The organism is Mesorhizobium sp. ESP6-5, from assembly GCF_020164695.1.
Classification (GTDB): Bacteria; Pseudomonadota; Alphaproteobacteria; order Rhizobiales; family Rhizobiaceae; genus Mesorhizobium; species Mesorhizobium australicum.
Window position 1 is genome coordinate 164,948 of record NZ_JAIUGR010000011.1, and the last position, 56,262, is coordinate 221,209.

58 protein-coding genes (2 of these 58 only partly in view) are annotated in these 56,262 nt (G+C 63.6%); 31 read left to right on the forward strand and 27 right to left on the reverse strand.

Going from position 1 to position 56,262, the window contains the following annotated elements:
- The 5 genes from LB524_RS19575 to petA form a co-directional block, all read right to left on the reverse strand.
- Positions 1-357 carry the 5' portion of an adenine phosphoribosyltransferase gene (locus LB524_RS19575; RefSeq protein ID WP_015316077.1) on the reverse strand. 189 nt of this gene lie to the left of the window's left edge, so only the first 357 of its 546 coding nucleotides appear in the window; it begins with the start codon at positions 355-357; the stop codon falls past the left edge of the window.
- A gap of 225 nt (positions 358-582) precedes the next feature.
- A complete protein-coding gene (locus LB524_RS19580; RefSeq protein WP_015316076.1) occupies positions 583-1,278 on the reverse strand; it encodes an acid phosphatase in 696 nt (231 codons plus the stop codon).
- 283 nt (positions 1,279-1,561) lie between these two features.
- Positions 1,562-2,434, reverse strand: coding sequence for a cytochrome c1 (locus LB524_RS19585; protein ID WP_015316075.1), 873 nt, complete (start codon positions 2,432-2,434; stop codon positions 1,562-1,564).
- Between the two features lie 27 nt (positions 2,435-2,461).
- Complete coding sequence (locus tag LB524_RS19590) at positions 2,462-3,763, reverse strand: cytochrome b (RefSeq protein WP_015316074.1); 1,302 nt, start codon at positions 3,761-3,763, stop codon at positions 2,462-2,464.
- A 16-nt stretch (positions 3,764-3,779) separates the two neighbouring features.
- A complete protein-coding gene (gene petA / locus LB524_RS19595) occupies positions 3,780-4,340 on the reverse strand; it encodes a ubiquinol-cytochrome c reductase iron-sulfur subunit (RefSeq protein WP_015316073.1) in 561 nt (186 codons plus the stop codon).
- Positions 4,341-4,655: 315 nt separating this feature from the next.
- On the opposite strand from petA, the gene LB524_RS19600 reads away from it, so the two are divergent.
- The gene (locus tag LB524_RS19600) at positions 4,656-5,000 is read left to right on the forward strand and encodes a cupin domain-containing protein (protein ID WP_140617686.1); all 345 of its coding nucleotides are present in this window, start codon (positions 4,656-4,658) and stop codon (positions 4,998-5,000) included.
- Between the two features lie 16 nt (positions 5,001-5,016).
- Here the strand turns inward: LB524_RS19600 and LB524_RS19605 are convergent, their stop codons facing one another.
- From LB524_RS19605 to LB524_RS19625, 5 genes are read right to left on the reverse strand one after another with little or no spacing between them, the layout of a single operon-like run.
- On the reverse strand, positions 5,017-5,328 hold the full coding sequence (locus LB524_RS19605) for a DUF6665 family protein (protein WP_015316071.1): 312 nt from the start codon (positions 5,326-5,328) through the stop codon (positions 5,017-5,019).
- A 1-nt stretch (position 5,329) separates the two neighbouring features.
- The gene (locus LB524_RS19610; RefSeq protein WP_224529467.1) at positions 5,330-5,809 is read right to left on the reverse strand and encodes a GNAT family N-acetyltransferase; all 480 of its coding nucleotides are present in this window, start codon (positions 5,807-5,809) and stop codon (positions 5,330-5,332) included.
- 4 nt (positions 5,810-5,813) lie between these two features.
- Complete coding sequence (locus LB524_RS19615; protein ID WP_140793091.1) at positions 5,814-7,697, reverse strand: ABC transporter ATP-binding protein; 1,884 nt, start codon at positions 7,695-7,697, stop codon at positions 5,814-5,816.
- 10 nt (positions 7,698-7,707) lie between these two features.
- Complete coding sequence (locus LB524_RS19620) at positions 7,708-9,594, reverse strand: ABC transporter ATP-binding protein (protein WP_140617682.1); 1,887 nt, start codon at positions 9,592-9,594, stop codon at positions 7,708-7,710.
- Between the two features lie 29 nt (positions 9,595-9,623).
- Entirely contained in the window at positions 9,624-10,145 is a 522-nt protein-coding gene (locus tag LB524_RS19625; RefSeq protein ID WP_224529470.1) for a hypothetical protein, read from the reverse strand.
- Positions 10,146-10,429: 284 nt separating this feature from the next.
- Here LB524_RS19625 and LB524_RS19630 point away from each other — a divergent pair, with 284 nt between their 5' ends.
- Both LB524_RS19630 and soxR read left to right on the forward strand, forming a co-directional pair.
- Positions 10,430-10,888, forward strand: coding sequence for a tRNA (cytidine(34)-2'-O)-methyltransferase (locus LB524_RS19630; RefSeq protein ID WP_224529472.1), 459 nt, complete (start codon positions 10,430-10,432; stop codon positions 10,886-10,888).
- A 129-nt stretch (positions 10,889-11,017) separates the two neighbouring features.
- The gene (soxR, locus tag LB524_RS19635; RefSeq protein ID WP_140875393.1) at positions 11,018-11,464 is read left to right on the forward strand and encodes a redox-sensitive transcriptional activator SoxR; all 447 of its coding nucleotides are present in this window, start codon (positions 11,018-11,020) and stop codon (positions 11,462-11,464) included.
- Here soxR and LB524_RS19640 read toward each other — a convergent pair.
- The gene (locus tag LB524_RS19640) at positions 11,461-11,718 is read right to left on the reverse strand and encodes a hypothetical protein (protein ID WP_023770299.1); all 258 of its coding nucleotides are present in this window, start codon (positions 11,716-11,718) and stop codon (positions 11,461-11,463) included. The genes soxR and LB524_RS19640 overlap by 4 nt on opposite strands.
- 168 nt (positions 11,719-11,886) lie before the next feature.
- On the opposite strand from LB524_RS19640, the gene hemF reads away from it, so the two are divergent.
- From hemF to LB524_RS19655, 3 genes are all read left to right on the forward strand, one after another.
- Entirely contained in the window at positions 11,887-12,801 is a 915-nt protein-coding gene (hemF, locus tag LB524_RS19645; RefSeq protein ID WP_224529474.1) for an oxygen-dependent coproporphyrinogen oxidase, read from the forward strand.
- Positions 12,802-13,098: 297 nt separating this feature from the next.
- Positions 13,099-13,359, forward strand: coding sequence for a DUF1344 domain-containing protein (locus LB524_RS19650; protein WP_015316062.1), 261 nt, complete (start codon positions 13,099-13,101; stop codon positions 13,357-13,359).
- A 187-nt stretch (positions 13,360-13,546) separates the two neighbouring features.
- On the forward strand, positions 13,547-13,732 hold the full coding sequence (locus tag LB524_RS19655; protein WP_015316061.1) for a DUF1059 domain-containing protein: 186 nt from the start codon (positions 13,547-13,549) through the stop codon (positions 13,730-13,732).
- 6 nt (positions 13,733-13,738) lie between these two features.
- On the opposite strand, the gene LB524_RS19660 is transcribed toward LB524_RS19655, so the two are convergent.
- From LB524_RS19660 to LB524_RS19670, 3 genes are read right to left on the reverse strand one after another with little or no spacing between them, the layout of a single operon-like run.
- The gene (locus LB524_RS19660) at positions 13,739-15,001 is read right to left on the reverse strand and encodes a CCA tRNA nucleotidyltransferase (RefSeq protein WP_224529477.1); all 1,263 of its coding nucleotides are present in this window, start codon (positions 14,999-15,001) and stop codon (positions 13,739-13,741) included.
- The gene (locus LB524_RS19665; protein WP_224529550.1) at positions 14,998-15,630 is read right to left on the reverse strand and encodes a CoA pyrophosphatase; all 633 of its coding nucleotides are present in this window, start codon (positions 15,628-15,630) and stop codon (positions 14,998-15,000) included. The genes LB524_RS19660 and LB524_RS19665 overlap by 4 nt, the downstream gene beginning before the upstream one ends.
- The gene (locus LB524_RS19670) at positions 15,630-16,259 is read right to left on the reverse strand and encodes a DUF1285 domain-containing protein (RefSeq protein ID WP_224529479.1); all 630 of its coding nucleotides are present in this window, start codon (positions 16,257-16,259) and stop codon (positions 15,630-15,632) included. Before LB524_RS19670 ends, LB524_RS19665 begins: the two co-directional genes overlap by 1 nt.
- Positions 16,260-16,417: 158 nt before the next feature.
- Here LB524_RS19670 and LB524_RS19675 point away from each other — a divergent pair, with 158 nt between their 5' ends.
- Genes LB524_RS19675 through LB524_RS19690 form a run of 4 tightly spaced genes read left to right on the forward strand, consistent with a single transcriptional unit; the run spans position 16,418 to position 23,337 of the window.
- Positions 16,418-17,422: an AAA family ATPase gene (locus tag LB524_RS19675; protein WP_023770308.1), complete on the forward strand. Its 1,005-nt coding sequence runs from the start codon at positions 16,418-16,420 to the stop codon at positions 17,420-17,422.
- Positions 17,422-18,387: a DUF58 domain-containing protein gene (locus tag LB524_RS19680; protein WP_140617678.1), complete on the forward strand. Its 966-nt coding sequence runs from the start codon at positions 17,422-17,424 to the stop codon at positions 18,385-18,387. Before LB524_RS19675 ends, LB524_RS19680 begins: the two co-directional genes overlap by 1 nt.
- Positions 18,384-21,206, forward strand: coding sequence for a DUF4159 domain-containing protein (locus LB524_RS19685; protein WP_224529481.1), 2,823 nt, complete (start codon positions 18,384-18,386; stop codon positions 21,204-21,206). The genes LB524_RS19680 and LB524_RS19685 overlap by 4 nt, the downstream gene beginning before the upstream one ends.
- A gap of 58 nt (positions 21,207-21,264) precedes the next feature.
- Entirely contained in the window at positions 21,265-23,337 is a 2,073-nt protein-coding gene (locus LB524_RS19690) for a hypothetical protein (RefSeq protein WP_224529485.1), read from the forward strand.
- Between the two features lie 102 nt (positions 23,338-23,439).
- Here LB524_RS19690 and clpS read toward each other — a convergent pair whose 3' ends face one another.
- From clpS to LB524_RS19710, 4 genes are all read right to left on the reverse strand, one after another.
- Positions 23,440-23,745, reverse strand: coding sequence for an ATP-dependent Clp protease adapter ClpS (gene clpS / locus LB524_RS19695; RefSeq protein WP_015316053.1), 306 nt, complete (start codon positions 23,743-23,745; stop codon positions 23,440-23,442).
- 129 nt (positions 23,746-23,874) lie between these two features.
- Positions 23,875-24,189 carry a hypothetical protein gene (locus LB524_RS19700; protein WP_224529488.1) on the reverse strand — a complete coding sequence of 105 codons (315 nt, stop codon included), beginning with the start codon at positions 24,187-24,189 and terminating at the stop codon, positions 23,875-23,877.
- A 161-nt stretch (positions 24,190-24,350) separates the two neighbouring features.
- On the reverse strand, positions 24,351-24,644 hold the full coding sequence (locus LB524_RS19705) for a hypothetical protein (RefSeq protein ID WP_140617674.1): 294 nt from the start codon (positions 24,642-24,644) through the stop codon (positions 24,351-24,353).
- A 38-nt stretch (positions 24,645-24,682) separates the two neighbouring features.
- Positions 24,683-24,982: a hypothetical protein gene (locus tag LB524_RS19710; RefSeq protein ID WP_015316050.1), complete on the reverse strand. Its 300-nt coding sequence runs from the start codon at positions 24,980-24,982 to the stop codon at positions 24,683-24,685.
- A 279-nt stretch (positions 24,983-25,261) separates the two neighbouring features.
- Between LB524_RS19710 and LB524_RS19715 the strand changes: the two genes are divergently transcribed.
- Both LB524_RS19715 and LB524_RS19720 read left to right on the forward strand, forming a co-directional pair.
- A complete protein-coding gene (locus tag LB524_RS19715) occupies positions 25,262-25,978 on the forward strand; it encodes a response regulator (protein WP_224529491.1) in 717 nt (238 codons plus the stop codon).
- Positions 25,975-27,384 (forward strand): ATP-binding protein, encoded by a 1,410-nt coding sequence (locus tag LB524_RS19720; protein WP_224529493.1) that lies wholly within the window; start codon positions 25,975-25,977, stop codon positions 27,382-27,384. Before LB524_RS19715 ends, LB524_RS19720 begins: the two co-directional genes overlap by 4 nt.
- 112 nt (positions 27,385-27,496) lie before the next feature.
- On the opposite strand, the gene choV is transcribed toward LB524_RS19720, so the two are convergent.
- The 3 genes from choV to LB524_RS19735 all read right to left on the reverse strand — a co-directional run bounded on the left by choV (position 27,497) and on the right by LB524_RS19735 (position 30,600).
- Positions 27,497-28,678 (reverse strand): choline ABC transporter ATP-binding protein, encoded by a 1,182-nt coding sequence (choV, locus tag LB524_RS19725; RefSeq protein WP_015316047.1) that lies wholly within the window; start codon positions 28,676-28,678, stop codon positions 27,497-27,499.
- A complete protein-coding gene (choW, locus tag LB524_RS19730; protein WP_140665124.1) occupies positions 28,675-29,529 on the reverse strand; it encodes a choline ABC transporter permease subunit in 855 nt (284 codons plus the stop codon). Before choW ends, choV begins: the two co-directional genes overlap by 4 nt.
- 135 nt (positions 29,530-29,664) lie before the next feature.
- Positions 29,665-30,600: a choline ABC transporter substrate-binding protein gene (locus tag LB524_RS19735; protein WP_224529497.1), complete on the reverse strand. Its 936-nt coding sequence runs from the start codon at positions 30,598-30,600 to the stop codon at positions 29,665-29,667.
- Positions 30,601-30,862: 262 nt separating this feature from the next.
- Between LB524_RS19735 and LB524_RS19740 the strand changes: the two genes are divergently transcribed.
- The 9 genes from LB524_RS19740 to LB524_RS19780 all read left to right on the forward strand — a co-directional run bounded on the left by LB524_RS19740 (position 30,863) and on the right by LB524_RS19780 (position 41,585).
- Complete coding sequence (locus LB524_RS19740) at positions 30,863-31,474, forward strand: thymidine kinase (RefSeq protein ID WP_140617670.1); 612 nt, start codon at positions 30,863-30,865, stop codon at positions 31,472-31,474.
- Between the two features lie 130 nt (positions 31,475-31,604).
- Positions 31,605-31,994 (forward strand): c-type cytochrome, encoded by a 390-nt coding sequence (locus tag LB524_RS19745; protein WP_224529500.1) that lies wholly within the window; start codon positions 31,605-31,607, stop codon positions 31,992-31,994.
- Between the two features lie 318 nt (positions 31,995-32,312).
- Positions 32,313-33,401 (forward strand): hypothetical protein, encoded by a 1,089-nt coding sequence (locus LB524_RS19750; RefSeq protein WP_023781403.1) that lies wholly within the window; start codon positions 32,313-32,315, stop codon positions 33,399-33,401.
- 40 nt (positions 33,402-33,441) lie between these two features.
- Complete coding sequence (locus LB524_RS19755) at positions 33,442-34,587, forward strand: hypothetical protein (RefSeq protein ID WP_140721661.1); 1,146 nt, start codon at positions 33,442-33,444, stop codon at positions 34,585-34,587.
- A gap of 24 nt (positions 34,588-34,611) precedes the next feature.
- A complete protein-coding gene (locus tag LB524_RS19760) occupies positions 34,612-36,522 on the forward strand; it encodes an AAA family ATPase (protein WP_224529503.1) in 1,911 nt (636 codons plus the stop codon).
- Positions 36,523-36,591: 69 nt separating this feature from the next.
- Positions 36,592-36,999, forward strand: coding sequence for an endonuclease domain-containing protein (locus tag LB524_RS19765; RefSeq protein ID WP_015316039.1), 408 nt, complete (start codon positions 36,592-36,594; stop codon positions 36,997-36,999).
- Positions 37,000-37,066: 67 nt separating this feature from the next.
- Positions 37,067-38,365, forward strand: a complete 1,299-nt coding sequence (locus LB524_RS19770) for a DUF6638 family protein (protein WP_140617664.1) — start codon at positions 37,067-37,069, stop codon at positions 38,363-38,365.
- Between the two features lie 103 nt (positions 38,366-38,468).
- Entirely contained in the window at positions 38,469-39,593 is a 1,125-nt protein-coding gene (locus LB524_RS19775; RefSeq protein WP_015316037.1) for a DUF2333 family protein, read from the forward strand.
- 312 nt (positions 39,594-39,905) lie between these two features.
- Positions 39,906-41,585, forward strand: coding sequence for a formate--tetrahydrofolate ligase (locus LB524_RS19780; protein ID WP_224529506.1), 1,680 nt, complete (start codon positions 39,906-39,908; stop codon positions 41,583-41,585).
- Positions 41,586-41,652: 67 nt separating this feature from the next.
- Here LB524_RS19780 and LB524_RS19785 read toward each other — a convergent pair whose 3' ends face one another.
- On the reverse strand, positions 41,653-42,297 hold the full coding sequence (locus LB524_RS19785; RefSeq protein WP_140665139.1) for a cysteine hydrolase family protein: 645 nt from the start codon (positions 42,295-42,297) through the stop codon (positions 41,653-41,655).
- 125 nt (positions 42,298-42,422) lie between these two features.
- Between LB524_RS19785 and LB524_RS19790 the strand changes: the two genes are divergently transcribed.
- Positions 42,423-43,418, forward strand: coding sequence for a helix-turn-helix domain-containing protein (locus LB524_RS19790; protein ID WP_224529509.1), 996 nt, complete (start codon positions 42,423-42,425; stop codon positions 43,416-43,418).
- A 56-nt stretch (positions 43,419-43,474) separates the two neighbouring features.
- Here LB524_RS19790 and LB524_RS19795 read toward each other — a convergent pair whose 3' ends face one another.
- A complete protein-coding gene (locus tag LB524_RS19795; RefSeq protein ID WP_140665144.1) occupies positions 43,475-44,059 on the reverse strand; it encodes a cytochrome b/b6 domain-containing protein in 585 nt (194 codons plus the stop codon).
- Positions 44,060-44,064: 5 nt separating this feature from the next.
- Positions 44,065-44,331 carry a PepSY domain-containing protein gene (locus LB524_RS19800; protein ID WP_140665146.1) on the reverse strand — a complete coding sequence of 89 codons (267 nt, stop codon included), beginning with the start codon at positions 44,329-44,331 and terminating at the stop codon, positions 44,065-44,067.
- 166 nt (positions 44,332-44,497) lie between these two features.
- Here LB524_RS19800 and LB524_RS19805 point away from each other — a divergent pair, with 166 nt between their 5' ends.
- Both LB524_RS19805 and LB524_RS19810 read left to right on the forward strand, forming a co-directional pair.
- Positions 44,498-45,157: a response regulator gene (locus tag LB524_RS19805; protein WP_140665149.1), complete on the forward strand. Its 660-nt coding sequence runs from the start codon at positions 44,498-44,500 to the stop codon at positions 45,155-45,157.
- Positions 45,154-46,488: an ATP-binding protein gene (locus LB524_RS19810; RefSeq protein WP_224529512.1), complete on the forward strand. Its 1,335-nt coding sequence runs from the start codon at positions 45,154-45,156 to the stop codon at positions 46,486-46,488. Before LB524_RS19805 ends, LB524_RS19810 begins: the two co-directional genes overlap by 4 nt.
- A 2-nt stretch (positions 46,489-46,490) precedes the next feature.
- Here LB524_RS19810 and LB524_RS19815 read toward each other — a convergent pair whose 3' ends face one another.
- Positions 46,491-47,048 (reverse strand): sugar O-acetyltransferase, encoded by a 558-nt coding sequence (locus LB524_RS19815; RefSeq protein WP_224529515.1) that lies wholly within the window; start codon positions 47,046-47,048, stop codon positions 46,491-46,493.
- Between the two features lie 23 nt (positions 47,049-47,071).
- On the reverse strand, positions 47,072-47,209 hold the full coding sequence (locus LB524_RS19820; RefSeq protein WP_181171287.1) for a hypothetical protein: 138 nt from the start codon (positions 47,207-47,209) through the stop codon (positions 47,072-47,074).
- Positions 47,210-47,260: 51 nt separating this feature from the next.
- Here LB524_RS19820 and LB524_RS19825 point away from each other — a divergent pair, with 51 nt between their 5' ends.
- The 7 genes from LB524_RS19825 to LB524_RS19855 all read left to right on the forward strand — a co-directional run bounded on the left by LB524_RS19825 (position 47,261) and on the right by LB524_RS19855 (position 55,844).
- Positions 47,261-47,908 carry a glutathione S-transferase family protein gene (locus LB524_RS19825; RefSeq protein WP_224529518.1) on the forward strand — a complete coding sequence of 216 codons (648 nt, stop codon included), beginning with the start codon at positions 47,261-47,263 and terminating at the stop codon, positions 47,906-47,908.
- Between the two features lie 116 nt (positions 47,909-48,024).
- Complete coding sequence (locus LB524_RS19830) at positions 48,025-48,486, forward strand: DUF4126 domain-containing protein (RefSeq protein WP_140721635.1); 462 nt, start codon at positions 48,025-48,027, stop codon at positions 48,484-48,486.
- An 11-nt stretch (positions 48,487-48,497) separates the two neighbouring features.
- Positions 48,498-49,874: an FAD-containing oxidoreductase gene (locus LB524_RS19835; RefSeq protein WP_224529551.1), complete on the forward strand. Its 1,377-nt coding sequence runs from the start codon at positions 48,498-48,500 to the stop codon at positions 49,872-49,874.
- 287 nt (positions 49,875-50,161) lie between these two features.
- The gene (locus tag LB524_RS19840) at positions 50,162-51,337 is read left to right on the forward strand and encodes an MFS transporter (RefSeq protein WP_140713586.1); all 1,176 of its coding nucleotides are present in this window, start codon (positions 50,162-50,164) and stop codon (positions 51,335-51,337) included.
- A gap of 87 nt (positions 51,338-51,424) precedes the next feature.
- Positions 51,425-52,480, forward strand: coding sequence for a succinylglutamate desuccinylase/aspartoacylase family protein (locus LB524_RS19845; protein WP_224529520.1), 1,056 nt, complete (start codon positions 51,425-51,427; stop codon positions 52,478-52,480).
- 221 nt (positions 52,481-52,701) lie between these two features.
- A complete protein-coding gene (locus LB524_RS19850; RefSeq protein WP_015316024.1) occupies positions 52,702-54,891 on the forward strand; it encodes an anthranilate synthase in 2,190 nt (729 codons plus the stop codon).
- Positions 54,892-54,896: 5 nt separating this feature from the next.
- A complete protein-coding gene (locus LB524_RS19855) occupies positions 54,897-55,844 on the forward strand; it encodes a cation diffusion facilitator family transporter (RefSeq protein ID WP_140617656.1) in 948 nt (315 codons plus the stop codon).
- A 171-nt stretch (positions 55,845-56,015) separates the two neighbouring features.
- On the opposite strand, the gene LB524_RS19860 is transcribed toward LB524_RS19855, so the two are convergent.
- On the reverse strand, positions 56,016-56,262 hold the end of the coding sequence (locus tag LB524_RS19860) for a hypothetical protein (protein WP_224529530.1). 851 nt of this gene lie beyond the right edge of the window; 247 of the gene's 1,098 nt are visible here — the last part of the coding sequence; its start codon lies beyond the right edge, outside the window; its stop codon occupies positions 56,016-56,018.

The following is a 56,262-nucleotide window of genomic DNA, read 5'->3' on the forward strand; positions in this document are numbered from 1 at the left end:
CTTCTCGCCGGGCGCGACGCCGTCCTTGTGCATCTCCATCTCGTCCAGCCCGTATTCCAGGCTGTAGGCGACGCGCACGGTCTCATAAGGCAGCTTGCCCTTCTTGCGGATCGGCACGAAGCCGGCCGAGAGCTGGTGGGCAACGGCGCCGCCCAAGATGAAGCCGCGCGCTTCGATGCCGGCGATCTTGTCGATCTTCTGCCCGGCATAGGGATGCACCAGCTCGTCGATGGCGCGGCGGAAGGCGCGCGCATTGCCGAGCAGCGTGGTGATGTCGCGAAACAGGATGCCGGGCTTAGGATAGTCCGGGATGGTACGGATCGAGGCCAGCAGCGTGTCTTCGAGAGAAGGTTTCATGAAGCGGCTCCGAATGATCCGGCTGACAAAGTGAAACGGCGCGGGGCCGATCGTAACCCGGCGCGACCGACAACGGCTAGCGCGATGTGGCGACCGAGACAAGCGCATCCGGCAAAGGAATTGACTACGGGCTGGGAGCCAGGCGATTTTCCTCCTGTTGGGCGCAGCCACGAAAAAGGGGCGCCCGAAGGCGCCCCGCTCGAACGGATGGCTATCGGCCAAATCCTACATGCCGAGATCGGAACGAAGCTCCGCCCTGGCCACATCGTACTCGGCCTTGAAGTCATCCCGGTTGAGCAGGACGGCGGCGATGACGCTGCCGGAAATCTTGCCCATCTCGACGTCGGACGGATAGTGGATGCCGCCGACGATGCGGTTGTGGGCGAACTCGGCCGCGCGCGCCATGATCTCAGCACGCCTTTCCGGAACCATGTCGGACAGGATGATGCCCATCATCGTGCCGACGGTCGCATGGCCGGACGGCCAGGAACCGGAGCTCGACAGCTTGACCACCGGCTTGACGAGATCGCTGAGCTGGTGCGGACGCGGGCGCTTCCAGACATCCTTGGCCGGATCGACGACGGCGCCTTCGGTCTCCACCACGCGATCGAAGAAGGCGCTGAATTTCGGCAGCTTGTCCTTGTTGAAATTCGGTCCCATGACATCGGCGAAACGCCAGACGTTTTCCTCGGCGTCGGCGATGGCGCGGGCTTCCATCTCGGGTGTGCGCGTGACCTGCATGGTCAGCACTTCGCCAAGCTCGGCCTTGGTCTCAGCCGAATCATTGGCCGGCGGCGGCGGCAGGATCATCGTCAGGTCGACATCCTTGTTGGTGATGAATGGTTTTGCGTCTTCGGCGCGGGCCGCGGAACCAACGACGAGCAGCAGCAGGCCTGCCGCAAGCGATGCGTATCTTTTCATGGACGTGATCCTTTGATGAGAGCGCCGCAGGATCGCGATGTGTGGTGACGGCCATGTGACACCGCCGAGACGTGGAGGCGCAATCCACTCAAAAAGCAGAAAGGGAGCCTCGCGGCGCCCCATGTTGTGCACTGAACGACCCAAGGCCTTTTGAGATTCAGATCAGGCTGAATCGAAAACGATGGTTTCCGAGAACCGGAGCGGAGCGTACTTGAAGTACGTGAGCACCGGAAGCGCAGGAAGCCATCGTTTGCAGACCGGCCTCACCTGAAGATCAACAGGCCTAGTGCGCGACGGCTTCCCACACCTTGCGCTTGGTCAGGTAGACCAGGGCGCCGAACAGAAGCAAGAACACCAGCACGCGGAAGCCCATCTTCTTGCGGTCTTCCATGTGCGGCTCGGCAGCCCATGTCAGGAAGGCAGCCACGTCGCGGGAATACTGGTCGATGGTCTGCGGCGAACCGTCGTCATAGGTGACCTGGCCGTCGGAGAGCGGCTTGGGCATCTTCAGCGACACGCCGGACATGAAGTACGGGTTGTAGTGTGTGCCTTCGGGGATGACCATGCCGGCGGGCGGGGTCTGGTCGTAGCCGGTCAAGAGCGAATGGATGTAGTCGGGGCCACCGGCATCATACTGGGTGAAGATATCGAAGACGAACTGCGGGAAGCCGCGCTCGACGCCGCGCGCCTTGGCCAGCAACGACATATCCGGCGGCGCCGCACCGCCATTGGAGGCAGCGGCGGCTTCCTCATTGGCGAATGGGGCCGGGAAATGGTCGGACGGCTTGCCGGGACGGTCGAACATGTCGCCGGCATCGTTGGGGCCATCATGGATGGTGTATTCGGCTGACAGCGTCTTGATCTGCGCGTCGCTGTAACCGAGGTCCGAAAGCGTGCGGAACGCCACCAGGTTCATCGAATGGCAGGCCGAGCAGACTTCCTTGTAGACCTTCAGCCCGCGCTGCAACTGCGCCTTGTCATAGGTGCCGAACGGGCCGGTGAAGCTCCAGCTCATTTCCTTCGGCTCGTTGATCGGGAAATGCGTCGGTGCCGCCGCGTTGTGCGCCTCTTCGGCCGCGAACGCCCAAGTGCCTGCAACTCCGGTGCCGGCGGCCACGAGGCCGACCAGCGCAAGCGAGGTGAGAATCTTTTTCATGCCAAATCCCCTTAGATTCTCTACCGCTCAGCCCTTGGTCTCAGGCGCTGCCGTGGCGCCCGCCGGATGCCCGCTGCCACCCTTGTTCTTTTCGAGCACCGCCTCGGTGATCGAGTTCGGCAGCCTGCGGGGTGTCTCGATCAAGCCGAGCACCGGCAGCGCGATCAGGAAGAAGGCGAAGTAGAACAGCGTCGCCATCTGCGCCATGAACACATAGCTGCCTTCCGCCGGCTGCGAGCCCAGCCAGCCCAGCAGGATAGCATCGGCCACGAACAGCCAGAAAAACAGCTTGTACCAGGGCCGGTAGACCGCCGAGCGCACCTTGGAGGTGTCGAGCCACGGCACCAGGAACAGCATGACGATGGCGCCGAACATGCACAGCACGCCGCCGAGCTTGGAATTGATCGGCCCGATGTTGAACGTGATGGCGCGCAGGATTGCGTAGAACGGCAGGAAGTACCATTCCGGGACGATATGGGCCGGCGTCTTAAGCGGGTTGGCGACCGTGTAGTTGTCCGGATGGCCGAGATAGTTCGGCAGGTAGAAGACGAAGTAGGCGAAGACGAACAGGAACACGATCATGCCGAACGCGTCCTTGATGGTCGCGTAGGGCGTGAAGGCCACGGTATCTGTCTTCGACTTGACCTCGATGCCGGTCGGGTTCGACTGGCCGACGACGTGCAGCGCCCAGACATGCAGCACGACGACGCCGGCAATCATGAACGGCAGCAGGTAATGCAGCGCGAAGAAGCGGTTCAGCGTCGGATTGTCGACGGCGAAGCCGCCGAGCAGGAGCTGCTGGATCCAGTCGCCAACCAGCGGAATGGCGCTGAAGAAGCCGGTGATGACAGTGGCGCCCCAGAAGCTCATCTGCCCCCATGGCAGCACATAGCCCATGAAGCCGGTCGCCATCATCAGCAGGTAGATGATGCAGCCGAGGATCCACAGCAGCTCGCGCGGCGCCTTGTAGGAGCCGTAATAAAGACCGCGGAAGATATGCAGGTAGACGGCGATGAAGAAGAACGAGGCGCCGTTGGCGTGCATGTAGCGCAGCAGCCATCCGGAATTCACGTCGCGCATGATCTTTTCGACCGAACCGAAGGCGAGATTGGTGTCGGCCGTATAGTGCATGGCCAGCACGATGCCGGTCAGGATCTGCGCCACCAGCATGATCGCCAGAATGCCGCCGAAGGTCCACATATAGTTCAGGTTGCGCGGCACCGGATAGGCGATGAAGCTGTCATAGACCATCCTGGGCAGCGGCATGCGGGCGTCGAACCAGCGTTCGATACCGGTCTTCGGCGTGTAGGTCGAGTGTCCCTCGCTCATCGAAATATCCCCTGCCTCAACCGATAAGGAGTTTGGTGTCGGAAACGAATTTGAATACCGGAATCGCCATGTTCTCCGGCGCCGGGCCTTTGCGGATGCGGCCGGCCGTGTCGTATTGCGAACCGTGGCACGGGCAGAACCAGCCGCCGAAATCGCCTTCCTGGCCGAGCGGGATGCAGCCCAGATGGGTGCAGACCTGAACCATCACCATCCAGGCCTCCTTGCCGGGCGTGGTGCGGTTGGCGTCGGTCGCCGGCGCATCGGACGGCAAATTGGCGTTGCGGGCGATCGGATCCTTGAGATCGGAGAGGCTGACGGCCTCGCCGTCCTTCATTTCCTTCTCGGTCCGGTTGCGCACCACGACCGGCTTGCCGCGCCACTTGACGATCAGCGAGCTGCCAGGCGTCAGCGAGGAGACATCGACCTCGACCGACGCGAGCGCCAGCGTCGAGGCATCGGGGCGCATCTGGTCTATGAACGGCCAGGCCACGGCACCGGCGCCGACCACGGCGGCCATGCCGGTGGCGACGTAGAGAAAATCTCGACGATTGGGATCGTGGATGTCGGTTGCGCTCACGGGTGCCTGATCCTTTCGCCTCTTCCGCGCCGGTGGCCGAGCCTTGTTCCCCGCTCAATCACGCCAACCCGACAGCGCATGGCGAACAGGCTAGCGAATTCCTCCGGCATTTGGACTTCGGTTTATGCGTGAAGCCCGTTTTTGTCCAGACGGGTGAAGGCACAAGGGCAGATTGTCGCGGGGACAAAATCCCTTGGTGTCCGGCGGGACGGCGAATGGCTGCAAAAGGCGGCTAAACAGCCGGGAAATATCAGCAAAATCCAAGGCTCCGGCTTGCCTCGACACAGGGCGCCGGTGTGATCTATCCTCCTTCGCATGGCGCACGTCATCGATCGCGAGCAATGGGCTGTTCGTTCCGACCACTGGAAGGGCGAACTGCAGTGCGGTGCCTACGGCTCAAACTCCTGCCTGATCTTCAATCACCTGCCCGACGTCGGCGGCGGCCCGCGGCTGCACGCCCATCCCTATGCGGAGATCTTCATCATCCGCCAGGGAACCGGCCTCTTCACGGTCGGTGACCAGGAAATCGAGGCTTCGGCGGGGCAGATCCTGATCGTGCCGCCTAACACGCCGCACAAGTTCACCAATCTCGGTCCCGGTCCGCTGGAAACGACCGACATTCACGAAAACGGCAGCTTCATCACCGAATGGCTGGAGTGATTTCTAAAAACTGATTTTACGCGGCGCCCAGCCTCACTAGAACCGCCCTGGGGATATTGTATTCGCGGATCACGGCGTCATGCTTGCGAAGGCCGCACAGTTCGCGCTGGATGAAATAGGCGTGAACGGCCACGGCAGCCTCCTTGAGCAGACGGGGGCGCAACTCATCGTCCCCGTTATCGCGCAACCTGGCCAAGGTTTCTTCGACGCGCTGGCCGGCCCGCCCGAGCGCCGCCGCCTTCTCTGCCAGGATTTCATGGCCAAGCGCGTCGAAGGCCGCGTCGGCGGCCGACGTGCCGGCAAGATGGGATGGCGGACGCAAGGACATTTCAGTTCCCTTTCCTGAACACCATGCGATGGGTGACGAATTCTTCGCCCTCCACGGGCTGAAAACCAAGCCGTTCATAGAAAGCGAAGGCTTCTGGCGGCGCGCGGGTGTTCAACACGGTGAAATACTGGCGGGCTCGGTCGATCACGGTCTCGACCAGGGTTCGGCCAAGGCCGGCGCGGCGGTGACGCGCGCTGACGAACAGGTGGCGGACCCGGCCGTGGTCCCTGCCCTCGAAATATGGATCGATGTTCAGCCCGCAGACACCGGCGAGTTCGGCCCCATGCCAGGTTCCGAACAGCGCCTCCCCCCGCTTCAGGAACTTGTTGCGGCCGCTTGCCCACCCATCGTCCAGACGCACCAGCATCCAGTAGCCTTCCAGCCGGCTCTCTTCCTTCAACGCGTCGAAAGCCGCCACGGTAGGCCGCAAACGCTTGAGCGTGTAGCCGATCTCCGGACTGAACTCTGGCGATCCACCCATGCACCTACTCCGCCGGCCGCGTCTCTTCCAGCACGCTTTCCTCGTGATAGAGGAACCCGCCGGACTGGCGCTTCCACAGCCGGGCATAAAGCCCGTCGAGCGCCACCAGTTCGTCATGTGTGCCTTGCTCGACGATGCGGCCGCCGTCGAGCACCACCAGGCGGTCAAGTGCCGCGATCGTCGACAGCCGGTGGGCAATCGCGATCACGGTCTTGTTCTCCATCAGCCGCGTCAGATTCTCCTGGATCGCCGCCTCGATGTCGGAATCGAGCGCCGACGTCGCCTCGTCGAGGATCAGGACCGGCGCGTCCTTGAGGAAGACGCGGGCGATCGCCACGCGCTGACGCTGACCGCCCGACAGTTTCACGCCGCGCTCGCCGACAAAGGCTTCGTAGCCCTGGCGGTCCCTGTTGTCGCGCAAAGTCAGGATGAATTCATGGGCCTCGGCTTTTTTCGCCGCCGCGACGACCTGCGCATCGGTTGCGTCGGGCATGCCGAGCTTGATGTTGTCACGCAGCGAACGGTGGAACAGGGCCGTATCCTGGCTGACGACGCCGATATTGGCGCGCAACGAATCCTGCGTTACACCAGAGACGTCCTGGCCATCGATGGTGATCTGGCCGCTTTCGAGATCGTAGAGGCGCAGGATAAGGTTCGCCAGCGTCGTCTTGCCGGCGCCCGAAGGCCCGACCAGCCCGACCTTCTCACCCGGCTTGACGATAAGGTTGATGCCGTTCAGCACCCCAAACCCCTTGCCGTAGTGGAACTCGACATTTTTTACGTCGATGCGCCCGCCCGCCACGACCAGTTCCCCGGCGTCCGGTGCATCGGTCAGGCCGAGCGGCTGCGAGATCAGCGCCTTGGAGTTCTCCAGCACGCCGAGATTCCGCAAGATGCCGTTCATCTGCATCATCAACCGGCCGAGCAGCATGTTGAGCCGCAGCACCAGGCTGAGCGTGAAGGCGACCGCCCCGACCGTGATCGAGCCCTCGACCCAGAGATAAACGGCAAAGCAGCCGATCGCCGTGATCATGATGCCCGACAGCGTCGTCAGCGCCATGCGCACGCCGGTCAAGCGGCGGGTGAAGGGCCGCAATGCGTCGAGATAGATGTCGAAGCCGTTCCTGATGTAGCGATCGTCGCCGTCGGCCGCGAACAGTTTCAGCGTCTGCACGTTGGAGTAGGAATCGACAATGCGGCCATTGATCATGGAGCCCGCCTCCGCCGTCGCTTCGGCGTGCTTGCGGATTGCCGGCAAATAGCGCTTCGCCAGAAAGCCGAAGGCGGTGATCCAGACCACCACGAGTGCCGCCAGCCTGAGGTCAAGCCCGGCGACCAGCGCCAGCGTCGTCGCCGTATAGACGACCATGAACCAGACGACCTCGATGAAACTTTCCATCAGGTCGCCCGTTGCCTGCCCGGCCTGCCAGACTTTCGTCGCGATGCGGCCGGCAAAATCATTCTGGAAGAAGGCGTAGGACTGGCGCGAGACGTGCCGGTGCGCCTGCCAGCGCACCAGATTGTAGAAGCCGGGCGTGATCGTCTGTTCGTCGACCAGCGCCGACAAGGCGACGACCACGGTGCGGATGATCAGCACCACCGCGACCATGAACACCAGTTCGGGTCCGGCGGCGGTCCACAGCGCGTGCCAGCTCCGTTCGCCGGGCAATTGGTCGAGAATATCGACCAGCCGTCCGACGAAATAGAACAGCCCGGCCTCGACGAGCGGCGCGATGCCGCCGATGACCAGCATGGCGAAGAAGGCGAACTTCGCTTGCCCGACATAGTGCCAGAGGAAGCCCGTAACGCTGGCCGGTGGCCGAAGATTCGCCGGCTCCCTGAACGGGTAGACCCAGGTCTCGAACCAGCGGTAGACGGCTGTCATCATGCGGCGGCCATCATTCTGCGGCTTGCCCCTTTGCTATTGCGTCATTGGCGGCTTCGACTGGGACGTCATCGAGCAGGAACCCACCCGACTGGCGCTGCCAGAGCTGCGCGTAGAGCCCGCCTCTGGCGACCAGTTCCTCGTGTGAGCCTTCCTCGATGACGCGACCCTGGTCCATCACGACGAGCCTGTCCATCGCCGCGATGGTCGACAGCCGGTGCGCGATGGCGATGACGGTCTTGCCTTGCATGAGCTTGTAGAGGTTCTCCTGGATGGCGGCTTCCGCCTCGGAATCGAGCGCTGACGTCGCCTCGTCAAGGATAAGTATGGGCGCGTCCTTCAACATAACGCGAGCAATGGCGATGCGTTGCCGCTGACCGCCGGACAGTTTGACGCCGCGGTCGCCCACATAGGCATCGAACCCCTTGCGTCCATGATGATCCGAAAGTCCTGATATGAAATCCATCGCCTCGGCCCGCCGCGCCGCCTCGAGCAGCATCTCGTCGGTGGCATCGGGCCGGCCATAGAGGATGTTCTCGCGCACCGAACGATGCAGCAGCGAGGTGTCCTGCGTGACCATCCCGATCTGGGCGCGCAGCGAATCCTGTTTCATGCCGGCGATCTCCTGGCCGTCGATCAGGATCCGGCCGCTTTCCAAGTCGTAGAAGCGCAAGAGGAGATTGACCAGCGTCGACTTGCCGGCGCCCGAGCGGCCGACAATGCCGACCTTCTCGCCCGGCTTCACCGCCAGCGACAGGTTTTCGATGACGCCCTTCTGCTTGCCGTAATGGAAGCGGATATCCTCGAAGCGGATATCGCCTTTGGAAACGATGATCTCCTTGGCATCCGGCCTGTCCTCGACCAGGCGCGGCAACGAAATCGAGGCAATGCCGTCCTGCACCGTGCCGATATTCTCGAACAGGCTCGACATTTCCCACATGATCCACTGCGACATGCCCCACATCCGGAGCACCAGGCCGATGACCACGGCGACCGCACCGATCGTCACCACTTGCCCCATCCACAGCCACAGCGAGATGGCGGTGACCGAGAACAGCAGCAGCGCGTTCAGTATGTAGAGCGAGCCGAACAGCAGTGTCACCAGCCGCATCGACCGGTAGACCGTGTCGAGGAAGCCCATCATGCCTTCCCTGGCGAAGGCGGCCTCGCGGCGTGAATGGGAAAACAGCTTGACCGTCTGGATGTTGGTGTAGCTGTCGACGACGCGGCCGGTCATGGTCGAGCGCGCATTGGCCTGCTCTTCGCCGACCTTGCCCAGTCGCGGGATGAAAAAGCGCAGCAGCAGGATGTAGCCGACCATCCAGACGCCGAGCGGCGCGGCCAGCCGCCAGTCGGCCGAACCGACGATCAACAGCATGCCGAGGAAATAGACGACGACGTAGTTCAGGACGTCGATCACCTTGATGACGCATTCGCGCACGGCAAGCGCGGTCTGCATCAGCTTGGTGGCGATGCGGCCGGCGAACTCGTCCTGGTAGAAGCTCATCGATTGCTTGAGCAGGTAGCGGTGCACCTGCCAGCGGATGCGCATGGGGTAATTGCCCATCAGCGTCTGCTGGTTGAGCAGCGAATGCAGCCAGACCGTGCCGGGCAGCGCAAACAATACAATGAAGGCCATGCCGGCGAGCTTCCACCCCTCCGTCTGCAGGAAGGTCTCGCGGTTCTGCCCCGACAGCCAGTCGACGATGCGGCCGAGGAAGCCGAACATCCACACTTCCGCGATGGCGATGGCCGCGACCAGCACCGCATCGACAAGAATATAGGGCCATGCCCCGCGCGTATAATGCAGGCAGAAGGCAACAAGCGTCTTGGGCGGCTCGACCGGTTCCGCGGCCGGGAACGGATCGAGCTTTCTTTCAAACCAGCTAAACAACAACATAGGTCACGCCTGTGAGATCTGTTTTCCGCTTACGCGGCTTGGCGGCGTACGAAGTCCTCGGACCGCATGGCATCGAGGGCCGACGCTCCGGAATCATCCGGAGCGTCGGCCCTGCTTCGCGCTATATAGGGGTTCGCCGGCTTTTCGCCGACAGCCACCTTTGTCGATCCTGACGACATGGCGCCACCAGTCCGGTTTTTCGCGCCTGGCCGGATCAGCCGGATGATCCGGCGCACCAGGGACGGCCGGCTCGGATCGGGTACCGCGCGCGAGAAATCGACATCCGGCAGCATGCCGCGATGTGGACGCCGGCGTATTTCGGCATGAACCGCCGACGAATAGGTGTCGCCGATCAACAGCGCCCAAGCCACCACCTTCGGGTGTTGCAGGCTCCTCGAGCCCGGTATTCTGTAGGGATCGAACATTGGTCCGTCCTCCGGGTTGAAATAGAGATAAAAAGGATGATCGACATCGTGCCGCGGGATCGGCGGCGGATCAGTCGGAACGCGTTGGGACGGGGCCGTCGGCCCCTTCGGCAGCTTGAAAAACATCGCGGGTTTCCTTCGAAGACCAGGGTATGGTTTCGGCGGAAAATCGGTGCGGAAGTGTCTAAAAGATCAGGAGAAACGTCGTACCGAAACCGCCAGGGCGCAAATAAGCCCACAGGTGGGGCGCTGGATGTACATGGCCATCATGAATTACCCCTCCATCGGTTCGGGTTGACAATGCTGGTCGTATACCCGACTTCGAAAAAAATGGCCACCCGTAGGTCCAGGAATTTCCAAAACCAGGAAGCTGCTGTGGCCGATCTGCCACTTATTAGAAGGACGCGGAAGTGAACCCTGGTCTCCGCATCGCGCTCTACCAGCCTGACATTGCCGGCAATACCGGGACAATCCTGCGCTTCGCCGCTTGCCTCGGCCTCGGCGTCGACATCATCGAGCCGGCCGGCTTTCCGCTCTCCGACAAAGCGCTCAAGCGCGCCGGCATGGACTACCTCGAAATGGCTGCCCTGACCCGGCATGTCGACTGGGACGCCTTCGAGGAGTGGCGCAAGGCCCGCGCGGATCGCATGGTGCTGCTGTCGACCAAGGCTACGACCCCCTACACCGACTTCAGCTTCACCGACCGCGACATCCTCCTGTTCGGTCGCGAATCCGCGGGGGTGCCGGATCCAGTCCATCAGGCGGCGGATGCGCGGCTGACCATCCCGATGCGGCCCGGCGCGCGCAGCATCAACGTCGCCCTTTCCGTGGCCATGGTGGCGGGCGAAGCCGTCCGGCAACTCCGATAGGGGATCGCCGGCAGCGCTGTCCGCGGTGATTTTTGCCCAGGCGCACATCCGCCTTCTCCTCGGTTTGCACAGTCAGGCTTTCTTGGCTACAAGCTCAACTAAACTTGAGGTCAAGCGGAAAGTGCGAAAATGGCGCCGGTAACGGAATTGACGGTCGGCCAGGTGGCCACGCGCAGCGGGGTGGCTGTGTCGGCACTGCATTTCTACGAAGCCCGCGGTCTGATCAGCAGCCATCGCACGGCAGGCAACCAGCGGCGCTACGGCCGTGACGTGCTGCGCCGGGTGGCCATAATCCGGATTGCCCAGGAGGTCGGCATCTCGCTCGCGGAAATCGGTGCCGCGCTTGAATCATTACCTGAAGGCCGCACGCCGACGCGCGAGGATTGGAATCTGCTTTCAACGGCTTGGCGCGATAGCCTCGACCAGAAAATCAGCCAGCTAAGGAAGCTGCGCGACGGCTTGACCGACTGCATAGGCTGCGGCTGCATGTCGATCGACAAATGCCCGCTTCGCAATAAGGGGGATCGGCTGGCAAGGGAGGGAACGGGCGCGAGGCGCCTGCTGGCCGAGCGCTAATCCGCGGCTGGCAGCCGCCTTATCGTGAACTCGATCAGATCGCCCGGGCGTTCGAACCAGCTTTCGATCTCGGTCCAGTAGGCCTGCTTGGGGAAACGCTCGAACCACTCCTTGGCCTTGAGGCGCGCGTCCGAACGCGGCAGCACGAAGGTTTCACGCAAAAAACCGTCGCGCGGCATGCGTGCGCGCTCGGCCCGGCTTTGATCGAGCCTTTTCTTCAGGCCATCCAGCGGCGGTCTTGCCGGGGTGCGCACGAAACAACTCCTTGCACCTGGCGCATGACCCCGAAATCGGAATCGGGTTTCGGAAAGGATCATGCGCGAAACCAAAGTGACTTGACCCTATCCCTTAAGAGATTAGGGATCGCGCCCGGAAAAGACGAGTCTTTTGTCGACTCACCGCCCCGCAACCGGAGACGGCACTTGGAACGACCTGAAATACCGGCGGGGCTGCCTGCCGACATCGAAGAAAAGAAGATGAAGGCCCGGCTTTGGTTCGAGGCGCTGCGCGAGCGCATCTGCGGCGCTTTCGAGCAGATCGAGCAGGATCTCGGCGGGCCGCTGGCTTCGTGGTCACCGGGCCGTTTCGAAAAGACGCCTTGGGAGCGCGATCTCGGCAAGGGCGGCGGCGGCACCATGTCGATGATGCACGGCCGCGTCTTCGAGAAGGTCGGCGTCCACACCTCGACGGTTCATGGCGAGTTCTCGCCCGAATTCAGGAAGCAGATGCCCGGCGCCGAGGAAGACCCGCGCTTCTGGGCATCGGGCATTTCACTGATCGCGCACCCATGGAACCCCAACGTTCCGGCCGTGCATATGAACACCCGCATGGTGGTGACCTCGCGCCAGTGGTTCGGCGGCGGCGCCGACCTGACGCCGGTGCTCGACCGCCGCCGCACCCAGGATGATCCCGATACGATCGCCTTCCAGCGCGCCATGCAATTCGCCTGCGAGAAGAATGCCGCCGTCGCCGACTATCCGAAATTCAAGGCCTGGTGCGACGAGTACTTCTTCCTGCCGCACCGCAACGAGCCGCGTGGCACCGGCGGCATCTTCTTCGACTACCTGCATCCGGAAGAGGAGAAGGGCGGCTGGAATGCCAATTTCAACTTCGTCCAGGATGTCGGGCGCTCTTTTCTCGTCGTCTACGGTCACCTCGTGCGCGCCAACTTCAACGAGAACTGGACCGATGGCGACCGCGACGAACAGCTCGTTCGCCGCGGCCGCTATGTCGAATTCAACCTTCTTCACGATCGCGGCACCATCTTCGGGCTGAAGACCGGCGGCAATGTCGCCTCGATCCTGTCCAGCCTGCCGCCGGAAGTGCGCTGGCCATAAAAAAATTGTGAGCGCGATGTGAGGCCGCATTGATGTCCCATTGTTCGAATCTGCGCGCGGAATGTGACGCAATGAATATCTTTTTCGTCTAATATCCATCTGAAAAAGCTGGGTTATTTATCGCATTCGGGTCGGGAAGCGCCGGTGGTTTGCCTGAGGGCAATTCCAGGAAAATGCGGTTTTCCCTTCGGAATTGCGTCGGAACAGGCGAACCGCGACTCGACGCGACCGGACGGCCCGAAGACGATGCGGATCATCTTCGTCAAAGGATGGCCGCTTTCCCAGGAGTATATCAGCATGAGAAAGATCATTGTTTCCGCTGCCGCGGCTGCCTTTCTTGCTTCCGGTTCGGTGGCGTTCGCCGCCGTCAAGCACACCACCGGAACGGTCAAGAGCTTCGATGCGACGGCCAAGAGCCTGGTTCTCGACAATGGATCGTCTTTTACGCTTCCCCAAACCTTCAAGGATCCTGGCCTGAAGGTCGGCGAGAAGGTCAGAATTTCGTGGGACATGAGCGGCAAGGACAAAGTTGCCGAGGCAGTCAAGATCGTGAAGTGACGGCCTGCCCGCCGGGCTAGCGTAAGAGGGCGGAGCAGCGCTGCTCCGCCCTTTCACCGTTGACCGCAACCAATATCACACCATCTGTGTTATGGTTCTCACCCCCGCCCATGATCGGAAAAGTCGGATCATGAGCCAAAAAAGTACCGGAGCCTCGCAGGCTCCACGGAGGAAAAGGAGAAATCCGATGAAGGAATTTCACTGCGGGTCGCTGGTTCCCGGCTGTGAGTGGCATACTCGTGCCGGCGAGGAGGCCGAAGTGATGCGCCGTGCCGTCGAGCATATGCGTGAGACACATGGCGAAACGACCATCCGCGAGACGATGATCGAGGCTATCCGCTCCCGAATTGAGAAGGTCCGCGACGCGGCCTGATCCTCATCAGCCTTCAAGTGCCTCCGCGGCGCGCTTGATCAGTGCGTCGCGATCGGGCGTGAAACTCGCATCGATCCACTCCGCTTCCAGGTTCTTGAGGATTTCGCCGAGCTTCGGCCCTGGTGTTGCGCCGAGCGCGGTCAGATCGGCGCCTCGCAGCGGAAATTCGGGCCTTTTCCATTTGAGCGCAAAGGAAAGTAGGCGCGAAAAGCCGCCGGCTTCGAGCAGCGCTTCGTTGTCTTCAACGGCCCGCACCCGCGCCGCGGCAAGCGAAAGCCGCAGGCGGTCGACAAATCCTTGGCGGTCGCCGCGATAGAGCCTCTTCGCCAATTCGCCCTCGGTCGTCTTCGGTTCGACCGCGATTGCCATCGACCAATGGCGCAGGCGATCCGCTTCAGCGGTCGAGAATTTCAGCCGCTCCGCAAGCGTCTTCATGCGCGCCGCATCCGGCGGCACCATCGCCTCCAGCCGCAGCATCGGATCCACCGCCCAGCCCAGGTCCTTCTCGGCCCTGGTCAATCCGTGGATCGCATCGATGCCCCATTTCTCGCTTTCCGGCAGCGCGGCGGTCAAGACACCGGCCTGCCGCATCCAGAGCAGCGCCCGCGAGGGATCGGGTGCGGACAAGAGCTTTTTCAGTTCGGACCAGATGCGCTCCGCCGAGAGTTGGGCGAGGCCTTCCTTCAACCGGGCGCAGGCCTTCAGCCCCTCGGCGTCGGGCCGGCCTTCGCCATACCAGGCGAAGAAGCGGAAGAAGCGCAGGATGCGCAGATAATCCTCACGGATGCGTGCCTCCGGGTCGCCGATGAAGCGCAGCCGGCGCGCCTCGATGTCGGCGATGCCGCCGACAAGGTCGACAACGCTGCCGTCGGCCTCCGCATAGAGCGCGTTGATGGTGAAGTCGCGCCGCTCGGCGTCGAGCTTCCAGTCGCGCCCGAACGACACCTTGGCGCGACGGCCATCGGTCTCGACATCGGCGCGCAAGGTGGTGATTTCATAAGGTTTGCCATCGGCGACCACCGTGATGGTGCCGTGCTCGATACCGGTCGGCACCGCTTTGAAGCCTTCCGCCTCGGCGCGGCGAATGGTTTCCCGCGGCAGGCAAGAGGTTGCTATGTCGATGTCGGTGACAGGCTGGCCCATCAGCACGTTGCGTACGGCGCCGCCGGCGATGCGCGCCTCTTCACCGCCTTCGGTGAGCGCGCCAAGCAGGCACTGCAGATGCTTGTCGAAGAGCCAGTCCGCCCTGCCCGCGATCGAAACACTCACGCATAGAGCCTTTCATACAGTGTGCGGATGATCCCGGCGGTGACACCCCAGATGCGCCGGTCGCCATAGGGCATGTCGTAGAAGAACCATTCGAGATCGTTCCAGATGCGGCTGTCGCGCTTGTGGTTGGCCGCGTCCATCAGGAAGCGCAGCGGCACTTCGAAGGCGGCGTCGACCTCATCCGCGTTCAGGGTCAGCTGGAAATGTGGCCGCACGATGCCTAGCACCGGCGCGATGCGGTAGCCGCTGCCGGCGACGTAATCGGGCATCCGGCCGATGATCTCGATGCGATCCTGGCCAAGGCCGATCTCCTCGAAGGTCTCGCGCAGCGCCGCCGCTTCCGGGCTTGCGTCGGTCGCATCGATCGTGCCGCCCGGGAAAGCCACTTGCCCGGAATGATTGCGGAGTTTTTCGGCCCGTTTGGTCAGCAGAACCGTCGCCTCGCCGTCATGGTCGACCACCGGGATCAGCACCGCGGCGTTGCGCAGCGGCTTGCCCGGATTGAGGCGCGGATGGCCGGGATTGAACCGGTGATCGCCGTAGTCGCCGCCGGCATGCGCCTCCGGCTGCGCGGCAAAGCGCGCGCGAAAATCCGCCGATGAAAACGGCGCCGACGATACCTGGTCCATCATGAACTCAACCGCTTCAACTGATCGGCCGGCATGATCGGAAACACGGCGTTCTTGGAGCGCACCGAAAACATCGTCCTGCCGTCGATTTCGATCTCCTCGCCATGCCCGACCAGTTCGTACATGACCGGCCGCGCCACAAGCGCCTCCAGCCTGCCGCGCACCAGCAGATACGGCTTCAAACCGCCGGTCCCGTTCTCGTCGACGAAGCGCAGCGGCCGCTCCGGTCCGGCCTCGATCACGTCGCCGACATTGGTGCGGAAGGTGATGACCTGATCCTCGCCTTCGCCCGAAACATCCATCTCGACGGCGACGAAGGGCGCATCGGCGACGCGGATGCCGACCTTTTCCACCGGCGTCACTAGATAGGTCCTGCCGTCGGCGTCCTTGCGCAGCACGGAGGAGAAAAGCTGCACCAGCGGCATGCGGCCGATCGGCGTGCCCAGGTAGAACCAGGTGCCGTCGGCCTTGATCTCCATGTCGAGATCGCCGCAAAAGTCGGGATTCCAGCGCTCGACCGGCGCCGCGCCCTTGCCTGCGCGGGCAGCGCGCGAGATCAGCGCCTCGAGGCCCCGAGCCTCGGTGGCCTGCGTAAGGCTATGTTGGCGATGTTCGTGGTGTTCGCTCATCGTCACGAAATAGTCACTGTTGTTCCGCTTGTCAGCCTAAGTCTGTGATTTAAGTTCAACCATAGGCGCTCCGCGAGGCCGAATCGCGGCAGTCTATGGTATGGTGCGGGCCAGCATTTCCAAACCATGGCATTTCCAACCAAAGGGATCGATGCGGCATGAGCGTGATGGTCAAGGAAAGCCCGATCAGCGAAACGGACATGGTCGCCGAGGCCGAGAAGGCACTTGCCGACATCTCCAGGATCCGTGACGGGGTTGGCCGGGTGATCTTCGGCCAGGAGAACGTCGTCGAGCGTACGCTGGTGGCGCTGCTGGCCGGCGGCCATGCGCTTCTGGTCGGTGTGCCGGGCCTCGCCAAGACCAAGCTGGTGGAGACGTTGGGCGTCGTGCTCGGGCTCGATTCGCGCCGCATCCAGTTCACGCCCGACCTGATGCCGTCCGACATCCTCGGCTCCGAGGTCATGGAGCAGGACGAGACCGGCAAGCGCTCCTTCCGCTTCATTTCCGGGCCGATCTTCGCCCAGCTGCTGATGGCCGACGAGATCAACCGCGCCTCGCCGCGCACGCAGTCGGCGCTGCTGCAGGCGATGCAGGAATATCATGTCACCATTGCCGGCGCGCGCTATGACCTGCCTTCCCCCTTCCATGTGCTGGCGACGCAGAACCCGCTGGAGCAGGAAGGCACCTATCCGCTGCCCGAAGCCCAGCTCGACCGCTTCCTGATGCAGGTCGACATCTTGTACCCCGAAATCGAGGCCGAGCGCCGCATCCTGCTGGAAACCACCGGCGTCGAGGACGCGAAAGCCCAGAACGTGCTGCAGCCGGCGCGGCTGAAGGAGATCCAGACACTGATCCGCCGCATGCCGGTACCCGAAAGCGTCGTCGAGGCGATCCTTACCCTGGTGCGCTCGGCGCGTCCGGGCCAGGGCAATGCCGACACGGACAAGCATGTCGCCTGGGGCCCGGGCCCGCGCGCCAGCCAGGCGCTGATGCTGTGCACCAGGGCCCGCGCGCTCTACGACGGACGCCTGGCGCCTTCGGTCGACGATGTCAGGGCGCTGGCCGAACCGGTGCTGCAGCATCGCATGGCGCTGACCTTCGCCGCCCGCGCGGAGGGCACCAGCGTGCGCGACGTGGTGGCGAAGCTTGTGAAAGGCATTTGATGGCGCGTATCGGCGAAGTCCAGGCCCCGGCAGCGACGCGCGATGCGCTCGCCCGAGGCCGGTTGCGGGCTTCGCTGGTTCCCGACCTGCTGGTCGAGGCGCGCCGTATCGTCAACACCGTGATCGCCGGCTGGCATGGCCGCCGCAAGCGCGGCATCGGCGAGAATTTCTGGCAGTTCCGGCCCTATGTCGAAGGCGACGCCTCGCGCATCGACTGGCGCCGCTCGGCCCGCGACGACCACACCTATGTGCGCGACCGTGAATGGGAAGCCGCCCACACCGTCTGGCTGTGGGCCGACCCCTCGCCGTCCATGCTCTACAAATCGACGGGAGCCGGCGTTTCCAAGCAATCGCGCGCCCTGGTGCTGACCTTGGCCATGGCCGAGCTTTTGTCACGCAGCGGCGAACGCATCGCCTGGCCTGATCTGACCGATCCATTCACCGCCCGCAACGGCGCCGAGCGCATCGCCGCCCAGCTCATGCATGCCGGCGAACTGCCGGCAAAACCCGATCTCTCCAACATCAGGCGCTTCTGCGACATCGTCATCGCCAGCGATTTCCTCGACCCCGTCGAGGAAACCATGGCCTGGCTCGACGTGCTCGCCCGCCATGGCGTGCGCGCCCATCTGATCGAGGTTGCCGACCCGGCCGAGGAAACCTTCCCCTATGCCGGCCGCACCGAGTTCACCGATCCCGAGACCGGCGACAAGCTGACCGCCGGCCGCGCCGAGATGCTGGCCGATGAATACCGCCTGCTCTACACCGCTCGCCGCCAGGAGCTAGCCGGCTGGTGCAAGCGGCTTGGCTGGAGCTTTACCGTCAACCACACCGACCGGCTCGCGTCCGACGCGCTGGTGCGCCTGCACATGGCGATGACCGCCGATGGCGGGCATGCCGGTATCATTGCCGGCGATCAGCCCAGGCTGATCGCCAAGGGCGATCAGCCTGGAAAGGCGGTCGCATGAGCTGGCTGCCGCTCTCCTTCGGTGCCCCCATGGTGCTGTGGGGCCTGCTGGCGCTACCGGTGATCTGGTGGCTGCTCAGGCTCACCCCGCCCAAGCCACAGACCGAGGTGTTCCCGCCGCTGAAGATCCTGGCCCGTGTGCTCAAGCGTGAGGAAACCCCGCAGCGCAGCCCCTGGTGGCTGACGCTGCTCAGGCTGCTGATGGCCGCCCTCGTCGTCGCGGCATTGGCCGAACCGGTGTTCAACCCGCGCGAAAAGCTGCCGGCCGAGGGTGCCGCGCTTGCCCTGGTCATCGACAATGATTGGGCGAGTGCCGCCGACTGGAACAAGCGTGTCGCCACCGCCGAGCGGCTGATCAAGGACGCCGGCTCGAATGGCATGCCTGTTATCATCGCCTTCACCGCCGAAAAGCCCAATGCGGAGATGGGCCCCTTCGATGCCGCCGCCGCGCTCGACCGGCTGCGCGCCGCCAAGCCGCGGCCGATCCCCACCGACCGGCCCGCCGTCTATGCCCGCGTCGCCGGCATGCTGGAAACCTTGCCAGGCGCCAGCGTCGCCGTGCTGGCCGATGGCCTGGGGGCAAAGGGCGACGAGGCCGCCTTCAACACGCTGTTCTCGAAAAATGCCGCCCGTATCGTCTGGGCGGTGGCCGACCGGCTGTCGCTGACTGGCCTGACATCAGCCGAAAACCAGGTTGATGGCTTTGGTTTGACCGCCATCCGCGCGCCCGGCGATCCCGCCCCGGCGCAGGTCACCGCCGGCGCATTCGACGACAAGGGCCGCCGCATCGCCGATGCGATCCTGACCTTCGCGCCGGGCGAAGCCACGGCCACCGGCACCATGGCGGTGCCGTTCGAATTGCGCAACGACTTCGCCTCGATTGCGCTCGATGGCGAACGGCATGCGGGTGCCGTGCGTGTGCTCGACGAAAGCTCCAAACGCCGCCGCGTCGGGCTGTTGTCGCAAGCCGAGGCCGACCAGGCGCAGCCGCTTCTGTCGCCGCTCTACTATATCAGGCGCGCGCTGCAGCCCTTCGCCGATCTGGTCGAGCCCTCCAGCGCCGATCTCGCCGACGCCATCCCGCAGATCCTCGACCAGAAGCCGGCGATGATCGTCATGGCCGATATCGGCACCATTCCCGCACAGGTCCGGCAAAGACTGGTCGACTGGGTCGACAATGGCGGCACGCTCGTGCGTTTCGCCGGCTCGCGGCTGGCCGCCGCCGGCAATGACGACGATTTGCTGCCGGTCCGCCTGCGCACCGGCGAGCGTTCGCTCGGCGGCGCGTTGTCATGGACCTCGCCGCAGCCGGTCACCGAATTTCCCAAGGCCGGCCCCTTCGCCGACCTGGCGCCGCCGACCGAGGTCACGGTGACCAGGCAGGTGCTGGCCGAACCGACACCCGACATCGTCGAGCGCACCTGGGCGGCTCTTGCCGACGGCACGCCGCTGGTGACCGGGCTGAAGAAGGGCAAGGGCACGCTGGTGCTGTTCCATGTCACGCCCGAGGCGACGTGGTCGAACCTGCCCATATCGGGCAGTTTCGTGGAGATGCTGCGCCGCATCGTGCAATTGTCGCGCAACCAGGGCGCGGCGATCGCCAATGCCGAAGCCGCCGCCACGTCGCTGGCGCCCTATCGGATGATCGCGGCAGACGGCTCGCTGGTGCCGCCGACACCGGATGCACGGCCGCTGGTGCCGGGCGCAGGACCACTGCCGGTCACCTTCGAGAACCCGCCTGGCCTCTACGGCTCGGAGACCGGCGTCTTCGCCCACAATCTGCTCGACGCCTCAAGCACCTTTGCCCCGCTGGCGCGCCCGCAAGTGACGGTGCCTGTTACCACCGTCCAGTACGCCTTCGATGAATCGCGCAACCTGAAGGGCACGCTGGTCGCGGCGGCTCTGCTGCTGATGCTGCTCGACACGCTGGCGGTGTTGTGGATGGGCGGCCTCTTTTCGCGCCGGCCGCGCCGTGCCGGTGCGGCCGCGACCACAGCCGCCGTGCTGATCGCGCTTGGCGCACTGTTCGGCCATGCCGATGTCGCGCGCGCCGACGATGCCAAGCCGGGCGATCAGGTCGCTATCGAGGCGATTTCGAAAACCCGCATCGCCTATGTGCTGACAGGCGTCCCGGGTGTCGATTCGATCAGCCGCGCCGGGCTCGAGGGTCTGACCCGCTTCCTGATCGAGAAGACCGCCTTGGAGCCGGGGGCGCCGGCCGGCGTCGATATCTCGAAGGACGAACTGTCCTTCTATCCCCTGATTTACTGGCCGATCGATCCGGCGGCACCGATGCCGAGCCAGGCCGCGATCGCCCGCATCGACGCCTATATGCAGCAGGGCGGCACCGTGCTGTTCGACACCCGCGACCAGTTCGCCAACGGCATCGGTGCCGATTCCACCAGCCCGGCGACCGAGCGGCTGCGCGACATCCTCGGCAACTTGAACGTGCCGCCACTGGAGCCGGTGCCGTCGGACCATGTGCTGACCAAATCCTTCTTCATCCTGCCCGAGTTTCCCGGCCGCTTTGCCGGCAGCCCGCTCTGGGTCGAGGCATCGCTCGATGCCAGCAATGCCGACAACCGACCGGTGCGCACCGGCGACGGCGTATCGCCGATCATGATCACCGCCAATGATTTCGCCGGCGCCTGGGCGGTTGACGAGAATGGCGATCCGCTGCTGCCGACCGTACCGAACGATCCGATGCAGCGGGTCTACGCGCTGCGCGCCGGCGTCAACATCATGATGTACATGCTGACCGGCAACTACAAATCCGACCAGGTGCATGTTCCCATCCTGCTCGAACGGCTGGGGCAGTAGGATGACGTTCTTACTCTCCACGGCGGGTCAACTCTCTCCACAACGGAGAGGATGAAGCATGAACTGGTCGATCTCCTTCGAACCGCTTCTATCCTGGCCGCTTCTGGCCCTGGTGCTGGTACCGTTGGCGCTGCTGGCGCTCGTCGGCCTGTGGTTTCGCCAGCGCGGCTCGGTCCTGCGCCTGGTCGCCCTGCTCGCGCTCGCCGCCGCCCTCTTCAACCCCGTATTCCTCAACGAGGATCGCGAGCCGCTGAAAAGCGTGGTCGCGCTGGTCGTAGACCGCAGCCAGAGCCAGGACATTGGTGACCGTACCAGGCAGACCGACGAGGCCATGGCCGGGTTGCAGCAGCGTCTTGGCCGCTTCAAGCAGTTCGACGTCCGTGTCGTCGAGGCCGGCAAATCCGACGCCGCCGAGGAGCGCACGGAAACGCGGCTGTTCGGCGCGCTGGAAGGCGCCTTCCGCGACGTGCCGCCCTCGCGCATCGGCGGCGCCATCATGGTCACCGACGGCGAGGTGCATGACACGCCGTCGGGCACGCCCGAGTTCAACGCCCCCCTGCATGCCCTGATCACCGGCAACGACCATGAGAAGGACCGCCGTATACGTTTCGAGAACGCGCCGCGTTTCGGCCTCGTCGGCAAGCCGCTCGACATGAGCTATCGCGTCATCTCGACCGAAAACGAGACCGGACCGGTCGATGTGCGCGTCTCGGTCAATGGCGAGCAGGTTTCGGTCGAGCATGCCACGGTCGGCCAGGCCATGCCGCTGCAGGTGACCATCCCGGGTGCTGGCCGCAACATCATCGAACTTGCCATCGACCGTGAGCCGGGCGAACTGACCGACACCAACAACCGCGCCATCGCGCTGGTCGACGGCATCCGCGAGAACCTGCGCGTTCTGCTCGTTTCGGGCGAACCGCATGCGGGCGAGCGCACCTGGCGCAATCTGTTGAAATCCGATGCCTCGGTCGATCTCGTCCATTTCACCATCCTGCGGCCGCCGGAGAAGCAGGACGGCACGCCGATCAACGAATTGTCGCTGATTGCCTTCCCGACCCGCGAGCTGTTTGTCGAAAAGATCAAGGATTTCGACCTCATCATTTTCGACCGCTACCAGCACCGCGACGTGCTGCCGATCCTCTACTACGACTACATCTCCGAATATGTCGAAAAGGGCGGCGCGCTGCTGATCGCCGCCGGTCCCGAATATGCCGGCGAGGCTTCGATCGCACGCACGCCGCTGATGTCGGCGCTGCCGGCCATGCCGACCGGCGAGGTCGTCGACAAGGCCTTTTATCCCCGCCTCACCGAACTCGGTCAGCGTCACCCGGTGACGCGCGGCCTCGACGGTTCGGCCACCGAGCCGCCGCACTGGAGCCGCTGGTTCCGCACCATCGGCGTGCAGAACCCGCAGGGTGAAGTGGTGATGAAGGGCGCCGACAACCGGCCGCTGCTGCTGCTCGACCGCAAGGGCGAAGGCCGCGTCGGCATGCTTCTGTCCGACCAGGGCTGGCTGTGGGCGCGCGGCTTCGAGGGCGGCGGCCCGCATGTCCAGCTCTACCGGCGCATCGCCCACTGGCTGATGAAGGAGCCCGAGCTCGAGGAAGAGCGGCTGACCGCCGAGGGACGCGGCATGGTGCTGGAGATCCGCCGCCAGACCATGGCCGACGATCCCGGCCCGGCGCAGATCATCACCCCCTCCGGCAAGACGCTCGCCGTCAAGCTCGACAAGTCCGAGCCCGGCGTCTTCCTCGGCAGCGTCCAGACCAGCGAGATCGGCCTCTTCCAGGTCGCCAATGGCGATCTCACCGCGCTTGCCCATGTCGGACCGGTCAACGCTCCGGAATTCGCCGACGTCGTCTCCACGCAGGAGCGGCTGAAGGCGCCGGCGGAAGCCACCGGCGGCAGCGTGCGCCGGTTGGCGTCTGCCGCGGGCAGCGACGTGACGCTGCCTTCCATCGTGCCGGTGCGCTCGGCCGGCGAGGCGTCGGGCAGCGACTGGATCGGCCTGCGCACCACCGACGACAGTGTGCTCAAGGCCGTGTCGCGCGTGCCGCTGTTCGGCGGCTTCCTTGGCCTGGGCCTGTTGCTCCTGGCGATGGGTTCGATGTGGTACCGCGAGGGACGATAGAGCGGTGCGCTCCTACTTTCTCCCCGTGTAGTGACGCGGAGAGCGACGCTGTCGCGAGTGGTTTCGCCAATCGTCGAAACCAAGGCTATGACGAGCCCCTCCTCACTCCTCCGGTTCCGTCGTGAACAGCAGTGGGTAGCCCTTGGCCTTGCCGGCGTCGGTCGCCCGCGTCGCCTTGGTCTCGGCGACATCCCTGGTGAAGACCGCGACCACGCAGACGCCACGCTGGTGCGCGGTGATCATGACCCGGTGCGCCTGGTCCTCCGAGAGCTTGAACTCGCCCTTCAGCACCGTCACCACGAATTCGCGCGGCGTGAAATCGTCATTGACCAGGATGACCTTGTAGAGCTTCGGCCGCTCTGTCTGCGGCTTGACCTTGGTGCGCGGTTTTGTGGTGATTTCAGGCATTCGAACCGACTGTTTTCGCGATCAGCTTAAGTCCGCATTTTGCCACGGCCGGCAGTGATCGTCCATTTACGGACCGTCGACGGGCGGGCCCGGTCCTCCGGGATCATGTGGGGAATTGTCGGTCGCGGTTCAACGGCCCTGACGGCCGAAGATGCGGCGCGTTGGGTCGGCATCCGCCCGGCGTTCCAGCCATGCCGCGATCGGCCATCCGGCTACACAGATCAGCGTCACGCCGGCGAGCACGATCAAAAGCCATGCCTGCACCGGCGTGATGTAATCCCAGTTGCTGGAAATCGCCGGTGCGAACAGCGAAGGCTCGGTACGCCCGCTTGCAGGGTCCGGCACGGGGCTGGCGGTGAGCAGAATCAGCACCCTGGCGACGCCGGTGGCAACCAGGCCGCCAATCACCATGGAGCGAAAAATGGACGAAAGCCGCTTCTTCATGCGGATTGTCCTACAGGGCCGGCATTGCAAACGGGTTAAGCACGATCGAGATGCGTGGCTGAAAGCCGCCGGCGTTCAGCTCTTCGACCATGCCCTTGGCAGAAGGCCGCCCCAGCCGGTTTGCGGCGGGGCGGCCTTGCTAGAACTAACCTCGAAGCTGATCAGGGCTTCTTGGGAGCAGCCTTCGCAGGGGCCGCCTTCGCAGGAGCCGCCATCGCGGGGGCCTTCTTGACCGGGCACTTGTGCTTCTTGGTCACCTTGCAGACGGTCTTCTTGGCGACCTTCTTCGGAGCGGCCTTGGCCGGAGCAGTGGTCGTCGCGGCAGCAGCCGGAGCGGTGGTCGTGGTGGCAGCGGCCGGGGCAGCGGTCGTGGTCGCGGCAGCGTTGCCGAGAACGGGCATCGAGAAGGCGAGAGCGACGGCGAGACCAAGGGCGGACAGGAGGGATTTTTTCATGGCTTCGTTTTCCTTTTTTGTGCGGGTCGTTTTGAGTGTCACTGGACCGGGTCGTTCGGTGTCACTCCAAGCAGCTTCAAAGCATTGGCGAGCATCCGGATGCCCTGCGCCTGTTTCTTGGCGGCGCAGTACCGGTTACCCTTTCTCTGAAGTGCCTTTGCCGCGGTGACCTGCGTTGCCGTGGCATGGGTTTCGAGGGCTTCATCAAATTGGTGGCTGAGGTTGGCGCACCGTTCGCTCCGGGTCAGCGGCGCCTTTGCGTCGGATTGGTCGACAGCGGCAGTGAGCAGGCCAAGGCCCAGCAAAACTCCCAACAAACTGATCGACAATCTTGGCATCGGTTTATCCGTGAACCCGGAGACTAGCGTCGCAGCCGATGACCTGACCGCCACGGCACCGTTATGCCGGCCTACCTTTTCAGGAGTTTTTCCCGATTGTAGAATTTTGTTTCTGAATTGTGTCTGGCCAGGCCACGCCAAGCTGGCCGTTGCTTCATGTGGAGACGGCGGAATTCATTTTTCCTTGAAAAGCAAGGCACTGGCCAACATACGGCCCGAATTCTATCGTGTGGCTCACGAGCCAAAAATGGCGTGGCTGGCAAACCAGACAGGGCAGCTGTGAAATCCGAGACACACATACTGATCGTCGACGACGACAAGGGCATTCGCGACCTGCTTCAGGAGTTCTTCCAGAAGCGGGGTCTGCACACCTCGGTTGCCGCCGACGGCACCGAGATGGAAACCATCCTGCGCCGCACCCAGGTGGATCTGATCGTGCTTGACGTGATGCTGCCCGGCAGGAGCGGGCTGGAACTGTGCCGCGACATCCGCGCCCAGTATACGACGCCGATCATCATGCTGACCGCCGTCACCGAGACGACCGACCGCGTCGTCGGGCTCGAGATGGGCGCCGACGACTATGTGCCCAAACCCTTCGACCCGCGCGAATTGCTGGCCCGCATCCGCGCCGTGCTGCGGCGCAATGGCGCCGCCGAGCCCAAGCGCACCACCACCAAGCAGATTTACCACTTCGCCGGCTGGACGATGGACTGCTCGCGGCGGCGGCTGACCGCGCCCGACGATGTCAGGGTCGAACTGACCATGGCTGAGTTCAACCTGCTGCAGACCTTCGTCAAGAGCGCCCAGCGCGTGCTGACCCGCGACCAGCTCATCGAACTGTCCGGCGGCGACAGCGACTATTCCTTCGACCGCAGCATCGATATCCTGGTCTCCAGGCTGCGGCGCAAGATGGAAGATGATCCCAAGACGCCCAAACTGATCCTCACCGTGCGCAGCGGCGGCTACCAGTTCCTGCCCGAGACGACATCCGAATGAGACGTTTCCTGCCGCAGACCTTGCCTGTCTGGGTGCTGCTGATCGTCATTGCCGGCCTGCTGATCAGTCAGGTCGCGACGCTTTATATCGTATCGCGCGACCGCGCCGCCGCCAACGACGTGGTCGACCTCTACCGCCTCAACGACCGCGCCTTCTCGCTCGTGCAGCTGATGCACGACGCCACGCCGGAGGAGCGCAAGGCGACGGCGACCGGGCTGTTCAACTCCACCTACGCGCTCACCGTCTCGGACACGCCCGCCGTCACCTCCTCGATCGCCGGCGACGACGAACTGGCCGAACTGGAAGACATTCTCGTCGGCCGATTGTCCAAGTTCGGTATCACCGACGCGCGCGTGCGGCGCGATCCGGCGACGCGCGAAGCCGACGATGCCGGCGGCGCGGCACCGGGACCCGAGATCGGCCAGGTGGAGCGGGATCTTCTGGTGCTGGCCGCCGATTTCGCCCAGAGCGACAAGCTGACGGCTTCGCTGCGCTTCGCCGACGGCCAATGGCTGAATTTCACCGAACCGATCACGCCCGTCGGCCCGATCCTGAGCGTCGATAGCCTGCCGCTCTATTCGCTGATCGCGGGGCTGGTGGTGATCATGTCGATCTGGTCGCTGCGCCGGCTGACCGCGCCCTACCGGATGATGGAAACCGCCGTAAACCGGATCGGCAACGACCTCAAGAGCCCGCCGATCGCCGAGAGCGGCAGCCGCGAGGTACGCGCCGCCGCCAAGGCGATCAACGCCATGCAGGCGAGGCTGCGCGAATATGTCGAGGATCGTGAGCACCTGGCGGCGGCCCTCGCGCACGACCTGCGCACGCCGATGACCAGGATGCGCCTGCGCCTGGAGCTGTTGCGCAGATCACCGGCGCGCCAGGCGCTCGCCCACGATCTCGCCGACATCGAAAGCATCGCGAGTTCCGTGATAGACTTCGCCAAATTCGAGGTCACGGAAGAGAAGGCCGAACGGATCGATTTCTGGTCGCTCGTCGAATCGGTCGCCGACAGCTACGAGACGGTTTCCTTCGACAATGACGACGTCCGCCCGCGCGGCCTGATCTGCATGGCGCGGCCGGTGGCCCTCAAGCGTTGCGTCACCAATCTGGTGCAGAACGCCGTCGCCTACGGCAAGCAGGCGCATCTCAGCCTCAGCCGCTTGGACGGCACGATCACGCTGGCCATCCGTGACGAGGGACCGGGCATTCCCCAGGCACAGATCGACGCCGTCTTCGGCTCCTTCGTGCGTCTCGAACAATCCCGCAATCGCCAGACCGGCGGTCTCGGGCTTGGGCTGACCATTGCCCGCAACATCGCGCGCGCGGCGGGCGGCGAAGTGCGCCTGTCCAACCATCCAGACGGCGGCCTGCTGACCGAGTTGCGCCTGCCGATGGCGGCTTAGGACATAGCCGCCTTAAGCGCGTCGCGTCGAAGCGGATCAGGCGACGCGCTTTAGCCTTCGTTTTTGTGCATGTCGTCTTCCCAAAACCGAGGTCACTTTTGGGCGACATGCATCAGCGCCGCAGCACCGCGCTCAGCACGTCGCGGATGCCGATCGCGCCGACGAAGCGCGACTGGTCGTCGAACAGCGCCACGGGTGCGGTCTGCGACCGGTGCATGGCCAGCATCACGGTCTTCAGCGAGGTGCCGGGATTGGCCCAGAACACTTGCGCCAACTCCTCCGGCTGGCCCTCGACATCGGCGCAGGACACCCATACGGCCGGCTTGCCGTCGCGCTCGGCCGCCGCCACCAGCCCGTGTTCGTCGATCTTGAAGCGCGTCGTCTTGCGCCGGTCGAGCCACACCCAGCCGTCCTTGCCCTGTTCGAGATCGCGGCGGTCGCGCATCACGTTCCAGGCGGTCAGCACCGAGAGCGGGTTCACATTGGCGATGAAGTCGCGGACATAATCGTTGGCGGGGCGCAGCACGATGTCTTCCGGCGCGCCGGTCTGGACGATACGGCCGCCCTCCATGATAGTGATGTGGCTGCCGATCTTCAGCGCCTCCTCGAGATCGTGGCTGACGAAGATGATGGTCTTCTTCAATTCCGCCTGCAACTGCAGAAGTTCGTCCTGCAGCTTGGTGCGGATCAGCGGGTCGAGGGCCGAGAACGGCTCGTCCATCAACAGGATAGGCGCCTCGGTGGCGAAGGCACGCGCCAGGCCGACGCGCTGCTGCATGCCGCCCGACAGCTCATGGGCGTATTTGTTCGACCATTGGTCGAGATTGACCAGCTTGAGCTGGCGATGCACCCGCTCCTTGCGCTCGGCATCCGGCACGCCGGCGAGTTCGAGGCCGAGACCGACATTCTCCTCCACCGTGCGCCATGGCAGCAGGCCGAACTGCTGGAACACCATTGCCACCTGCTTCTGGCGCAGCCGCCGCAGGGTCGGCTCGTCGCAGGTGACGACATCGACCGTGCGGTCACCGTCCTTCACCAGCACTTGGCCGCGCGACACCACGTTCAGCCGGTTGACCGCGCGAAGCAGCGTCGACTTGCCCGAACCGGACAGGCCCATCAGCACCGAGATTTCGCCTTCATGCACGGTCAGGCTGGCGCCGGCGCAGCCGAGCACATTGCCGGTCTTCTCGAGGATTTCGGCCCGGGTGGCGCCCTTGTCGATCATCGCCAGCGAGCCGGCCTGGTCGGCGCCGAAGACGATATCGACATTCCTGAAATCGACGGCGACGGTCATTTCTTGCCTCCAACGCCAATGCGGGTCATCCGGTCGAGCACGATGGCGAGCACGACGATGGCGAGACCGGCCTCAAGGCCCAGATCGATGCGGCGCGAACCGAGCGCCCGGTTGATTTCCGTGCCGAGCCCGCCGGCGCCGATCAGGGCCGCGAACACCACCATCGACAGCGACAGCATGATCGACTGCGTCAGACCGGCCATGATGGTCGGCAGCGCCGAGGGCAGCTCGACCTTCCACAACAGCTGGCTCTTGGTGGCGCCAAAGGCCTCGCCGGCCTCGATGATCGACTTCGGTACCGAGACGACGCCGAGATGGGTGAGCCGGACCGCGGTCGGGATGACGAAGATGATGGTGACGATCAGGCCGGGCGCATTGCCAAGACCGAACAGCGTCAGCACCGGGATCAGGTAGACGAAGGTCGGCAGCGTCTGCATCAGGTCGAGCACCGGCAGCATGATGCGATAGACCTTCGGCTTGTGCGCGGCCCAGATGCCGAGCGGCACGCCGATCGCCATCGCCGCCGCCGCCGCCGCGACAACCAGCACCAGCGTCTGCACCGTCTGTTTCCAAAGGTTCTGGTTGATGATGAAGATCAGCCCGATGAAAACGCCGATGGCGAGCGGCCGCGAACGCTGCAGCAGCCAGGCGATGACGGCAATCACCAAAGCGAGCAGCACCGGCGGCACCATCAGCAGGATGTTGACCAGCCCGTCGAGCAGAAAATTGAGGCCATTCGAGAACGCCCTGAAGACGGTGTCGAAATTGTCGGTAAGGAAACCGAAGAACGCCTTTCCCCAGGCGCCGATCGGGATCTTGTGATCGACCATGAACTTGGAAATCGGATCCATCTCACCCCTCGTTTGCCAGAGCTCTGCCTTCGGCCCCGTACTGTCGCGACGTCATCTTGTCACAGGATACGAAAAAGGGCAGCCTTTTCCACAAAGACTGCCCTCTGTTTCGGTCACGCCGAAATCAAAGTCGGCTCAGCTTCCGAGCGCGGTCTTGACCGCCGCCGCAGCGTCGCCGCCGTCGAAGGTGGTCACGCCGGCGATCCACGGCTTGACCGCATCCGGGTTTTTCTTCAACCAGTCGGTTGCCACCTTGTTGGCATCGCTGCCCTTCAGGATGGCGTCCATCATCTGGCCTTCCATATCCAGATTGAACTTCAGGTTGGCGATGAACTTGCCGACATTCGGGCACTCGGTCATGTAGCCCTTGCGCACATTGGTCGAGACGGTGGCCGCGCCGAAACCGCTGTCGCCCATGCCGTCGAGATAGGTGATCTTCATGGCGCCCATCACCGGATGCGGCGTCCAGCCGAGGAAGGCGATCCACTCATTGCTCTTCATCGACTGCTCGGCTTGCGTCAGCATGCCGGCCTCCGAGGATTCGACCAGTTCGAACCCGTCGAGATTGTCCTTCGGGTTCTTGATCATGTCGAGGATGATGCGATTGCCGTCATTGCCGGCCTCGATGCCGTAGATCTTGCCGTTGAACTTGTCCTTGAACTTGCCGAGGTCGGTCAGCGACTTGACGCCGGCATCCGCGACATAGGTCGGCACGACGATGCCGTAACCGGCGCCGACCAGGTTCTGGCTGACGGTCTCGACCGAACCGTCGGCCGTATAATCCTTGATGTCATTGGTCATCGACGGCATCCAGTTGCCGAGGAAGACGTCGAGGTCCTTGTTCTTCAGCGACGCATAGGTCACCGGAACCGAGAGCTGGATCACCTGCGGCTCGTAGCCGAGCGCGGTGAGCAGCACCGAGGCCAGCCCGGTGGTGGCCTGGATGTCGGTCCAGCCGACATCGGAGAGGCGAACCGCCTTGCAGCTTGCCGGATCGCCGGCGAAGGCGGCGCTCGTGGACAGGAAAGCCGCCAGGCCCAGGCCGGCGACGAAGGAATTCATGCGCGACATCTGTATTCTCCCATTTCGATTCTTTGGCGAAGCGAAGTTACGGTTTTTGTGCCCGCCTTGTTTCGTCAGCCAAACACCATTCTGGAGTGGTTTCAAGCGCTAAGACAATCACGATCAACGGCGCTGGCTGGCCCATCAGCGACACAGCTGACGCTTTCCGCGCCGAGCCCAAGCGCAATCTGCCTCGGCAATGGCGGCTTTTTCAGGGGAATGCGGCGCCTGCCCCTCCCCGAGGCCTGGCAAGTCGGCTTAAAAGAGCGGCATGGCCAAGCTTTACTTCCACTACGCGACGATGAATGCCGGCAAGACGACCATGCTGTTGCAGGCGTCGTACAATTACCGCGAGCGCGGCATGACGACGATGCTGTTCGTCGCCGGCCACTACCGCAAGGGTGACACCGGCCTGATCTCGTCGCGCATCGGGCTGGAAACGGAAGCCGAGATGTTCCGCGACGGCGACGACCTGTTCGCCCGCGTCGCCGAGCATCACCAGCACACGGCGGTGCATTGCATCTTTGTCGACGAGGCGCAGTTCCTGGAGGAGGAGCAGGTCTGGCAGCTTGCCCGCATCGCCGACCGGCTCAACATCCCGGTCATGTGCTATGGCCTGCGCACCGATTTCCAGGGAAAGCTGTTTCCCGGCTCGCGCGCGCTGCTGGCGATCGCCGACGATCTGCGCGAAGTGCGCACCATCTGCCGCTGCGGCCGCAAGGCGACGATGGTCGTGCGCCTCGGTCCCGACGGCAAGGTGGCCAGGCAGGGCGAACAGGTGGCGATCGGCAAGGACGTCTATGTCTCGCTCTGCCGCCGGCATTGGGAAGAGGAAATGGGCCGCGCGGCACCGGACGACTTCATCGGCTTCATCAGCCGCTGAATGGGGCTCGCTGGGGCGTCGGCGTGGGTAGCTGGCTGCCACCTCTTGTCGGCCGCGCCGTTCTATGGTGCCTTTGTCAAGGTCAGCGCCCTATTTTCCCACCCTCAGCCAGAGCCTCCCGGGGTCAGCCATGCTTCGAGCCGTCTTGTCCGCCAGCCTTCTTTTGCTTGCCACCTCCGTTACCGCCCGGGCCGGGGGCGATCCTGTGCTGGGCAAACATGTTTTCAACCGATGCATGGCCTGCCATGAGGCGGCGTCCGACCGCGACAAGGTCGGCCCGCATCTGATGGGCGTCGTCGGCCGCAAGGCGGGAACCGCCGAAAGCTTCCTCGACCGTTATTCGGACGCCATGAAGAGCGCGGGTGCTGCCGGCCTCCTCTGGGACGAGGCAAATCTTGCCGAATACCTCAGATCGCCCAAGCTGAAGGTGCCCGGCAACAGGATGGCCTTTGGCGGCCTCAGCAATGACGACGACATCGCCAACGTCGTCGCCTATCTGAAGGCCGACCCCAAACCCTGAGCAGACGCCGTTCGTCGTCGGATGGGCCGACTTGTGCCGCCGGTGGGGCTGCAAATGGCCAGTTGTTGTCGAGTTTAGGAGCCATTCGCTTCCGCGTGGATTGATTGCTTTGCCGGCATGAAAGTTCAAAATCAGCTGAACAAGGCTTGGCCTGCCAGTTGATCACGCCATGACCACGGCTCCATTGCCTTTCAAGGGTTCGGCCGGATATTTGTTTTCGCGCCACCCACTGTCTTCACGTCTTTCAATCCCCTGATACCCCACATATATTCGCCGCTGTTCGCAACCAGCGAGCGGAAGCCGAAGCGGGAGGCCCCTATGGCGACATTGCAGAATTTCGATGCCGAAATTGCCAAGACCAAGCAGGTCGTCCAGGACATGCGCACCAAGATCGAGCAATCCGGCACCGTGCTCGACACGCTCGCAACCGCCGACAAGAAGATCGGCGACGCCAATTTCGACATCGAGAACGCCCGCATCGAGGATGTACTGAAGCAGCAGAAGGTGATGGAAGGCAACATCGCCGACCTGATCATCGGGCTGGAGGACGCCACCAATGTCTTCGGCGCCGAGTTCGAGAGCATGAAGAACTATACCGGCTGGGAAAACTTCGTCGGCGTTTTTTCGGCACAGCGCAAGCAGCGCATGCGCACCGATCGCGTCCGCAACATGTCGCTCGCCGGCAACCTGCAGGAGCTGCTGGCCAAGTCCGATACCATCGTCGGCATATTGAAGGCGCAGAAAGAAATTCTCGACCAGCGCTACAAGACCTCCGAGGCCAGCCTGTCGCAGGTGATCGAGCGCCGCAAGACCACCATGACCAACCTCGAAACCGTGCAGAAGCGCATCGAGGAGCTCAATCCGATGCTGCTCGACATCGAAAACAGGATCGCCGCCTCGACCAGCCAGAAAGACCGCACGCAGCTCGAGGGCGAGCGTTCCAAGCTTGCCACCGAATACAATGAAAAGCAGGCGAAGGAGCAGGAGCTGCTGGCCGAAAGCCAGACGCTGGAGCGCTATACCTCGATGTTCCAGACCTTCGTCGATTCGCTCAACAACCAGATCGCCGCGCAGTCGACGCTGATCAACAAGCTGACCATCGATACCGAACAGCGCATCGTGCTCTACAAGGCGCTTGAGGACTCGCTGAAGACCGCCGCCCAGCAGGACGTCGCCCACAAGATCAACACGCTGGGCAGCCAGGTCGACAACACGGCCGAGGAAACCATGGCCGGCATCGGCGCCGCCTCGCAGAAGCACATCGGCGATCTCCTGGAGATGCACGAGAAGAACATGGTCGCCAGCGCCGACATCCAGCGCCGCAAGAAGCTGGCCGACGATGCCTTTGCCCGCCGCTTCGACGAGGTGCTGAAGAAGCACAATTCGGCCAACTACGTGCAGTCATAATTGCCGCGCACACCGGTGCGACAATCCCAGGACTGACAGCATGACCCCCGAAAACGACGCCGCGGCGCGGTATTTCTCGGCAATCACGGCCGCGCTCAGCGGCCTTGAAGTGTTCATGCGCGACGACCGCTCGCCGCTTTACCGACACGGCATCGTCGCCAAGATCGTTGCCGAGTACATCGCTCGGCTCGACAAGTCCTTTTCCTGCTGGCGCAACCGGCTGGGCTTCATGGACACGTTCCGCATTTCGCGCGCCGAGAGCGGCTACCCGGTGTTCCAGAACCTGCTTGAACTGGAAAACGACCGCCTGCAGGCCGACGCGCGGCTCGCCAACATCCCCCAGGCCGGCGAGCTGCGCGAGGAGATGGCCGACTTCATCCTGCGCCACAAGGAGTTTCCCGAGGCGCTGCAGAAATCGATGGCCGAGCGGCTCTATCTCGAAGACGTCAAGAGCGAGCAGACCTTCGGTCCGTTCACGCTGGCGCAGACGGCCAAGGTGTCGGTCAATCCGAAGACGGCGCGGCCTTATTACCTCGTCCACTGGGCAAGCTTCGACGGCAGCGCCAACCTGCCTCTGGTCTATATGGTGACGGTGGAGGATTCCTCGGAAAGCATGGTCCGCCAGCTTGTCGACCGGAGCGGCAAGCTCAACGACAAGGTCGACATTCCGCTGCCCGTCGACGGCCTGCTCAACCCCGAGCTTGCCCACCGCTTCGACGATTTCACCGAGAAGAATTCGGCCTATACGCTGTCGCCGGCGACCATCGCGGTCAATCTCGACAAGGATTTCGAGCCATTGCACCCCAAACAGCTGAGGCGGGTGGTGCTTGGCCCCTTCTACTCGGCAGGCATCACCGACAACAACTCGACGGTGACGGAAGTGCTGGCCAAGGTGCGCAAGCCCGAAAATGCCTGGCTTTTGACCTGGACCATCCAGGAAGTCTATTCCAAGGGCGAGAAGCCCGGCCGCAAGGGCCTGTTCTCCAGCGAGAAGACGACGCAGGAATTCTTCATCAACACCGACGACCTGGAAGCCGCCCGCCAGGGCGTGTCGAGCTACGAAAACCACGCGCTGATCCCGCACGAAGCCTACCAGGCGCTTTACGCGGCCGGCGAAGCACAGAAGATCTTTGGCGGCTACAAGGTTCACATCCTGTCGAATGGGCAGGTCATCTCAGACGTCTGACCGTCACACCGCGGAGCACCCTTCATGGACACCGGCCTGACCACCATCCCGGAAGCGGCTATCGAAAAACACCGGGCCACCGCGCAGAGCTTCATCACCCGCATCGTCGTGCTGGAGGATCCATCGCGCGAATCCGGTACGGCATTGGCCGGCACCAACCGCCGCTTCGTCTCCACCGTCTCGGTCGGTCAGGTGCGCCGCACCCGCGAGGTCGAGCTGTCGAAGACGGTCGGCGCCGTTCATCCCGACGACCAGTTGCTGACCATCCCGCAGCACACGCTGCTCTTTCGCGCCCGCCGCGGCACGGCGATCGCGCTGGCGGTATCGGACGTCTTCGCCGAAGGCTCCGATCTCGAAAGCCTGCAGGCCAGGAACACCCGCGCGCCGCTCGAAGGCGACGAGGCGTCCACCTTCAAGAAACTGCTGTCGGCTTCGGCCTATATTTCGGCCTTCAGCCTCGCCTCGTATCTGTTCCAGCTCATCGACGGCGACGGCGAGGCGCCGAACGATATCCCCGAGCCGGACTTCCTGTTCGACACGCCCCAGGATGCCGTGAAATCGATCCTGGCCGGCCTCGACAAGGCGATAGCGGGCTCGACGGACGACGGCGACCTGACGACCAGGGCGCGCGCCTTCGCCCGCGTCGCCATCGACGGGCTTGTGGCGCGCAAAAGCCGCTTCGACGGCATCGGCCCGTTCGAGAACGCCCATATCCGCATCGACGCCGACGACTTCACCCTCGACGGCTTCGACGTGGCGCCGGGCAAGCGCTCCAAGCCGCTGGTGATGACCTTCAAGAAACCGGAAGAGGTCGTCGGCAACCACATCGCCAAATACCAGTCCGTCAAGCTCGCCAAGATGCTGATGGCCTATGATTTCGAGCGTGAACTGAACCCGTTCGTCGAGCTCGGCGGCTTCCTGTTCACCTTCATCGGCGACGGCGCGCCCGGCACCGGCAAGACGACGCTGATCCAGATGATCGCCGGCCTTGTCAACGGCTATTGCCAGGTCGCCGGCTATCCCTTTGCCTATGAAAATTTCGGCGTCGACCAGATTTCGTCCTACCAAGGCAAGTCTGGCCAGAACTGCCGCCAGTTCATCAACAATGTGTTGAACCCGCGCGTCATCGGCTTCGGCACCATCGACGACATCGACCAGGTGGCCGCCCGCCGTTCCGACGACCGCGCATCGGCCGGCCAGCAGGAGATCACCGGCGTGCTGATGGACGCCTTCGCCGGTGCTGCCACCGTGGTGCGTGGCAATTGCTCGTTCGGCATGTTTTCCAACTATCCCGAAAATGTCGACGATGCGCTGCGCCAGCGCGCCGGCGCCCGCTGGCTGGTCGACGGGCCGCAGACCCGAGACGACTATATCGACATTTTCGTGCTGCTCGCCGGCAAGAACCACGAAATCCCCCTGGGCAAGCACGAACTCTACGCCGCGCAGGAGATCCAGCGCGCCGTGACCGAAGCCTATGAAGAGCATGAAAAGCCGCGGGAGGACGGACTGGTGCGGGTCTACGAGCGCTACATGAAGGAAAATGGCGCGCCCAGGACCATGGCCGACATCGGCACCTACCTGCACCTGATCAAGGACGCCGAGCCGCGCTTCACCGGCCGCGCCATCAAGAACGTCACCGACGCCATCAAGATGCGTGCCATGGACATCGAGCTTCCCGACGACTGGTTCGAAAAGCCGGAAGCCTTCATGCACAAGAGCTACGACGACAAGAAAGCGATGATCGAGGAATTGCGCGGGCCGTTCTCGCTTGCCATGGTCATGCAGGAGATCAACCGCTACGCCGATTCCGAGTTCCGCTATTCCGACAAGTCCGACGATGCCGCGGTGGAGAAGCTGCTGCGCGACGCAAGGCTGCGCGAACGCGCGGCGCGTGAGATGGAGGAGATGAAGAAGAAGGGTCTGTGGAATGCGTGAGGCGAGCTCTTCTTCCTTCTCCCCGTTCACGGGGAGAAGGTGCCCGAAGGGCGGATGAGGGGCAGCGCCATGCGTGGTGGAAACGAGCCCAAGGTGGCAAGAGCCCGCGAGCTTCGGAAAATCGAGAATGATGCCGAGGAAAAGCTCTGGCATGAACTGCGTGGGCGACGATTGAATGGCCACAAATTCATTCGCCAACTGCCCATCGGGCCCTATTTCGCCGACTTTGCCTGTCGTGAGGCTAATCTGGTCGTGGAGGTCGATGGCAGCCAGCATGCAGGTGGATCCCGGGATCGCTACAGGGACGAAACGATGAACGCTAATGGTTGGTCGGTATTGAGGATTTGGCACGCTGATGTTTTGAGCGGCCGAAAGAGCGTATTGGAGACCATCGTTGCGGCCGTGGATGGTCGGCTGAACAAGAAGATGATTGGCATCGACGCGAAGTTTCTGCCTTCAATCTTGGAGACGAGATGATGAGCGTTTGCGCCGCCCCTCATCCGCCCTTCGGGCACCTTCTCCCCGTGAACGGGGAGAAGGCAAGATGAGCAAAAAACCCGATCTCCTGCGCGACAACGAACTCATCTACGGCCGGCTGCTCACGGTCGACGAGCCGCATCTCATCCAGCGCTACAACAAGGCGCTGGCGGCTTTCGGTCTCAAGCCGACAAAGCTGAAGAGTTTCCAGATCGACCGCACCGGCTTTTCGCCCGAAGTGGCCGAGGAGTGTGGCGACTACGATTATCTGGATCCCAACGAGGTCAACCGCCGCTTCATCATCCTGACGCCGTCGCAGATCGACCTGCCGGTGGTGCACACGGCCTTCTCGAACACCTCGCAGCTGATGTTCGAATTCATGTCCAGGAACCAGCGCGCCATAGACGCGCTGACCATCAAGGACGTGATCTACGGCGAGATGGAGGATTCCGTTCCCAAGGTCAACGACATCGAGGACCTGCTGTCGATCAGCCAGGTCGAGTTCAAGGTGCTGTCGGCCGAGGACGTGCTGGGCAAGGCGGCCGAGCTCGGCAAGCTCGTCGACCGGCTGAAGCAGGAGCCCGACGCCTGGCGCGACAATGCCATGCTGACCCGCATGGTGGAACTCGCCAAGGTCTGCGGCGACATCAGGGAGAACGCGCTGGTGCCCGACCAGGTGATCTTCCGCCACAACGCCTACTGGACCAGCCATTTCGGCGGCCTCTACGTCTTCGTCGATCCCGACATGACGACGGTGATCAGCGATCCGGCGGCTCCAGGTTTCCGCCGCTCGCGGCCCTGGCAGGTGAGCTATCTCTCCATCAAGGACGCCGACAAGGTGTTCAAATTCCTGGCCGCCACCGGCCGCATCGAACTGCCGCGCGCCTCCTGGATCGAAACCTCGGGCTATCTCGAGCACCGCGCCGAAATGGTGGTGCGCGCGCTGATCCGCGACGCCGAGCCGAACCGCAATTTGACCGATGTCGACAAGGTCTGGCTGCAGACCTGGATCCAGAGCCATGCCGACCTGATCACCAGGGACGGCAATTTTCCCTTCCTCAACGCCGCCAAGCGCGAGATCGCCCAGCTCGGCCACCTCAAGATCGAGGACGTCTTCCCGCAACAGCGCTTCCTGGTGGTCCGCGCCAAGCCTGATCATCCCGACGCCTGGCTGACCAACCGGCTGATCTCGGATTTCGTGCCGTCTGACTTCGTCTCGCGCTACATCTTCAACAAGGACGGCTTCTACAAGGACTATGACGGCTTCAGCGACGCTTGGCGATCGCATGTTGTGGACGTTCTGAAAACCACATATTTGAAGGAAAAGGTGGCGTTTCGCACACGCCTCTACGGCCTGACCGACTAGAATGATATGAACCGGCATTCCGTTCTAACTTGTTGTTTTGGTGCATGATGTTATCCAAAAAGCCTGCAACTTTTTGGCATCGTGCTGAGGGGGTGATACAGCCATGCTCGACCCGATCGTGAACTTCTTCGTCAAGCTGTTCCAGTGGATCGGCCGCGGCATCGGCCTTCTGATCGGCGTGATCCTGTGGCCCTTCTTGTGGGCCGGCCGCTGGTACACGCAGCGCGGCTGGATCCTGAAGGCCGTCGTCGGCCTAGCCTTGCTGGTGCTGATCGGCCTTTACGCCAACTTCTTCTACGCCACCCAGTGGTGGAACAGGTTCAACCCGAACTACCCGGACACCTATACGTTCGAGAAGCGCAACGTTTCCGCCGGTGAACAGGTGGCCGCCGGCGCCGGCACCGACACGGCCAAGACTTGCGGCAACTCCGGCATCGCCCAGGTGGCGGCGGACCTGACTGACTTCAACGTCAACCAGAATGCCTGGATCTCGTCGATGATCCTCTACAAGCTCGGCCTGTTCGGCATCGACTGGGACAACACCCCGTGGATGGACAACAAGGCCTCTTTCCAGCGCGGCATCAACCAGGCGGTGCGACGCACGGCGACCGAGCTTGCCGACAATCTCGGCCGCGTGCGCACCACCTCGCAGATCGATGCCGACCTGCAGGACGCGCGTGGCAATCTGCAGTTCGACGAGTATACCTGGTATTTCGGCGTGAGCCCGTTTGGACCGAAGACACCGACGCCGAGCTACTATCGCGACGCCGTGCGCAAGCTGCGTTCGTTCAATGCCCGGCTCGCCACCTGCCAGGCCACTTTCGATGCCCGCGCCGACAATCTGAAGCAGTATATCGATCGCATCGCCAGTGACATCGGCTCGACCTCCGCCATCCTCAAGGAGCGTGCCGAGAACCACAACAATGGCTGGTTCGACACCCGCGCCGACGACCGCTACTGGTTCGCCTATGGCCAGCTCTATGCCTATTACGGCCTGATGAAGGGCGCCCAGGCCGACTTCGAGGACGTCATCAAGGAAAAGCACCTGCAGAGCCTGTGGGATACGATGGACGCGCAGTTCGTGTCGGCCCTGCGCATCCAGCCCTTCATCATCGCCAATGGCCGCGAGGACGGCTGGCTGCTGCCCACCCATCTGACGACGATGGGCTTCTACGTGCTTCGGGTGCGCTCGAACATGGTTGAAATCAGCAACGTGCTGACGCAGTAGCGCTGTCCCACGGCAACACTCGCGATGGCGGATTTGCGTCGTCGCGTCTGTCGCATTCCGTGCATTGTGCGGCTGTTTTGAGACGGCGGAAGCGCCCCTGCTCTGGCTTCTATACGGCGCGGCAAGCGGAGCCATAAAGAACCGGGAATAGGTCGGCCGCCGCAGAGGAATTTTCTCTATAGGAAACATAGTTGCATGAAAGTTGACGCCGCCGCAGCGACAGGGTTAGATGCCCTGCGCGTCCGGCTCCAGCCTTCTTGCGAGTAAGATCAACCCCGTCCCCTCCACCGTCCAATCCAGAGGAACGCCGTCATGGCCGAAGTGAAGTCCGACATCGAGATCGCGCGTGGCGCCAGGAAAAAGCAGATCCAGGAGATCGGCCAGAAGATCGGCATCCCAACCGAACATCTGCTGCCCTACGGCCACGACAAGGCCAAGATTTCGGCCGAGTTCATCAAGTCGGTGAAGGGCAACAGGGACGGCAAGCTGATCCTCGTCACCGCCATCAACCCGACCCCGGCCGGCGAAGGCAAGACCACCACCACCGTCGGCCTCGGTGACGGTCTGAACCGCATCGGCAAGAAGGCGATCGTCTGCATCCGTGAAGCTTCGCTCGGCCCGAATTTCGGCGTCAAGGGCGGAGCCGCCGGCGGCGGTTACGCGCAGGTCGTGCCGATGGAGGACATGAACCTCCACTTCACCGGCGACTTCCACGCCATCACCACGGCGCACAACCTTTTGTCGGCCCTGATCGACAACCACATCTACTGGGGTAATGAACTCGGCATCGACACCCGCCGCGTGGTGTGGCGCCGCGTCATGGACATGAACGACCGGGCGCTGCGCGAGATCATCTGCTCACTCGGCGGCGTCGCCAACGGCTTTCCGCGCGAAGCCGGCTTCGACATCACCGTCGCCTCGGAAGTGATGGCGATCCTCTGCCTCGCCACCGACCTGAAGGACCTGGAAAAACGCCTCGGCGACATCATCGTCGCCTATCGCCGCGACAAGTCGGCGGTCTATGCCCGCGACCTCAAGGCCGATGGCGCCATGGCCGTCCTGCTCAAGGACGCCATGCAGCCCAATCTGGTGCAGACGCTGGAGAACAACCCGGCCTTCGTGCATGGCGGCCCGTTCGCCAACATCGCGCATGGCTGCAACTCGGTCGTCGCCACCACGACGGCGCTCAAGCTTGCCGACTACGTCGTCACCGAAGCCGGTTTTGGTGCTGATCTGGGTGCCGAAAAGTTCTTCGACATCAAGTGCCGCAAGGCCGGGCTGAAGCCGGCCGCCACCGTCATCGTCGCCACCGTGCGCGCCATGAAGATGAATGGCGGCGTCAAGAAGGAAGACCTTGGCAAGGAGAATGTCGAAGCCGTCAGGAAGGGCTGCCCAAACCTTGGACGCCACATCGAGAACATCAGGCAGTTCGGCGTCCCGGCGGTCGTTGCCATCAACCACTTCTATTCCGACACCGACGCCGAAATCCAGGCGCTCAAGGACTACGTCGCCTCGATGGGCGAGGAAGCGATCCTGTGCAAGCACTGGGCCAACGGCTCCGCCGGCATCGAGGAGCTTGCCAATAAGGTGGTGGCGCTCGCCGAATCCGGCGCGTCGCAGTTCGCGCCACTCTATCCCGACTCCATGCCGCTGTTCGAGAAAATCAACACCATCGTTCAGCGCATCTATCGCGGCTCGGAAGCCATCGCCGACAAATCGGTGCGCGACCAGTTGAAGGCCTGGGAGGATGCCGGTTACGGCAACCTTCCGGTCTGCATGGCCAAGACACAGTACTCGTTCTCGACCGACCCGAACCTGCGCGGCGCGCCGACCGGCCACACCGTGCCGGTGCGCGAGGTCAGGCTGTCCGCCGGCGCCGGCTTCGTCGTCATCATCTGCGGCGAGGTCATGACAATGCCGGGCCTGCCGAGCAAGCCGTCGTCGGAAAAGATCTTCCTCAACGACGCCGGCCAGATCGAAGGCCTGTTCTGATCTTTTATCTCGACAAAACAAGAAGGGCGCCGCATCGCCGCGGCGCCCTTCTCGTTTGCGGATCGTCCTACGCGGCGCTGCGCGAGAGCGCCCGCTGGTTGGACGCATGGATCGTGTCGCGTTCCGGCAGTGCGCCGGTCTCCAGGCAGTCGATCCATTCGGCGGTCTTGAGCACCGCGGCGAAGCGCGACTGCAGGATGATGCTCACCACGCGATGGATCTCCTCCGCCGAGGCGTAGCCGGCGCTGTTGGCGTAAGGCACCGAACCGGTCGCGTCGGACAGGAACTCGACCGCGAAGCCCATATGCACGGCATGGATGATGGTCGACAGGTCGCAATTATGCGTCATGTAGCCGACGACCGCGATCGTATCGATGGCGTTGGCGCGCAACCAGTCCTCAAGGTCGGTACCGGTGAAGGCGCTTGGCAAGTTCTTCTCGACATAATGGTCGCGGCCGCGCCTGGCGATCTCGGGATGCAGTTCGCCGCCATGGCTGCCCCGGGCGAAGATCGGCGACGTCTCGGGCGCCATCTGCTTGACGACCACGACCTTGATGCCTGCTGCCGATGCGGCATCCATGGCACGCGTCACGTTGACGACGCTGTCGCGGAACGGCGGATACTGGATCGCCAGGTTGCCGCCGTCATAGTCATTCTGGACGTCGACGACGATCAGCGCGCGGCGCGGCGCGGTGTTGGCTGGGGCAGACATGATATTTCCTTTCAGGCTTGAATGCGATGGACCGAAGATAGCCTGCTGACCGAGGCGCCAACAGTGGCCCGATTGACATCATACGAAAGAATTGGGACAATCCTCCTTCACACTGGAAACGCCCCATGACCGCTCCCATCATCGCCGTCCTCGCCTTCGACGGCATCAGTCCGTTCCATCTCTCCGTGCCGTGCCTGGTGTTCGGCGCAGACCGCACCAGGCTCGGCCTGCCGCGCTTCGACTTCCGCGTCTGCGGCGTGGAGGAAGGGCTGATCCAGACCGACGCCGGATTGAGCATCCTGGTCCCGCACGGGCTTGCCGCGCTCGAAGACGCCGATATCGTCATCATCCCGAGCTGGAAAGATCTCGGAGCGCCTGTGGCAAAACCGCTCGAGGAAGCGCTAGGCCGCGCCCACCGGCGCGGCGCGCTGATCGTGGGTCTCTGCCTCGGCACCTTTGCCCTCGCCGCCGCCGGCCTGCTTTCAGGACGGAAGGCGACCACGCATTGGGCCTATACGGATCAGTTGCAGGCTCTCCATCCCGACATTTCGGTCGATGCGGACGTGCTCTACGTTGACGGCGGCGACATCGTCACCTCCGCCGGCGTCGCCGCCGGGCTCGACTGCTGCCTGCACATCGTGCGCGCCCGCTATGGCGCCGAGGCGGCACTGCGGCTCGCCCGGCACATCGTGCTTTCGCCGCACCGGCAAGGCGGACAGGCGCAGTTCATCGAACGCCCGGTAGCGCCGAGCCCGGCCGCCGACCGCTTTACCCAGGCTCTCGACATGGTGCGCGCGACATCAGGCGAACCGCACGGTCTCGACAGCGTCGCTGACGCGGCCGGTCTCACCCGCCGCACCTTTACCCGCCGTTTCCAGAAGACGACAGGTACCAGCTTCGGCGACTGGCTGGCCGACCAGCGCATCGCGCTGGCGCAGAGGCTGCTGGAGACGACGGACAAGCCAATGGACATGGTCGCCTTCGAGGCCGGCTTCGGCAGCGCAACTTCCTTGCGCCAACATTTCGCCGCGCGGCTAAGGACATCACCCGCGCAATATCGGCGCGAGTTTTCCCGGCGGGTCGATCAGGACGGACGGGTGGCGCTGGCCCTGTCATCGTGATCGAACGGCAAGGGCGTCGCGTCGCTGCGGTGCCCTTGCATTTCCGCTCTCCGCGGTCAGCCAACGTCTTGCGGCGAGGCCGCGCGTTTACGGCCGGTGATCATGGCGCGAACCAGATTTTCATGATGACGCAGACTGGCGAGCAGCACGCCGCCGACATGAAGTCCAATCAGCACCAGTACACCATTGCCCAGGATCTTGTGCGTATCCTCGACCCAGGCCACGCCCCACCAGGCATCGGTGGTCTGCATCCAGCCGGTGAGCGCAATTCCTGCCACGCAAGCCAGAAGCGCCAGCACCATGGCACCGCCGGCGGGGTTGTGGCCGAGATAGCGTTTTTCATCGCCATGCGCCACGTCGGCGAGATAAGAACTCACCACGCGCGGTCCACGCACAAACTGACGGAAGCGCGTGTATCCCGACCCCGCCAGACCGGCGATCAAACGCGAGGCAATCAGAACCCCGGCACTGTAGCCGGCCAGTTCATGCACCTTCATGATTTCGCCTGAAGAAAGCCACGCCACCGCGACGCAAAGGACCAGCGACCAGTGAAAGAGGCGGACGTAGGGGCTCCAGACCTCGACCGAGGCCTCTCGTGTCGACTCGGCCGAGGTTTCTCGTGTCGAAACAGTGGCGTTCATGGCCGTCAACCGTCATCGGAATCGGCACCGACCGACTCCAGCGTCTTGGGATTGAAGACGGCTTCCAGCTTCTTGCCATTGGCGTCAAGCGCCTTGGCTTCATAGCAGCCGTGTTCCGTCTTGATGCTGCGAACCTTCCAGCCTTCGCTTTCGAGCTTCTTCTGCAAGGCTTCGCGCGGCTGCCACTGGCCGGTCGGCACATCGCATTTGTCGGCGGCGAAGGCCGGTCTGGCAAAAGCCATAACCAGCGCGGTCAGGATCAAGGTCTTCATCTTATTTTCTCCATCGGCCGATTCCGATGTCGAGGACCTTGGCCGCGAAACCTGACAGCAGCCTGAACACGCATCGCATCGTGCAAAAGCCTCAGTTGGCTTTCATTCAGCTTCCTGTCAGCCTCGTGCCGCATGAAGGCGCGTGTTGCAGCGACACGGAGGCGAAGTGCGCGTTCTGTTGATCGAAGATGATCCGGTGCTGGGCGAAGCGGTGCGCGATCATATCGCTGCCGACGGCCACGCCGTGGACTGGAGCACGACGCTTGGCGGTGCCTGCGATCACCTCCGTGTAGTTTCCTATGTGCTCCTCCTGCTTGACCTGCATCTGCCCGACGGCAAGGGTCTCGAATTCCTTAAAACGCTGCGTCGTGAAGGCACCGATACGCCGGTCATCATCCTGACCGCGCGCGACCAGCTCTCAGACCGCATAGCGGGGCTGAATTCCGGGGCGGACGACTATCTGGTCAAGCCCTTCGATCTCAGCGAGTTGTCTGCACGCCTTGCCGCTGTCGCGCGCCGCTATGCCGGAAACCCCAACCCTTTGATCCGGCTCGGAGCCGTCGAAATCGACCAGGCCGCGCGCCGCGTTACCATCGACGGCACGGAGGCCATGCTGACATCGCGCGAATGGGCGGTGCTGGAGCAGTTCCTGCGCCGGCCTGGCATGACAGTCGGCAAGAACCAGATCGAGGAGGCGCTCTATGCCTTCGGCGCGGAGATCGAAAGCAACACTGTCGAAGTCTATGTCAGCCGCTTGCGCAAGAAGATCGGGCGCCAGGTCCTTACAACCGTGAGGGGGTTGGGCTACCGCCTTGCACTCCCATGAAGGTCTTCAGCAGCCTTGCCGGTCGCCTCGTGTCGTCGCTGATCCTCGTCACGGTCGCTGTTGGCCTGGTCGCCGCTGGCACCGGAAGCATCACGCTGCACCGCGAAATCAATGAAGCCATGGACAATTCGATGCAGGAGGCAGCCCGCAGACTGCTGCCGCTGGTCATCGACGATATGTTCGGGCGTGAGGCATCGCAATCGCCGCGCAGGCTGGGGGAGGCTGTTTCGGACGACGAAGGCGGCCGCCTCATCTTCCAGGTGCGGGACGCCGGCGGCCGCGTTCTCATGCATTCCCATGACGCTCCCGCGGAGCCGCTCACGGCTGAGCTCGCGCAGGGCTTCTCGGAGGCAGCCGGATGGCGCATCTACACCGAGCCCGCGGTCAGCGGCACAATACTCATCCAGGTCGCCGAGCTCGATTCACGGCGCAATGAGGAAACGCTCGAAGCCGCCACCGGCTTCCTCATACCGATGGTCATTCTGATCCCGTTGAGCGCACTTGTCGCGTGGCTGACCCTGACGCGTTTCCTGAGGCCGATCGCGACACTGCGCGGCGAAATCAGCGCCCGCCACGGCGACAACCTTGCTCCGATCCGCACCGAGGACCTGCCCTCCGAACTTGCCGCCATCGCCAAGTCGGTCAACAGCCTGATGCGGCGCCTGCATATGGCGCTCGATGCTGAAAAGGAGTTCACGGCGAACGCCGCGCATGAATTGCGCACACCAATCGCTGGGGCGTTGGCACAAACGGAGCGCCTGATCGCGGAAACATCCGACGAGGCGGCAAGAAAACGCCCGCGCCAGATCAAAGCGGCTCTGTCCGACCTCGCCGGCCTGTCCGAAAAGCTGATGCAGCTGGCGCGCGCCGACGCCGGAGTAGCGATCGCCGGCAAGCCAGCCGATCTCGCCGCGGTCGCCGCATTGGTGGTCGCCGACTTCGAGCAGCACGGCCAGAACAGGGGTCGGCTTCGTCTTGAAACGTCCGACCAAGGCAAGGCGTTGGCCGCGATCGATACGGATGCATTGGCCATTATCCTGCGCAACCTCATCGAGAACGCCTTGCGGCATGGCGCCGAGGGCGGCGAGGTTGTCGTTCGCATCACTGACGATGCCCGGCTCAGCGTGATCAACCAAGGTCCGGTGGCGTCAGCTCCCGGCGGTCTGGTCAAACGGTTCGAACGCGGTGGGACGCGTGCCGAAGGATCAGGCCTGGGACTGGCAATCGTCAACAAAATCCTGCAGCAGATCGATGCGACGCTTGTCCTGACCTCACCGGCATCCGGCCGACGGGACGGTTTTGAAGCGACGATCAGGTTTCCCGCCGTGTAATGTCAAAGGCGTTTGACCACCCGCTCCGGATTGCCGACAACGGTCGTGTGCGCCGCCACGTCGCGCGTCACCACCGCCCCGGCGCCGACGATGGCGCCCTCGCCAATGCTGACGCCGCCAAGGATGACCGCGCTGCCGCCGATCCAGGCATTATCGCCGATCGTGACCGGCCTGGCGATCTCCAGCCCCGCCTGCCGCCCTGCCGCCTCCTTATGGTGCTCGGCGCAATAGATCTGCACATTGGGGCCAAGCAGCGTCCCCTTGCCGAGGCGCACCGGCGCGGTGTCAAGAATGGTGCAGCCGGCATTGAGGAAGGTGCCGGCGCCGAGAAAGATGTTGAAGCCGTAGGCGCAATGGAACGGCGCCTCGATGCGGGCACCCTCGCCCACGCCGCCCAGCAGTGCCCGCAGGGCCGGCCCGAGGTTCCCGCGTCGGCGAGGCGGCAGCGTATTGTGCTCGAACACCGCATCCGCGGCCACGCCGCGCAACGCGCCAAGATCGTCATCCAGGCACGTATACCATTCACCATCAGCCATTTTCGCGCGTTCGCTCTGAACCATGGCAGTGCCTCCTTTTTTTTACATCACTGCGGACACGCCAAGGCGATGACTGACGTGAAATCCATAAACCAGGATGCGCGGCCTTGTTGATTGGCGGCATTCCCGATCTGCTCCGGCAATGAAAATAGTTCAGGACCGATGTCGATTTCCGGGAAGCTCATTCGTCCTCGGTAGGAAGCCGAAGAAATTCGCCCAGGCAAGGAACAAATGCGATGACAATCACGATCACGGCGTTTGAACGATCACCCGATGGCGGGAAGGGACTGGCCCGCGATACGCGTGTTCGCTGGGCGCTGGAAGAAGTGGGGCAGCCTTACGCGGTTCGTTTTGTTTCCTTCGCGGGCATGAAGGCGCCTGACCATCTGGCCATCCATCCTTTCGGCCAGATCCCCACCTATGAGGACGGTTCTCTCTCGCTGTTCGAGACCGGCTCGATCGTCTTTCATCTTGCCGAGCAGCATGCGGGCCTGCTGCCGAAGGAGCGCAACGCCCGCGCGCGAGCGATCACGTGGATGTTTGCCGCGCTGAACACCATCGAGCCGCCGATCCTCGAATTGACCACGGCAAGAATTTTCGAAGCCGACAAGCCCTGGAGCGAGGCGCGCTTGCCGCTGGTTAAGGACCGTGTTCGCGCCCGGCTGGACTGTCTCTCGGCTCGTTTGGGCGTCGCGGACTGGCTCGATGATGCGTTCAGCGCTAGCGATCTATTGATGGTGTCAGTGCTGCTGCGACTGAGAATGTCAGGCATTCTGGATGAATACCAAAACCTGGCCGCCTATGTGGCGCGCGGGGAAGCTCGGCCCGCCTATATCAGGGCTTTCGCCGCGCAATTTGCGATCAACGCTCCATCAGCCAACTGACTCGCCTCGGTCCGCCGTGGCTGTGCGCTTGTGAGTCTGCGGCCTAGCCAAATATCCGGCCTATGGTAGCTTGCCGTTTCAAGGCTGTACCGGCCCGGGATCGAGGGGGATCGACCATGCTCTACATTCTTGCACTCCTGATCGGCGTCATTGCCGGCCTGCGCGCCATGACGGCACCTGCCGCCGTTGCCTGGGGCGCCTATCTCGGCTGGCTGCCGGTTGCCGGCACCTGGGCGAGCTTCATGGGCCATTGGGCGGCTGTCGGCATCTTCACCGTCCTGGCCATAGTCGAACTGGTCACCGACCAGCTGCCGTCGACGCCAAGCCGCAAGGTGCCGCAGCAGTTCGGCGCCCGCATTCTGCTCGGCGCGTTCAGCGGCGCGGTGATCGGCGCGACCAGCGGCGCCACCATCGTGTGCCTGATCGCCGGAGCGATCGGCGCGGTCATCGGCACCCTGGGTGGTGCCGAAGCGCGCGGCCGGCTGGCGGCCGTTTTCGGCAAGGATCCGCCCGCGGCCTTCATCGAGGATGCGGTGGCGATCATCGGCGGCCTGCTGATCGTGGCGGCGGTGGCATGACGGCCCAGACCTTGAACGCAAGGACCTTCGATGCCATCGTCATCGGCGCTGGCCAGGCGGGGTCGCCCCTGGCGGGCCGTCTGACGGCAGCCGGCATGAGCGTGGCGCTGATCGAGCGCAAGCTGGTCGGCGGCACCTGTGTCAACACCGGCTGCATGCCGACCAAGACCATGGTCGCCAGCGCCTATGCCGCCCATCTGGCGCGGCGCGCCGCCGACTATGGCGTGACGTTCCCGGGTCCCGTCGGGATCGATTACAGCAGGATCAAGGCGCGCAAGGACAAGGTCACCAACGACGCCCGCGGCAATCTGGAGACCTGGATCGCCGGAATGGAGCGTTGCACGCTCTATCGCGGCCATGCACGCTTCGAATCCGCCAACACGGTGCGCGTCGGCGACGACCTGTTGACCGCCGACAAGATCTTTCTCAACACCGGCGGCCGCGCCTCGGTGCCGGACCTGCCCGGCATCCACGACATCGACTATCTGACCAACTCGTCGATGATGGATCTCGACGTTTTGCCGCGCCACCTGATCGTCGTCGGCGGCAGCTACATCTCGCTCGAATTCGCGCAGATGTTCCGCCGCTTCGGTTCGGAAGTCACCGTCATCGAAAAGAGCCCGCGCCTCACCGGCCGCGAGGACGAGGACGTCTCGGCCGCCATCCTGTCGATCCTCGAGAACGAAGGGATCGCGGTCCATGTCGGCGCCGACGACATCGGCTTCGCCAAGCAGGGCGGGGACATTGCCGTGAGGTTCTCCGCGGGCAAGCCGCCCGCGGTCGGCTCGCATGTGCTGCTGGCGCTGGGCCGAACGCTCAATACCGACGATCTCGGTCTCGACAAGGCGGGCGTCGAGGTCGACGGACGCGGCGCGGTTGTCGTCGACGACCAGCTGCGCACCAGCGTGCCAGGCATCTGGGCGATGGGCGACTGCAACGGCAAGGGCGCCTTCACCCACACCTCCTACAACGACTATGAGATCGTCGCCGCCAATCTGCTCGACAAGGATCCGCGCAGGATCAGCGACCGCATCGAGGCGTACGCGCTCTACATCGATCCGCCGCTCGGCCGCTGCGGCATGACCGAGACGGCGGTGAGGAAATCCGGACGTCGCGCCCTGGTCGGCCAGCGACCGATGACCCGTGTCGGCCGCGCCATCGAGAAGGGCGAGACGCAGGGTTTCATGAAGATCCTCGTCGATGCCGACACCAGGGAGATCCTCGGCTGCTCGGTGCTCGGTCCCGGCGGTGACGAGGCGGTGCATTGCGTGCTCGACCTGATGTACGCCAAGGCGTCGGTCGACACACTGGCGCGCGCCGTGCACATCCATCCCACCGTCTCGGAGCTGCTGCCCACCATCGCCCAGGAGCTGAAGCCGCTGGCGTGAGACTGTCAGCCGCTGCCCCTTCAATCGTCGCCTGTGCCTTGCCGAAGGCTCCGCGATTTCACGGTCGTCATCACGCATTTATTGCTGGGGCCGCGCCGGCTTCAAGATATCGTGTCGGGCACGAAGCGACATCGTTTCAGCCCTTGAAGGATCGGTCTGCGTCGGGCCGTTAGAAGAGGAGACGTCCGCTCCATGCTTTCTGCATTGCTGCATTGCGGCAATGTCTGTTGCGCCCGGCAGGGATCCTCGCGCAGTCTGAAATTGAACCGATTCAGTCTGGACCTCCCATGCCTTTGCCGATCCTTGCGCTTGCCATTGCGTCCTTCTGCATCGGCACCACCGAATTCGTCATCATGGGCCTGCTGCCCGAGGTCGCCGCCGATCTCGGCGTGACGATCCCCGCCGCCGGCCTGCTGGTCACCGGCTATGCGCTGGGAGTCGTCTTCGGCGCGCCTGTCGTGGCCATGGCCACCGCGCATTTGCCGCGCAGGCCCGTGCTGGTGGGACTTGCGGCCCTGTTCGTCGTCGGCAATCTCTTCTGCGCCATCGCGCCCAATTACTGGCTGCTGATGGCGGCGCGCGTCTTCACCGCTTTCGGCCATGGCGCCTTCTTCGGCATCGGCTCGGTCGTCGCGGCAAGCCTTGTGCCGCGCAACAAGCGCGCCAGCGCCATCGCGCTGATGTTCGCGGGCCTGACGCTCGCCAACATCCTCGGGGTTCCCGCCGGCACCGCACTCGGCGAAGCCTTCGGCTGGCGGGCCACCTTTCTGGCCGTGGTCGGCATCGGCCTGATCTCGGTCGCGGCCATCGCCTGGCTAGTGCCGTCCGACGTCACGGAACCGAGCGGCGGCGGTCTGCGCGCCGAAGTCCGTGTGCTCGGCAAGCTGCAAGTGTGGCTGGCGATGCTGATCGCGGCGCTGACCTCGGCCAGCCTGTTCGCCGTTTTCACATACATAAAGCCATACCTCACCGGCGTGTCGGGCCTGTCGACCGCGGCGGTCACCTGGGTGCTTTTGCTGTTCGGCGCCGGCATGACCATCGGCAACATCATCGGCGGCAGGCTTGCCGACTGGAAACTGATGCCGACAGTGATCGCCACCTTGCTGCTGATGGCCCTGCTGTTCGTCGGCTTCATGCAGTTCGGCACGATCGCCAGCGTTGCCATCGGCATCGTCTTCCTCTGGGGCCTGCTCATCTTCGTCGTCGTGCCACCCCTGCAGATCCGGGTCGTCGAGGCGGCTTCCGAAGGACCGAACCTTGCAGCCACGCTCAATCAAGGCGCCTTCAATGTCGGCAATGCCGGCGGCGCATGGATCGGCGGCGTGGCGCTGTCATCAGGCGTTTCCTATGCCGGTTTGCCACTGGTCGGCGCGGTGCTAGCCCTGCTGGCGGTCGCCGTTGCGGTGCTGTCGGCGGCGCTGGACAGGCGCGCGCCTGTCACGCTTCACGCTGCCGCGGAATAGGCCCTTGCGCCCATAGCGCGGCGGGCTGGACCAATCGACATCGGTACCTTCCAATGGGCATGTCTTCTCGCTTTCATGGAGAACGTCATGCAGAAATCGATCGAACGCATCGCCGGCGACAGCGACGGCGTTTCCTACGAATTCCCGGTGCTCCGCTTGGCCGGCGCCGACAAGACAGCACCTTCGGCCTACCTGCAGGCAGCGCTCCATGCCGGCGAATTGCCTGGCGTCGTCGCCATCGATGCATTGATGCCGATGCTGAACAAGGCCGAGGCCGAGGGTCGCATCAGGGGCAACATCACCATCGTGCCCTGGGCCAACCCGATCGGCCGCGCGCAATACCACTTCGGCGAGCACCAGGGTCGCTTTCATCTCGGTACCCGCACCAACTTCAACCGCGGCTTTCCGCTGCTGGCCGCGCCCGACGCCAGGCTCTTGCCGGACGCCACCTTTGGCGGCGCCGACCAGCGGCTGAAGTCGCGCCTGGTGCAGCTTTCGCTCGGCCATGACATCGTGCTCGACCTGCACTGCGACGATGAGGGTCTTGCCTATCTCTACGTCCACACCAGCCTGTGGCCCGGGATGGCCGATTGCGCCGCCGCCATGGGCGTCGATGCCGTGGTGCTGTGGAGCGAGGACACCGACGGCACCTTCGAGGGCGCTTCGATCATGCCCTACCAGAACGCATCGGCCGATGTGGCGAAGTTCGACAGGCGCGTCGCCACCACTGTCGAATATCGCGGCATTCTCGATGTCGACGGCGCGCTGGCCAAGTCCGACGCCGAAGGCCTCTACCGGCTGCTGGCGGCGCGCGGCGTGATATCCGACACCGCCCTGCCCGCGCCCGGCCCCTTCAAGGGCGTCGCGGCACCTCTGGAAAATATCGACATGATGCCGGCGCCCCGTGGCGGTGCGGTCCTCTACGACGTCAAACCCGGCGACCGCGTCACCAGGGGCGCGCGGCTCGCTACCATCGTTCACGCGCCAGGCGAAGCCGATGGCCGCACGGAAGTGTTCGCGCCGCAGGACGGCATCATCCTGACCCGCCGCTCGCGCCGCATCATCCGCACCGGCGAAGACCTGTTGAAACTGGTTGGCGACAGGAAGAGTGCCGATGCAAGGTCGGGCACGCTGGAGGATTGAGCCTGCGTCGAATCCAGTTGCGCGGCCGCCCAATCGCCGCTAAGGGAATCGCCATGAACATGCGTTCGATCAAGACCATTTGGTGGTGGGCCTGCTGACAGCGGCCTGTTCGAACGCGTGCGCGTGAAAATAGAGGGTGGCCGCAACGGAATGTCCGGGCGGCCATTTGTTTTTTAAAGCCATTCCCGGGTCCGTTGCCCAAGTAGCTGATGGAGACGGCAATGACGTTGAAGGTTCTGGAAAACGGCGCTGAAAGCTTCGCGACGGCGGGTGGCATCACCATCACCCGCGAGCGCCACGACCGCCCCTATGAAGGCGCGATCGACACTTATGTCGAGGGACTGAACTCGCGCCGGGGCGCGGTATTTTCCTCGAACTACGAATATCCCGGCCGCTACACGCGCTGGGATACGGCCATCATCGATCCGCCGCTGGTCATCTCGGCACGCGGCCGCGCCATGCGTATCGAGGCGCTGAACGGCCGTGGCGAGGCGCTGTTGCCGGTCATCGGCAGGACACTGGGCGGCCTCGCCGAGGTCACGATCGCCGAGACCTCGAAAAAGCTGATCCGTCTCGATGTCGCCAAGCCCGGCCGTGTCTTCACCGAGGAGGAACGCAGCCGCGTTCCCTCGGTCTTCACCGTGCTGCGCGCCATCACCGCGCTGTTCAAGACGGCGGAAGACGCCAATCTCGGTCTCTACGGCGCCTTCGGCTACGACCTTGCCTTCCAGTTCGACCCGGTCGACCACACGCTCGTGCGCAAGCAAAGCCAGCGCGACCTGGTGTTGTTCTTGCCCGACGAGATCCTGGTCGTCGACCACTACTCGGCCAAGGCCTGGACCGACCGCTACGACTATGCGGGCGAAGGTTTTTCGACCGAAGGCCTGCCACGCGACCAAATCGCCGAGCCGTTCAGGACCGCCGACCGCATCCCGCCACGCGGCGACCATGAGCCCGGCGAATACGCCAATCTGGTGCGCCGCGCGATGGACTCGTTCAAGCGTGGCGACCTGTTCGAGGTCGTCCCCGGCCAGATGTTCTACGAGCGCTGCGAGACCCAGCCCTCCGAGATTTCGCGCAAGCTGAAGTCCATCAACCCGTCGCCCTATTCCTTCTTCATCAACCTGGGCGAGAACGAATACCTGATCGGTGCGTCGCCGGAGATGTTCGTGCGCGTCAACGGCCGCCGCGTCGAGACCTGTCCGATCTCCGGCACTATCAAACGCGGCGACGACGCCATCTCCGATAGCGAGCAGATCCTGAAGCTGCTCAATTCGAAGAAGGACGAATCCGAGCTCACAATGTGCTCGGATGTCGATCGCAACGATAAGTCCAGGGTCTGCGAGCCGGGCTCTGTACGCGTCATCGGCCGCCGCCAGATCGAGATGTATTCGCGCCTGATCCACACCGTCGACCACATCGAGGGCCGCTTGCGTGAAGGCATGGACGCTTTCGACGCGTTTCTCTCGCACGCCTGGGCGGTCACCGTCACCGGCGCACCGAAACTGTGGGCCATGCGCTTCATCGAGCAGAACGAGAAAAGCCCGCGCGCCTGGTATGGCGGCGCGATCGGCATGGTCAACTTCAACGGCGACATGAATACCGGCCTTACCTTGCGCACCATCCGCATCAAGGACGGCATCGCCGAGGTTCGTGCCGGCGCTACATTGCTCTTCGACAGCATTCCAGAGGAAGAAGAAGCTGAAACCGAACTGAAGGCATCCGCCATGCTCTCCGCGATCCGCGACGCCAAGACGGGCAATTCGACCAGCACCGAGCGCACCACGGCGCGCGTCGGCGACGGCGTCAACATCCTTTTGGTCGACCACGAGGATTCCTTCGTCCATACGCTGGCCAACTACTTCCGCCAGACCGGCGCCAATGTCTCGACCGTGCGCTCGCCGGTGCCGGAGGAAGTCTTCGACCGGCTGAAGCCCGACCTCGTCGTGCTGTCACCCGGACCCGGCACGCCGAAGGACTTCGACTGCGCCGCGACCATCAAAAAGGCGCGCGCGCGCGACCTGCCCATCTTCGGCGTGTGCCTCGGCCTGCAGGCACTGGCGGAAGCCTATGGCGGAGAACTCAGGCAGTTGCACATTCCCATGCACGGCAAGCCGTCGCGTATCCGCGTCTCGAAGCCGGGCATCATCTTCTCCGGCCTGCCCAAGGAAGTCACCGTCGGCCGCTACCACTCGATCTTCGCCGATCCGGTACGCCTGCCCGACGATTTCATGGTTACGGCCGAGACGGAAGACGGCGTCATCATGGCCTTCGAGCACCGCAAGGAGCCGATCGCCGCGGTCCAGTTCCACCCGGAATCGATCATGACGCTCGGCCACAATGCCGGCATGCGCATCATCGAGAACATCGTCGCGCATTTGCCGCGAAAGGCCAAGGAAAAGGCAGCCTGACGCCAATGGCCGAAGCCGAGAACACGATGGCGATCGCAGCCAGGGCGGCCGCGAAGCGCAAGGTCGCCAACCTTGCCTTCTGGTCGATCGTGGTCGCTTTTGTCGTGCTCGCGCTGAAAGCCGCCGCCTGGTACGTGACCGGCTCCGTCGCGCTCTATTCGGACGCGCTGGAATCGATCGTCAACGTCATCGCGTCGATTGCCGCTTTCTGGGCGATCCAGGTCAGCCACAAGCCGGCCGACCAGGATCACCCCTTCGGCCATCACAAGGCCGAATATTTCTCCGCCGTGCTGGAAGGCGTGCTGATCGTGCTCGCCGCGCTTTTGATTCTGAACGAAGTCTGGCGCTCCTGGCAGGCCCCGGCGCCGCTCGAACAGCCTTGGAAAGGCCTTGCCGTCAACGGCGTCGCCACCGTCATCAACGCCTTCTGGGCCTGGATGCTGATCCGCACGGGCCGGGCGGAGAAATCGCCGGCGCTGGTCGCTGACGGCAATCACATCATGACCGATGTGGTGACGTCGGTCGGCGTCTTCGGCGGCCTCGTCGGAGCGATCCTGACCGGCTGGCAGATCCTCGACCCGGCATTGGCCGTCATCGTCGCGCTCAACATCCTGTGGCAGGGCTGGCATGTCATCGGCTCGTCGATGAACGGCCTGATGGACCGGGCCGTCGACACGGCGGAGCACATGCGCATCCGCGACATCATCTCGGCCAATTGCAAGGGCGCCATGGAGGTGCACGACCTCAAGACCCGCATCGCCGGCCGCGCCACCTTCATCGAGTTCCATCTGGTCGTAGACGCCGACATGTCGGTCGGCGCCAGCCATGTCATCTGCGATCGCATCGAAGACGCGCTGAAGGCCGAACTCCCCTCGGTGCGGGTGACCATCCATGTCGAGCCCGACGACGAAGCCAAGCTGCCCAAGGGCACGACCGCGGTGCCGTTCGCCTGAGGCGGGTCACTGTCGCTGACCTTGGAAGAGCAATTCCAAGAAAGCGTGAGCGGCTTTCCGTCCGGAATTGCGTAAAAACAAAGAGCTAACCGGAGTTTCTCGACTTCGTCATCCTTGGGCGAAGCAGGAGCGCAGCTCCGTAGCGGCGACCCAAGGATGACGAAACGCTGGTTACGGCGCGCAGGCGGATTGTGGCATTGGCTCCAGCCGATAGACCTTGTCGTCGGACATCGTCTTGCCGTCGGCCGCCTTCGAGCACAGGTCGACGACCGCCAGGCTGCTGTTGGGATTGGCAAGCGTGATGGCGCCGTTGGCGCCGCGCTTGAGGAAGATTTCCTTTTGCGCGATGTCGCAGGAGAAATTGCTCGTCTTCGAACTCGCGGCACAACGCCATTGATCGGCCTCGCCCTGGCATGAA

Coding starts and splice junctions, on each gene's coding strand:
- LB524_RS19580 (WP_015316076.1), bottom strand. CDS start 1,278: ATGAAAAGATACGCATCGCTTGCGGCAGGCCTGCTGCTGCTCGTCGTT.
- LB524_RS19585 (WP_015316075.1), bottom strand. CDS start 2,434: ATGAAAAAGATTCTCACCTCGCTTGCGCTGGTCGGCCTCGTGGCCGCC.
- LB524_RS19590 (WP_015316074.1), bottom strand. CDS start 3,763: ATGAGCGAGGGACACTCGACCTACACGCCGAAGACCGGTATCGAACGC.
- LB524_RS19600 (WP_140617686.1), top strand. CDS start 4,656: ATGGCGCACGTCATCGATCGCGAGCAATGGGCTGTTCGTTCCGACCAC.
- LB524_RS19605 (WP_015316071.1), bottom strand. CDS start 5,328: ATGTCCTTGCGTCCGCCATCCCATCTTGCCGGCACGTCGGCCGCCGAC.
- LB524_RS19610 (WP_224529467.1), bottom strand. CDS start 5,809: ATGGGTGGATCGCCAGAGTTCAGTCCGGAGATCGGCTACACGCTCAAG.
- LB524_RS19615 (WP_140793091.1), bottom strand. CDS start 7,697: ATGATGACAGCCGTCTACCGCTGGTTCGAGACCTGGGTCTACCCGTTC.
- LB524_RS19620 (WP_140617682.1), bottom strand. CDS start 9,594: ATGTTGTTGTTTAGCTGGTTTGAAAGAAAGCTCGATCCGTTCCCGGCC.
- LB524_RS19625 (WP_224529470.1), bottom strand. CDS start 10,145: ATGTTTTTCAAGCTGCCGAAGGGGCCGACGGCCCCGTCCCAACGCGTT.
- soxR (WP_140875393.1), top strand. CDS start 11,018: ATGGCGCCGGTAACGGAATTGACGGTCGGCCAGGTGGCCACGCGCAGC.
- LB524_RS19650 (WP_015316062.1), top strand. CDS start 13,099: ATGAGAAAGATCATTGTTTCCGCTGCCGCGGCTGCCTTTCTTGCTTCC.
- LB524_RS19655 (WP_015316061.1), top strand. CDS start 13,547: ATGAAGGAATTTCACTGCGGGTCGCTGGTTCCCGGCTGTGAGTGGCAT.
- LB524_RS19665 (WP_224529550.1), bottom strand. CDS start 15,630: ATGGACCAGGTATCGTCGGCGCCGTTTTCATCGGCGGATTTTCGCGCG.
- LB524_RS19670 (WP_224529479.1), bottom strand. CDS start 16,259: ATGAGCGAACACCACGAACATCGCCAACATAGCCTTACGCAGGCCACC.
- LB524_RS19675 (WP_023770308.1), top strand. CDS start 16,418: ATGAGCGTGATGGTCAAGGAAAGCCCGATCAGCGAAACGGACATGGTC.
- LB524_RS19680 (WP_140617678.1), top strand. CDS start 17,422: ATGGCGCGTATCGGCGAAGTCCAGGCCCCGGCAGCGACGCGCGATGCG.
- LB524_RS19685 (WP_224529481.1), top strand. CDS start 18,384: ATGAGCTGGCTGCCGCTCTCCTTCGGTGCCCCCATGGTGCTGTGGGGC.
- LB524_RS19690 (WP_224529485.1), top strand. CDS start 21,265: ATGAACTGGTCGATCTCCTTCGAACCGCTTCTATCCTGGCCGCTTCTG.
- clpS (WP_015316053.1), bottom strand. CDS start 23,745: ATGCCTGAAATCACCACAAAACCGCGCACCAAGGTCAAGCCGCAGACA.
- LB524_RS19700 (WP_224529488.1), bottom strand. CDS start 24,189: ATGAAGAAGCGGCTTTCGTCCATTTTTCGCTCCATGGTGATTGGCGGC.
- LB524_RS19705 (WP_140617674.1), bottom strand. CDS start 24,644: ATGAAAAAATCCCTCCTGTCCGCCCTTGGTCTCGCCGTCGCTCTCGCC.
- LB524_RS19710 (WP_015316050.1), bottom strand. CDS start 24,982: ATGCCAAGATTGTCGATCAGTTTGTTGGGAGTTTTGCTGGGCCTTGGC.
- LB524_RS19720 (WP_224529493.1), top strand. CDS start 25,975: ATGAGACGTTTCCTGCCGCAGACCTTGCCTGTCTGGGTGCTGCTGATC.
- choV (WP_015316047.1), bottom strand. CDS start 28,678: ATGACCGTCGCCGTCGATTTCAGGAATGTCGATATCGTCTTCGGCGCC.
- choW (WP_140665124.1), bottom strand. CDS start 29,529: ATGGATCCGATTTCCAAGTTCATGGTCGATCACAAGATCCCGATCGGC.
- LB524_RS19735 (WP_224529497.1), bottom strand. CDS start 30,600: ATGTCGCGCATGAATTCCTTCGTCGCCGGCCTGGGCCTGGCGGCTTTC.
- LB524_RS19740 (WP_140617670.1), top strand. CDS start 30,863: ATGGCCAAGCTTTACTTCCACTACGCGACGATGAATGCCGGCAAGACG.
- LB524_RS19745 (WP_224529500.1), top strand. CDS start 31,605: ATGCTTCGAGCCGTCTTGTCCGCCAGCCTTCTTTTGCTTGCCACCTCC.
- LB524_RS19750 (WP_023781403.1), top strand. CDS start 32,313: ATGGCGACATTGCAGAATTTCGATGCCGAAATTGCCAAGACCAAGCAG.
- LB524_RS19755 (WP_140721661.1), top strand. CDS start 33,442: ATGACCCCCGAAAACGACGCCGCGGCGCGGTATTTCTCGGCAATCACG.
- LB524_RS19760 (WP_224529503.1), top strand. CDS start 34,612: ATGGACACCGGCCTGACCACCATCCCGGAAGCGGCTATCGAAAAACAC.
- LB524_RS19765 (WP_015316039.1), top strand. CDS start 36,592: ATGCGTGGTGGAAACGAGCCCAAGGTGGCAAGAGCCCGCGAGCTTCGG.
- LB524_RS19770 (WP_140617664.1), top strand. CDS start 37,067: ATGAGCAAAAAACCCGATCTCCTGCGCGACAACGAACTCATCTACGGC.
- LB524_RS19775 (WP_015316037.1), top strand. CDS start 38,469: ATGCTCGACCCGATCGTGAACTTCTTCGTCAAGCTGTTCCAGTGGATC.
- LB524_RS19780 (WP_224529506.1), top strand. CDS start 39,906: ATGGCCGAAGTGAAGTCCGACATCGAGATCGCGCGTGGCGCCAGGAAA.
- LB524_RS19785 (WP_140665139.1), bottom strand. CDS start 42,297: ATGTCTGCCCCAGCCAACACCGCGCCGCGCCGCGCGCTGATCGTCGTC.
- LB524_RS19790 (WP_224529509.1), top strand. CDS start 42,423: ATGACCGCTCCCATCATCGCCGTCCTCGCCTTCGACGGCATCAGTCCG.
- LB524_RS19795 (WP_140665144.1), bottom strand. CDS start 44,059: ATGAACGCCACTGTTTCGACACGAGAAACCTCGGCCGAGTCGACACGA.
- LB524_RS19800 (WP_140665146.1), bottom strand. CDS start 44,331: ATGAAGACCTTGATCCTGACCGCGCTGGTTATGGCTTTTGCCAGACCG.
- LB524_RS19810 (WP_224529512.1), top strand. CDS start 45,154: ATGAAGGTCTTCAGCAGCCTTGCCGGTCGCCTCGTGTCGTCGCTGATC.
- LB524_RS19815 (WP_224529515.1), bottom strand. CDS start 47,048: ATGGTTCAGAGCGAACGCGCGAAAATGGCTGATGGTGAATGGTATACG.
- LB524_RS19820 (WP_181171287.1), bottom strand. CDS start 47,209: ATGAGCTTCCCGGAAATCGACATCGGTCCTGAACTATTTTCATTGCCG.
- LB524_RS19825 (WP_224529518.1), top strand. CDS start 47,261: ATGACAATCACGATCACGGCGTTTGAACGATCACCCGATGGCGGGAAG.
- LB524_RS19830 (WP_140721635.1), top strand. CDS start 48,025: ATGCTCTACATTCTTGCACTCCTGATCGGCGTCATTGCCGGCCTGCGC.
- LB524_RS19840 (WP_140713586.1), top strand. CDS start 50,162: ATGCCTTTGCCGATCCTTGCGCTTGCCATTGCGTCCTTCTGCATCGGC.
- LB524_RS19845 (WP_224529520.1), top strand. CDS start 51,425: ATGCAGAAATCGATCGAACGCATCGCCGGCGACAGCGACGGCGTTTCC.
- LB524_RS19850 (WP_015316024.1), top strand. CDS start 52,702: ATGACGTTGAAGGTTCTGGAAAACGGCGCTGAAAGCTTCGCGACGGCG.
- LB524_RS19855 (WP_140617656.1), top strand. CDS start 54,897: ATGGCCGAAGCCGAGAACACGATGGCGATCGCAGCCAGGGCGGCCGCG.